The sequence below is a fragment of the Delftia sp. DT-2 genome (assembly GCF_028401915.1).
GTDB lineage: Bacteria > Pseudomonadota > Gammaproteobacteria > Burkholderiales > Burkholderiaceae_C > Comamonas > Comamonas tsuruhatensis.
Window position 1 is genome coordinate 389942 of the sequence record NZ_JAQOTI010000004.1, and the last position, 56592, is coordinate 446533.

Consider the following 56592-nt stretch of genomic DNA (forward strand, 5'->3'; position numbering starts at 1 on the left):
CGCTGGGCGCGCGGGCCGCGCACCGGCTGCCCGTGGCCCAGCTCAAGCGGATCTTCGCCACGCTGCTGTTCGGCCTGGCGGCCTACATGCTCTGGAAGGGCTTGAGCGCGGGCAGCTGAGCGCTTGCCACCTGGGCCATTCTCTGCCGGTAGGCGATGGCGCCGATGCCGGCGCGCTGGGCTTGCAGGCATTCGCCGAATTGCTCGCGCGGCAGGCCCGGCGCGCACAGAAAGCCCTGGAAGTAGTGGCCCTGCATGCGGTGGATGGCCGTCAGCTGCTCGTGCGTTTCCACGCCCTCGGCCACGATCTCCACGCCCAGCGCCAGACCCAGGCTGATGATGGCGCCGACGATGGCCTGGTCGCCCTCGTCGCTGGGCAGGCCGCGCACGAAGCTCTGGTCGATCTTGATCTTGGAGATGGGCAGCTTCTTCAGATAGGCCAGGTTGGAGTAGCCGGTGCCGAAGTCGTCGATGACCATGCCCACGCCCAGATCGGCGATCTGGCATACGCGCAGCGCCATGTCCTGTGCATCCTGCAGCAGGATGCTTTCGGTCAGCTCCAGCTCCAGCAGATGGGGTTCCAGGCCATAGCGGCGCAGCAGCTCGGTCACGCGCTCGACAAAGCCCGACTGGCGAAATTCCAGCGCCGAGACGTTGACCGACACCTTGATCGGCATGCCCTGCTTCTGCCAGCGCGCAGCCTCCTGCACCGCCTGCTCCATGACCCAGGCGCCCAGCGTGACGATGTAGCCCGACTCCTCGGCCAGCGGAATGAAGACACCGGGCGAGACCACGCCGAATTCGGGGTCGGTCCAGCGCAGCAGCGCCTCGGCCGCGACGATGCGGTCGCTGTCGATGTGCACCTGGGGCTGGAAGTACACGGCCATGCGGCCATGCTCCAGCGCCTGGCGCATGGCATGCTCCAGCTTCATGCGCGACAGCAGGCCCGCGCTCATTTGCGGCTGGTAGAAGCTGAAATGTCCCCGGCCCCGCTCCTTGACGCGGTACATGGCCGTGTCGGCCTGGCGGATCAGCTCGTCCAGCGTGAGGCCGTCGGCCGGGTACTGGGCCACGCCGATGCTGCACTGCACGGAAAAACCCAGGCCGTCGAGCAGGAAGGGCCGCTCCATCTCCTGCAGGATGCGCCTGGCCACCGCGGCAGCCAGCTCGGCGTTGCAGCCGTGCAGGTAGAGCACGAACTCGTCGCCGCCCAGGCGGCACAGGATGTCTACCGGCCGCATGCAGTCGCTCAGGCGCTGTGCGACCAGCTTGAGCACTCGGTCGCCGAACTGGTGGCCCAGCGAGTCGTTGATGATCTTGAAGCGGTCCAGGTCGATGAACAGGATGCTGAACACCGTGCCGCCTGCGCGTGCGGCCTCGATGGCCGCATCCACGCGCTCCGTGAGATTGAGCCGGTTGGGCAGGCCGGTGAGCGCGTCGCTGTAGGCCAGCTGTTCGATGCGCTGCTGTGCCACGCGCTGCTGGGTGAGGTCACGCATGAAGCCGATGCTCTGCACCACGTCGCCCTGCGCATTGCGCAGCGGCACCCAGGACAGGCGCACGGCGCAGCGCGCACCGCCGGCCTGGCGCAACCACAGGTCGCCCTCCCAGAAGCCGCCTTGATGCCACTGTATGCGGGCCAGGTCGCCCAGCGTGTCGGATGGGTCTTCGGTGGCTTCGAACAGCGATTCCACCGTGCGGCCCTGCACGGGCATGCCGCCCAGCAAGCGTTCGCAGGCCGGGTTGGTGCGTGCCACGTCCATGTGGCCATCGGCGATGAAGATACCGTCCAGGCTGGACTCGAAGACCCGCGCAGCCAGCTCCAGGCCCGCCTGGGTCTGGGCCTCGGCCGTGATGTCGCGGAAGGAGAAAATGCGCCCCATGGGCAGGCCCCGGCGCAGCTGGGGCACGGCGCGGCGCTCCAGGATGCGGCCGTCGCGCAGGTCCAGTACGTCGGACGCTTCCATCAGGGGCTGGGCCGACAGCAGCTTCAACTGCTGCGCGTAGGACTCGGCATCGCGCACCTGGCCGGCCAGGTGATCGAGGATGGCCGCGTCGTTGCGGCGCACCAGCAACGCCTCGGGAATGCCCCAGAGCGTGGCGAATCGGTGGTTGAAGGCGCGGATGCGGCCATCGGGATCGCACACCAGGATGGCGTCGGCCGCCGACTCCAGCGTGGCGCGCAACTCGCCCAGCAGGCTTTCGAATTCGGCCTCGTGCAGCGCCTGCTCGCGCCGGTCCAGCATGCTGACCAGGAGCACCTCGCCGTCGAGCGCGCGCACGCGCATCTCCACGGGCGCCAGCTGGCCGTCGGCACGGCGCACCTCGGAAATGAACTGGGCGCCGGCCTGCCAGTTGAAGGGGTCGCTCCAGAACGCCTGCTGCTGCGGCGTGGCGGCCAGCACCTGCACGGGCAATCCCACGGCGGCATCGGTCTCATAGCCGGTGACGAATTCGCTGGCGGCGTTGGCGCGCAGCACCTTCAGGCTGCGGGCATCGATCAGCCACAGCGCCTCCTGCAGGGCATCGAGCAGGCGGGGCCAGGCGCGGTTGAGCGCTTGCTTGTTCAAGACGCCACCTTCGGCGGATCCAATTCCACCGCCCGTTCAAAGTAATAGCAGACACGCCGGCGCGGCGACAGATAGTCCAGCGCGTCGCGCGGCAACTGCGCAGGAGCCACGCCCCGGCGTATGCCCAGCGCGGGAAACAGCTCCAGCGCCAGCACGGGCGCCTGGGCGGCCGGCACGCTGGCGTCATGGACCATCACCGAAGGCTTGAGCGGCCGCGATGCATTGACGGACATGACCATGGCATGGCGCCCATCGGTCAGCTCCACCACCGAGCCCGGCGGGAACACGCCCATCATGCGGATGAAGCCATTGAGCACGGGCGCGGCGAACTTGTCGCGCAGCCGGCTGAACAGCATGGACAGCGCCTCGTGCGGCGTGTGCGGCGTCTGCGCATCGCCGGGATTGCACAGGCGGTCATAGGTGTTGACCAGGGCCAGGATCTGGCCCGTGAGCTCCATGTCCTCGGCCACCAGGCTCAGCGGGAATCCCGTGCCGTCGGCCCACTCATGGTGCTGTGCGATGGCGGTGGTGACCTGGGCCGACAGGCCCATGCGCATGGCGATGGCGACCGATTCACCCACATGGCGCTCGTAGCGGTCGCGCAGCGCGTCGGGCACGGAAGACTCCAGGGCCAGGCCGTGCATGCCTTCGGCGCCGGCCACCGGCTTGCCGGCATCGTGCAGCAGCGCCGCCAGGCCCAGGTCGCGCAGCAGCGCAGCCTCCAGGCCCAGGGCCCGGCCCAGCAGCAGGCCGAGCACGGTCACGTTGACGGCATGCACGCTCTGGTTGCTGCCCACGCCATCGGACAGGAGGTGAATCGCCACGTCCTGCGGGCCGGCCAGTTCGGCCAGGCAGCCGTCGACCAGGGCTTCGGTGGGCATGCGCGCCTGCTCGGGCGCGCTGGCAAGGGTGGTTTCGATGGCCACATAGCCACGCTCCACCTTCTGAAAGCGCGCATTGCAGTCCTCCAGCCGGCCGCGCCAGTTGGGCACGGACAGCAGCAGCGGCGCTGCGGGTGCAGGTTCCTCGGCGGGTTCGGCTGCGGCGGCAGCCACAGCGGGCAGCGGCTGCGGCGGCGGAGTGCGCACCTCGGCCGGCCAGGCGTCGCTTTTGTGCGGAACGCAGCGCACCGCCTCCAGGCCCAGGGATTTCAGGGTCTGGATCTGTGCGCTGGAGGTGATCTTGAAGCTGCTGACCGGAAAAGGATGGTTCAGCCATCCAACATCGAGCTGGACAAACATGCCCGGACGGAGGTCTCGGATATCGATGAGGACGGAATGGTTCACGCGCGGCAACGGCCCCGAGGCTGAAGGAATCGGCAAATGTAAGCCGATGATTCGGGCATTATCTCCAGTTCTGAGGGCCTTGCAGGCAATCCGCGACCCTCAGGACCAAGTCTGTCCCCCGCTGTTGTTCATCGGCACCAGAGACTGGGCTTGTAGATCAGGTCCATCCACAGCGCCCACACGGCCACGCCCACCAGCATCAGGCCGGCCAGCCGCGTGCCCCATTCGGCACGCAGGCCGTTCAGGCGCTGGCGGCCCAGCCGCCACAGCCAGGGGCCGGCCACCAGCCACAGCCCGCTGCCCACGCCAAAGGCCGCCATGGCCGATGCGCCCTGCAAGGGGCCACCGCTGAGCGCGGCGACCAGCACGGCCGAATACAGCAGTCCGCAGGGCATGAGCGCCCAGGCATAGCCCGCCGCCAGCGTGCCGCCAGGGGCGGACACCCAGGGCTGCACGCGCCGCCAGGCGGCGCGGCCCGCAGACTCCAGCCAGGCGGGCTGGCGGGCCTGCACCATCATGGCCAGGCCCCAGGCCATCACGGCGACATGGGTCAGCGTCCAGAACGGCTGCAGCGCCGTGGTCTGGCTGGTGAGCCAGGACAGGCTTTCCATGGCCAGCGCCGAGGCAGCGCCCAGGCTGGCATAGCCGGCCAGCCGCCCGCCATGGAACAGCGCCGTGCGCAGCCACAGCCGGCTTTGCAGTCCATGGACGGCGACCACCTGCCCACCACCCTGTACCGTGCCCTGCCCCGCCCCGCCCGTGACCACGCCGCAGGGCGCGGCGCACATGGCAAGGCAATGGGGCCCGCCGACGAGCCCCATGATCAAAGCGGTCCAGAGCAGCGACAACAGCATGGGGCCTAGATGATCCTCGAAAACCGCGCCCGGTTCTTGTCGGCCTGCAGATATCGGTCAAACAGCATGGCCACGCCACGCACGAAGTACCAGCCCATGGGCGTGACCTGGAATCCCTCGTCGCTGATCTGCACCAGCCCCTTGGCCTGCAGGTCCTGAAGCGCCGCCAGCTCGGGGGCGAAATACTCGCGAAAGCCCAGCAGCCAGGCCTGCTCCATGGGCTCGAACAGCACGGCGCCCTGGCACATGATGGCCATGATGACGGCGCGCCGCACCAGATCATCGCGCGACAGTGCCAGGCCGCGCACCACGGGCAGGTGGCCGGCGTCGATGGCGTCGTAGTACTCCTCCAGCGTCTTGGCGTTCTGGCTGTAGCTGGCCCCCACCTTGCCGATGGCCGACACGCCCAGCGCAATCAGGTCGCAGTCGGGCTGGGTGCTGTAGCCCTGGAAGTTGCGATGCAGCCGGCCCTGGCGCTTGGCCACGGCCAGCGCGTCCTCGGGCAAGGCGAAGTGGTCCATGCCCACGTAGACATAGCCGCCGTCCATGAAGGCCGCGATGGAGCGCGAGAGCATGGCCAGCTTGTCGGCGCCCTGGGGCAGGTCCTCGGCCGCGATGCGCCGCTGCGGCTTGAAGCGCTCGGGCAGGTGGGCATAGGCATAGAGCGCGATGCGGTCGGGCCGCAGCGCATTGACCTGGGCCAGCGTGCGCTCGAAGGACTCGGGCGTCTGCTTGGGCAGGCCGTAGATCAGGTCCACGTTGATGGAGGCAAAGCCCAGCTGCCGTGCGGCCGCCACCAGCGCGAACACCTGCTCGGCCGGCTGCACGCGGTGCACGGCGATCTGCACCTGTTCGTCGAAGTCCTGCACGCCGAAGCTCAGGCGGTTGAAGCCCAGTTCCTTGAGCACGGCCAGGCGTTCGACGCTGACGGTGCGCGGATCGACCTCGATGGAGTATTCGCCGCCCGGCTCCAGCTTGAAATGCTCGCGCAGCAGGGCCATCAGCGTGCGCAGCTCATCGTCCGAGAAGAAGGTGGGCGTGCCGCCGCCCAGGTGCAGCTGGCTGACGGCCTGGCCCTTGCCGCAATGGGCCGTGTGCAAGGCCATCTCGCGCGCCAGGTAGTCCAGGTAGACGGCAGCGCGATCGTGGTGGCGCGTCACGATCTTGTTGCAGGCGCAGTAGTAGCACAGCGACTCGCAGAACGGCACATGCACATACAGCGACAAAGGCATGGCCCGCGCTGCGGTACTCGATTTGCGGTGCTCAAGTGCCAGGATATAGTCTTCAGCACCGAAAGCCTCCACGAAACGATCGGCCGTGGGGAACGAGGTGTATCGGGGCCCCGGTACGTCGAAGCGACGCAGCAGCTCTGGGGTGACAGCGGTCATGGGTTTTTTCCTCTAATGTCGTCCACTGTGCCGCAGCCCATTGGCCGCGTCCTTGACTCATATCAAGAGTTGTTCGCGGCAGTGCTGCGACAATTTGATCCAACTCATCGCCATCCACGAGGTCACCGCCGGCGCACTGCTGCGCCGCTGATGTTTACTCCATGAACCTTCAGACCATCAAAGCATCCTGTTCCAATTGCAACCTGCGCGAGCTGTGCATGCCCATGGGCCTGGATGCCGAGCAGATGCAGCGCATCGACGACATCGTGGCCACGCGCCGCAAGGTCAAGCGCGGCGGCCTGCTGTTTCGCAACGGTGAGTCCTTCACCTCGCTGTACGCCATCCGCACGGGCTTCTTCAAGACCTGCGTGGCCACCGAGGACGGGCGCGACCAGGTCACGGGCTTTCAGATGGCCGGCGAGATCATCGGCCTGGATGGCATCGTCAACGACCACCACACCTGCGATGCGGTCGCGCTGGAAGACGCCGAGGTCTGCGTCATGCCCTTCGACAAGCTGGAGGACCTGTCGCGCGAGGTCACGGCCCTGCAAAACCATGTGCACAAGGTCATGAGCCGCGAGATCGTGCGCGAGCATGGCGTGATGCTGCTGCTGGGCAGCATGCGTGCCGAGGAGCGCCTGGCCGCCTTCGTGCTCAACCTGGTGCAGCGCCTGCACGCCCGGGGCTTTTCCAAGTCGGAACTGGTGCTGCGCATGACGCGCGAGGAAATCGGCAGCTACCTGGGCCTGAAGCTGGAGACGGTGAGCCGCACCTTCTCGAAGTTTGCCGAAGAAAACATCATCGAGGTGCGCCAGCGCCATCTGCGCATCCTGGACACGGACGCGCTCAAGCGCATCGTCAACAGCCAGCAGTGCCAGTGAGGCCGCAAGACCCCGCCCCCCGGCAATGAACAGGGCCCGCGATCGCGGGCCTTGTTCATTGCCATTGCAGTGCACGCAGGTTCAATCGCGCCCCAGGCCCTGCATGGCCAGATTTGGGTCCGGCTCGGAGACCACGCCGTCGTTGAGATCGTGCGTGGAGCGTCCCAGCATGGTGGTCATGAGGCTGGACAGCATGGTCACACCCCAGAAGGCGAAGAAGGCCAGCGTGTAGATTCCCTGCCGCGACCAGCCCAGGTCGCCGAGCCAGTGCAGCTCCAGCGGGTCCACGAAGGCGAATACCAGCATCTCCATCACGGCGGCGGCCAGAAAGGCCGGCCAGGCAATCCACATCCAGCGTTGGGCCAACATCAGCGATCTCCTTGAGCTGTCGAGGGGTGGCTTTCATTGTGCGCGCCGCCCGCGCACCGTGCCAAGCCCTGCGCACCCTGCACTGCCTGTAGGAAACCCTTGGCCCTCGCGCATGCTGGAGATGCCATCCACCATACAAAAAAGGCCGCGACTGCGGCCTTGTGCACGGCATTTTCCTGCGTTCAGCGGTCCGTGGGATGGTCCTGCGCGGGCGTGGCCGCGTGGTTGCGGCCGGTGACCGCGGGCGCCAGGCTCTTGGGCACTTCGCGCACGCCATCGGCACGCTCGTTGATGGTGATGCCATTGCGGTAATAGTCAGGATCGATCACGGGATCGGCGCCATTGATCGCAATGACGGCCGTGACCACGCCAGCCACCACGACGGCGGCCGGGCCGGCCACCACGAGCCAGACATGGGCGAACTTCCACCAGGGCTTGCCGGCGTCCGGATGCGAAGGGGCCGTGGCGGGCGCGGAGACTGCGGGACTGGAAGACATGGATAACCTCTTTCTTTCAAACAGCCGGCGCAGCCTGGGCGGCGCCGGCCAGACATATCACCGGGGCACCAGGAAGACGGCCTTTTCGGACGCGCGTCCCGCGCCTGAATGCACGGCATCGATATCGAAGAATACGGTGTGCGAGCCCGGCTCGGCGGAACCGTAGGGAATCTGCAGCCGCGCCGCAATGCCGCGCGTCTCGGCCGGGCCGACCTCGACCTCCTGCTCGGACGCCAGCTCCAGCCCGTCGAGGCCATGGGCGCTGATGCGGTAGCGCTGGGCCTGCTCGGTGGCATTCATGATCTGCAGGCGGTAGACATTTTCCAGCTTGCCGCCCGCGACGATGCGCGACAGCGACGCCCGGTCGCGTATCACGTCGACCTTGACCGATTGGCGCAGCGCCAGGCTCACGATCATGGCCATGCTCAGGCCGATCAGCACGGCCGAGTAGACCAGTACGCGCGGACGGAAGATGCGGCGCAGCACCTGGGCCCGCCGCCACAGGCCGGCCATGGCGTTCTGCGTGGTCAGCCGGATGAGGCCGCGCGGATACTCCATCTTGTCCATGATGGAATTGCAGGCGTCTATGCACAGACCGCAGCCTATGCATTCGTACTGCAGGCCGTTGCGGATGTCGATGCCCACGGGGCAGACCTGCACGCACATCTTGCAGTCGATGCAGTCGCCCAGGCCCTGGGCCTTGTAGTCCACCTTCTTGGTGCGCGGCGCGCGCGGCTCGCCCCGGCCCGTGTCGTAGCTGACGATCATGGTGTCGCGGTCGAACATGGCGCTCTGAAAGCGCGCATAGGGGCACATGTACTTGCAGACCTGCTCGCGCATGTAGCCGGCGTTGCCATAGGTGGCGAAGCCGTAGAACAGCACCCAGAAGACCTGCCAGCTGCCCTGCAGCGCCAGCAGCTCGCCGCCCAGCTCGCGGATGGGCACGAAGTAGCCCACGAAGGTGAAGCCGGTCCACAGGGCAATGGCAATCCACAGCAACTGCTTGAGCGACTTCTTCCAGAGCTTTTCAAAGGTCCAGCCGTTCTTGTCCAGGCGCATGCGCGCACTGCGGTCGCCCTCGACCTTGCGCTCCACCCACATGAAGATTTCGGTGTAGACCGTCTGCGGGCAGGAAAAGCCGCACCACAGGCGACCGGCCACGGCCGTGAACAGGAACAGCGCCAGCGCCGAAATGATCAGCAGGCCCGCCAGGTAGATGAAATCCTGCGGGTACAGCACCAGCCCGAACAGGTAAAAGCGCCGCGCACCCAGGTCGAACAGCACCATCTGGCGCTGCCCCCATTCCAGCCAGGGCAGGCCATAGAAAACCAGTTGGGTGAGAAATACCAGAGCCCATCGCCAGCGTGCGAAGACACCGCTGATGGAGCGCGGGTAGACCTTCTTCTCGGACTCGAACATCGACACCAGCTGGCCCGGGTCCGGGTCGGCAGGCGTGATCGGAATGACTTTGCGGGGAGGCTTCCCGGCATCATCCCCGTTCTCGGGCTTCATGGTGGGTTCCTTGGTTTTTTGGAATATCTGAAAACTCAAAAGGCAAAAAGGCGGCGCCGCAGCGCCGCCCCCTGTCCTTATTGACGGACTGCGCCGTCTTTGTGCGACATGCCCCAGACATAGGAGGCAAGCACCGCGATCTGCGCCTCGGTCAGCTTGTCCTTCTGGGCAGGCATCTCGTTGTGCTTGCCGTTGTTGATCATGGCCGTGATGGCGGCCTCGCCCCAGCCGTGCAGCCAGATGTCATCGGTCAGGTTGGGCGCGCCCAGGGCCTGGTTGCCCTTGCCGTCCATGCCATGGCAGGCGGCGCAGGCCGTGAACTTGGACTTGCCCAGCGAAGCCTTGAGCGAGTCGTGCGGGCTGCCCGACAGGCTCAGCACATAGTGCGAGAGGTTGCGCACATCATCGGGCGTGCCGACGGCAGCGGCCATGGGCGGCATGATGCCGATGCGGCCCGCCGTGATGGTTTCCCTGATCTTGTCGGGCGTGCCGCCATGCAGCCAGTCGCCATCGGTCAGGTTGGGGAAGCTCTTGCCGCCGCGTGCATCCGAGCCGTGGCACTGCGCGCAGTTGTTCATGAACAGGCGCTCGCCGATGGCCATGGCCTGGGGGTCCTTGGCCATGTCTTCGGTGCTCATGCTCGTGAACTTGGCGTACAGCGGCTCCAGGTCCGCGCGGGCCTTGGCCATCTCGTTTTCATAGGCGCCCAGCTGCGTCCAGCCCAGCTTGCCCGCGAACGAGCCCAGGCCCGGATAGGCCGCCAGGTAGGCGAAGCCGAACACCGAGGTGATGATGAACAGCCACATCCACCACTTGGGCATGGGGTTGTTCAGCTCGCGCAGGTCCTCGTCCCAGACGTGGCCCGTGGTGTTGTCGGCCGAGGGGACCACCTTCTTGCGTGCGGTGAGATACAGCAGCAGCAGGCAGCCGATGATGCCGCCCAGCGTGATCGCCGTGACATAGATCGACCAGAAGTTGTTTACGAAATCGCTCATGGGAAGTTCTCGTTCTGGTGGAGGGACTCAGTCTTGCTCGAACGGCAGCTGGGCGGCCTCTTCGAAACGGGCCTGGTTGCGGCGGGCGAACGCCCACCACCAGATACCGATGAAGCAGGCCAGAGAGGCCAGCGTGGCCACGATGCGCATGGTGGTGATGTCCATGTCGCTCTCCTTTACTTGACCGAACGGCCCAGCACCTGCAGGTAGGCGATGACGGCGTCCATTTCCGTCTTGCCCTTGACCTGCTCGGCGGCGCCGCTGATTTCCTCGTCGCTGTAGGGCACGCCCACCTTGCGCAGCGCGCTCATGTGCTGGGCGACCACGGTGTCATCCACCTTGTTCTTCTCCAGCCAGGAGTAGGCAGGCATGTTGGACTCGGGCACCACGTCGCGCGGGTTGTTCAGGTGGATGCGGTGCCATTCGTCGCTGTACTTGCCGCCCACGCGGTGCAGGTCGGGACCCGTGCGCTTGGAACCCCACTGGAAGGGGTGGTCGTAGACGAACTCGCCAGCCACCGAGTAGTGGCCGTAGCGCATGGTCTCGGCGCGGAAGGGGCGGATCATCTGCGAGTGGCAGTTGTAGCAGCCCTCGCGCAGATAGACGTCGCGGCCCATCAGCTGCAGCGGCGTGTAGGGCTTGAGGCCCGCCACCGCTTCCGTGGTCGACTTCTGGAAGAACAGCGGAACGATTTCCACCAGGCCGCCGACGGCGACCACCAGCAAGGTCAGCACGATCAGCAGGAAATTGTTGGTTTCCACCTTCTCGTGGGAAAAGCTCTTGGGAGCGCTATGGTTGTGATCGGACATGAGTAATGCTCCTAGACGCTCAGGCGTGGGCCACGACGGCAGGCACGGCCACCTTCACGGAACGGCCGGAGATCGCGGTCTTCCAGGTGTTCCACAGCATGACCAGCATGCCGCCCAGGTACAGCAGGCCACCGGCCACGCGGATCACGTAGAACGGATAGCTGGCCTTGACGCTTTCGACGAAGGTGTAGGTCAGCGTGCCATCGGGATTGACGGCGCGCCACATCAGGCCCTGCATCACACCGGCGATCCACATCGCGGCGATGTACAGCACGATGCCGATGGTGGCCATCCAGAAGTGCAGCTCGATGGCGCCCACCGAGTGCATCTTGGTCTTGCCGAACAGGCGCGGGATCAGGTAGTACAGCGAGCCCATGGTGATCAGGCCCACCCAGCCCAGGGCGCCCGAGTGAACGTGGCCCACGGTCCAGTCCGTGTAGTGCGACAGCGCGTTGACGGTCTTGATGGACATCATCGGACCCTCGAACGTGGACATGCCGTAGAACGACAGCGACACGATCAGGAAGCGCAGGATGGGGTCGTCGCGCAGCTTGTGCCATGCGCCCGACAGCGTCATCACGCCGTTGATCATGCCGCCCCAGCTGGGAGCCAGCAGGATCAGCGAGAACACCATGCCCACGGACTGCGTCCAGTCGGGCAGCGCGGTGTAGTGCAGGTGGTGAGGACCCGCCCACATGTAGGTGAAGATCAGCGCCCAGAAGTGGACGATGGACAGGCGGTAGCTGTAGACCGGACGGCCAGCCTGCTTGGGAATGAAGTAATACATCATGCCCAGGAAGCCTGCGGTCAGGAAGAAGCCCACGGCGTTATGGCCGTACCACCACTGCACCATGGCGTCCTGCACGCCGGCGTAGGCCGAGTAGCTCTTCATCCAGCCGGCCGGAATGGCCGCGCTGTTGACGATGTGCAGCAGCGCCACGGCGATGATGAAGGCGCCGAAGAACCAGTTGGCCACATAGATGTGACGGACCTTGCGGATGCCGATGGTTCCGAAGAACACGATGGCATACGAGACCCAGGTCACGGCGATCAGCAGGTCGATCGGCCACTCCAGCTCGGCGTACTCCTTGCCCTGGGTGTAGCCCAGCGGCAGGCTGATCGCGGCAGCGAGAATGACGATCTGCCAGCCCCAGAAGGTCAGGCTGGCCAGCTTGGGCATGAACAGCCGCGTCTGGCAGGTGCGCTGCACCACGTAGTAGCTGGTTGCGAACAGCGCCGATCCGCCAAAGGCAAAGATCACGGCGTTCGTGTGCAGCGGACGCAGGCGTCCGTAGCTCAGCCATGGAATGCCGAAGTTGAGTTCCGGCCAGGCCAGCTGCGAGGCGATCAACACCCCGACAGCCATGCCCACCACCCCCCAGACGACGGCCATGATAGAGAACTGCCTTACGACGGTATCGTCGTAATAGACAGCGTTGTTATTTGAACTATCCATCGTGCACCCCTTAGATTGCTATCAAAGTGTTACTTTCTTCGCTGTCGGGCGTGTTGACCCACGTCAATCGTCCCGAAGAATGCGTTCGCCCTCTTGTTCCACGCTCTCGAATTGCCCTCGATAGACGGCCCACCACAGGGCCGCGAGGATGGCGAGCACAAGCACCACCGACAGCGGGATCAGTAAATAGAGAATGTCCATAGTCAGAACCTCCCCACCGTTGCGGTGGAGCCCGTCGGCATGGTGACGGACGCTGCGGGCGCAGCAGGCGTGCCCGTGTGATTCGTCAAGGCCAGTGGAAGGCTGCGCGCAAGGCGCGCGGCGTTGAGCACCACCAGCAGCGAACTCAGTGCCATTCCCAGGCCGGCCACCCAGGCAGGCATGAAGCCCGCCAGGGCCAGTGGAATCGACACCGCGTTGTAAGCGGCAGCCCAGGCCATGTTCTGGCGCACCACCTGCAGTGTGCGGCGCGACAACAGACATGCCTGGAGCACCAGTTCCAGGCTGTCGCCCAGAACAACGAAATCTGCGCGCGATTGTGCCAGCGGCACTGCTCTACCAAAAGCAAAAGAGACATGCGCTCCAGCTAAAACTGGGCCGTCGTTGAGGCCGTCGCCCACCATGGCCACATGGTGGCCGGCTGCCTGCGCCTGCTGCAGCCGCTCCAGCTTGTCCTGCGGGCTGCAGCCGCCGTGGGCCTGGGTGATGCCCACGCGCGCCGCCATGGCGCGTGCGGCGTCCTCGCGGTCGCCGGACAGCAGCATCACGGCGATGCCCTGCTTGCCGAGCGCCTGCACGACGGCGGCGGCTTCGGGCCGCACGTCCTCGCTGAGTACAAAGCGCGCCAGCGTATGCCAGCCCTGTTCGGTCTGCTCGGCCAGCAACACGCCCTGCACGGGCTGCTCGCCCGCCACGCCCGCATGCAGGGCAGATCCCAGGCGCAGATGGCGGCGTCCGCCCGGGCCCTGCACCCAGGCGTCCAGGCCCAGGCCTGCCACTTCCTGCATGGTGTCCAGCTTCCAGTGCGTCGCGGCATGGGCGCCAGCCTGCGCGATGGCGCGCGAGGCCGGGTGCATGGACTGGCGCGCCAGCAGCGCCGCCAGCGCCAGCACCTCGTCGGCATCCTCGCCGCGCGCAGGCTCGAACGAGGACAGCGCCAGGCCGTCGCGTGTGAGCGTGCCGGTCTTGTCGAACACCAGGGTGTCCACGGCGGCCAGCGCTTCCAGGCCCTGCAGGTTGCGCACCAGCACGCCGCTGCGCGCCAGCGTGCCGGCGGCCGTGAGCATGGCCACGGGCGTGGCCAGCGACAGCGCGCAGGGGCAGGTGACGATGAGCACGGCCACGGCCACCATCATGGCCTTGCCGGGATCGGTGGGCCACCACCAGATGGCAGCGCCCAGCGCGGCCAGCAGCACCACGACCAGGAAGGGCCGCGCCACCTTGTCGGCCAGCTGGGCCAGGCGCGGCTTTTGCAGCGAGGCGCTTTCCATCAGGCCCACGATCTGGGCAAAGCGCGTGTCGGCCCCCACGCCGTCCACGCGCACATCGACCACGGCGTCCAGGTTGTAGCTGCCGGCCGTGACGCTGTCGCCCTCGGCACGCAGCACGGGCGTGGACTCGCCCGTGAGCAGGGCCTCGTCGGCATGGGTGCGGCCGCGCACGATGGTGCCGTCGGCCGGGAAGGCCTCGCCGCTGAGCACGCGCACCAGGTCGCCGGCACGCAGGCGGCGCGTGGCCACGCGCTCGAAGTGGCCGGCCGCGTTCTCGCGCAGCACGGCATCGGGCAGGCGGTTCATCACGGCTTCCAGCGCGCCGGCCGTGCGGTCGCGCAGCCGCAGCTCCAGCCAGCGGCCGGACAGCAGGAAGAAGACGAACATGGTCAGCGAGTCGTAGAAGACTTCCTCGCCGAAGGGCCCCGAAGGATCGAAGGTGCCCAGCGAGCTGATCACGAAGGTGATCAGCATGCCCAGCGCCACGGGCAGGTCCATGCTCACGCGGCGCTGGCGTATGTCGCGCAGCGCGCTGGAGAAGAAGGGGCCGCAGCAAAACAGCACCACGGGCAGCGAGATGACCCAGGAGGCCCAGCGCAGCAGCGTCTCCATCTCCTGCGACAGGTCGCCGGGGCGGGCCACGTAGGCGGGCCACGCATACATCATCACCTGCATCATGCAAAAGCCGGCCACCAGCCAGCGCCACAGCGCACGGCGGCTTTCGGCCTGGCGGCGCTCGCGCGCAAAGGCATCGCGCGCAGGAAGCGCCTGGTAGCCGGCGCGCCGCACGGCCTCCATCCACTGGGATGGAAGCACCTGCTCGTGGCGCCAGGTGACTCGCGCGCGGCGCGTGGCTGCGCTGACTTCGGCCTTCTCCACCCCGGGCACGGCCCGCAGCGCATCCTCGATGGTCAGCGCGCATGCGGCACAGTGCATGCCCTCCAGAACGACGTGCGAATCCCAGGCAGGGAAATCGGTGGGTTCTTTGGAAGGGTCGGCGGGAGTTGCGGGGCCTGCGGGCCGTCCGAACGAACTCCACTCCTGCGGATCATCCAGCAGTCGGGCCGTGGCCTGCTGCGAGGGCGAGAGACCTGAATCAGGCGCCGCCACCGCCGCCTCGCTGGATGGGGCTGCAATGGTGTGGGGCATGGTTCTTAGCGTAATCGGGGGGCATGATAAGCGTATTGACATTAATCAACCGTTAACTCATGGTTGGGTCTATGCTGACTTCGTCCCACCCATCAGCACACACGAAAGGAGCACGCATGTACAACCGCATCCTGATCGCCACCGACGGTTCCGAGCTTTCCGACAAGGCCGTGGACAGCGGCCTGGGCCTTGCCGCTTTGTGCGGCGCCAGCGTGATCGTCGTCAAGGTGGTCCAGCACTATCCGCGCAGCTACTTCGAAGGCGGCGAAACCGTGGATCTCAAGCAGATCGAACGCATCGAAGGCCAGTGGACGGCCAACGCGCAGACCGTGCTGGATGCCATCCACGCCAAGGGCCAGGCGCTCAAGGTCCACGTGACCACGGAGATCGTCAAGTCCGACCTGGTGGCCGAAAGCGTGATCGACGTGGCCAAGCGCCGCGACTGCGACCTCATCGTCATGGCCTCGCACGGCCGCAAGGGCCTGCAGCGCCTGCTGCTGGGCAGCGAGACGCAGCACGTGCTCACGCACACCCACATTCCCGTGCTGGTACTGCGCTGAAGGGTAGCGGCAGCTTCGGCTTTCGCTGCACAAAAAAAGGCATCGGCGGCGCCGATGCCTTTTGCTTTTTCAATCAGGCCAGGGCGCGACCCGCGCCTTGGCGACCACTCAGGCGAACAACTGCTTGTGCTGGTCGCGCAGGAGATTCTTCTGCACCTTGCCCATGGTGTTGCGCGGCAGCTCCTGCACCACGAAGCAGCGCTTGGGAATCTTGAAATTGGCCAGTTGGCCCTTGAGCGCATCGACCACCGCCTGGGGCTCGAGCGAAGCGCCGGGACGCGGCACCACCACCACCACGCCCACCTCGCCGAAGTCGGGGTGCGGCACGCCGACCAGGGCGCTTTCGGCCACGCCGGGCAGCTCGTTGATGAAGCCTTCGATCTCGGCCGGATAGACGTTGTAGCCGCCCGAGATGATCAGGTCCTTGCTGCGGCCCACGATGCTCACATAGCCCCGCTCGTCGAGCTTGCCCACGTCGCCCGTGCGGAACCAGCCATCGGCCGTGAACTCCTCGGCCGTCTTCTCGGGCATGCGCCAGTAGCCCTTGAACACATTGGGGCCGCGCACCTGGATGTTGCCGATCTCGCCCACAGCCACCGGCTGGCCTGCGTCGTCCACGATGCGCACGCCCACGCCGGGCAGCGCAAAGCCCACGGTGCCGGCGCGGCGCTCGGACTGGCCGCCGTTGCGGCCATCGGCACGGTAGGGGTTGGAGGTCAGCATGATGGTCTCGCTCATGCCGTAGCGCTCCAGGATGACGTGGCCGGTGCGCTCCTGCCAGTCGCGGTGCGTCTCCACCAGCATGGGTGCCGAGCCCGAGATGAACAGCCGCATGTGGGCCGCCGCCTCGCGCGTGAGCCGCGCATCGGCCAGCATGCGCACGTAGAGCGTGGGCACGCCCATGAAGACGGTGGCGTCACGCATGCGCGAGATCACCGTGCCGGGTTCGAACCTGGCCAGCCAGATCATGGGACTGCCGTTGAGCAGCGCACCATGGATGGCCACGAACAGGCCGTGCACATGGAAGATGGGCAGCGCGTGGATAAGCACGTCGCCGTCCTGCCAGCCCCAGTAGTCCTTGAGGGTTTCGGCGTTGGACAGCATGTTGCCGTGCGTGAGCATCGCCCCCTTGCTGCGGCCCGTGGTGCCGCTGGTGTAGAGGATGGCGGCCAGATCGTCCTCGCCGCGCTCCACCACCTCCTGCTCGTCGCCATGGTGGGCGGCGCGCTCCAGCAGCGTGCCGCTGCGGTCGTCGCCCAGGGTGTAGACATGGGCCACGCCCGAGGTGAAGGCGATCTTGGACACCCAGCCGAAATTGGCCGGCGTGCAGACCACGACGGCGGGCTCGGCATTGCCCACGAAGTACTCGATCTCGGCGGCCTGGTAGGCGGTGTTCAGCGGCAGAAAGACATGGCCGCTGCGCAGCGTGGCCAGGTAGAGCATCAGCGCTTCCACCGATTTGTCCACCTGTACGGCAATGCGGCTGGCGGGCGGCAGCTGCAGTGACTGCAGCAGGTTGGCCATGCGCGCGCTGCCACGGTCCAGGTCTGCCCAGCTGTAGAACAGGCTGGCGCCGTCAGCGCCTATGGCCTCTACGGCCCACTTTTGCAGATCCTGGGGAAAGGCGGCGCGCAAGGCAGCGAACAGATTGCGGTTGGTCATGGCTGTGAAGAAGAAGGAAGAATCCGCTGGGGACCGGGAAATCTCAGGCACGTTCATGGATTGGCGAAGGCGGCGCCACGGACAGCTCGCGCAGGATGCGCTCGCGGTCCGCGTCCAGCGCGGGCGGCTGCCTGCGCACCAGGGGCTGGCCGAGCGAGGCCTGCAAGGGATTGCCCGCCACGCGCAGCGTCTGGCCGCTGGGCGTCTGCACCTGGGCCAGCATGCCGCGCTCGCGCACCTGGGGGTGCTCGACGATGTCGGCCACGCTGTTGTACTCCCCCGCCGGGATGCCATTATCAGTGAGCAACCCCAGCCAATGCGCCCTGGGACTGTCCCGCAGGCGCGCCTGCAGCGCGGCCTTGAGCTCGGCCTGGTGCTCGCACCGCTGCGCGTTGCCGGCAAAGCGCGCGTCCTGCGCCAGTTCGGGCAATTGCAGCAGGCCGCAGAGCTTGCGAAACAGCGCATCGCTGCCCACGGCGATGACGAACCAGCCGTCCTGCGCCGCGAACACATCGAAGGGCGCCATGGAGGGATGCCGCGTGCCGATAGGCCCCGGCACGCTGCCCAGCGCGCCCAGGCGGGCCACAGGGTTTTCCAGCAAGGCCACCTGGCAGTCGAGCATGGAGACATCGACGCGCTCGCCCTGCCCCGTGCGCGAGCGGCGCATCAAGGCCGCCTGTGTGCCGATGACCGCGTACAGGCCCGCGCCCAGGTCGCCGATGGACACGCCCACGCGGCAGGGCCCGGCGTCCGGGTGGCCGGTCACGCTCATCATGCCGCTCATGGCCTGCACCACCATGTCGTAGGCAGGAAAGCCGCTGTAGGGTCCCGTCTGGCCAAAGCCCGAGACCGAGGTCATCACCAGCCGGGGATGGCGTGCATGCAGGGTCTCCCAGCCATAGCCGAGCTTGTCCATGGTGCCGGGGCGAAAGTTCTCGACCAGCACATCGGCGCCTTGCAGCAGGCGCTCGAAGACCTCGCGGTCCTGGGGCTGCTTGAGGTCCAGCGCAATCGACTCCTTGTTGCGATTGACCGAGAGGAAATAGGCCGAGCCCCCGTCCACGAACGGCCCGATGCCGCGCGCATCGTCGCCCGTGCCGGGCTGCTCCACCTTGATCACGCGCGCGCCCAGGTCGGCCAGCATCTGCGTGCACATGGGGCCGGCCAGCACGCGCGTGAGGTCGATGACGGTAAGGCCTTGCAGCGGCAGGCCCGTGGCTTGTTCATTCATGGTTTGATCATTCATATTCACTGCAATCCGGCTCCGGAACGCTGGGTCAAGGCCTTGGACTCCTGACCTTCCTTCAAGGCCCAGGTACGGAATTCCTCAAGGGATGCCGAGGGCGCGGCCAGATTGCCCTGCTTGGCCAGCCTGGCCTTCACATCGGGGTCTTCCAGGGCCTTGGTGCTGGCATCGAACAGCTTCCTGGCCACGTCCTCGGGCAGACCCGCCGGGGCGAACAGGCCGAACCAGAAGGTGTAGTCAAAGCCCGGCACGCCAGACTCCTTCATGCCCGGCAGCTCGGGGAACAGCGGCGAGCGCTCGGCCGTGCTCACGGCCAGCATGCGCAGCTTGCCCGCCTGGGCCAGCGGCAGCACGGAGGGCGGCGTGCCGAAGGTCAGGTCCACATCGCCAGCGGCCACGGCCTGTATCGATGGCGCCCCGCCCTTGAACGGCACATGCAGCATGCGCAGACCGCCGCTGGCACCCGCAAACGACAGCGTGGCCAGGTGCGTGATCACGCCTGCGCCCGAGGAGGAATAGCTGAGCTTGTCGGGCTGGCTGCGCGCCAGCGCCACCAGATCGCCCACGCTCTGGCCCGGAAAATCCTTGCGCACGGCCAGCAGCATGGGGGCCGAACTCCAGCGCGTGATGCCCGTGAAATTGCGCGCGCCTTCATAGCGCGCGCTCTTGTAGAGCAGCTGGTCCGAGCCATAGATGTTGGCGCTGCCCAGCAGCAGCGTGTAGCCGTCGGGCGCTGCACGCGCCACATGCTCGGAGGCCAGCGTGGTGCCGGCGCCCGGGCGGTTGTCCACCAGCAGGGGCTGGCCCAGGATCTTGCCGACCTTGTCGGCCACGATGCGCGCCACCGCGTCGGCGCCGCCGCCGGGAGGAAATCCCACGACCAGCGTGACGGGCCGGGCGGGATAGGACTGGGCCATCGCGCCACCGGCCAATCCGGCCAGCAGCAACGACAGTGCAAAACGCTTGAACATGGCTTGTCTCCTGTTTATTGATACCCCCTGAGTCGCTGCGCGCCTTCCCCCTAAAGGGGGGCGTACGGGCAACCGGCGACACCCTCGGTGCGGGGGCGGCGCGGCCGGCTCAGGCCCTTCCTCGGTGTCCCCGGGTTGGGCCGCGCCGGTTCCGTGGGCTGTGGGCGGTAGGCAGCACCACGGGCAATCTGCGTGTATGCGGGAGGATGCGGTTCAGCGCCCCTTGAACTCCGGGCTGCGTTTCTCGCGCCAGGCCCGGCCGCCTTCCTGCAGGTCTTCGGAGGCGATGCTGCGCTGCACCTCGCGCGTGATCTCGGCCACGTCATGGCGGCCGCGCGCAATCAGGTTCAGGTGCTTTTTCATGCCGAACAAAGGGATGGGCGCCATGGCGGCCAGCGTGCCGGTGAGCTGGGCCACGGCCGCGTCGAAGGCGGCGGGTTCGGCCAGATGGGTGAGGAATCCGCAGGCCTTCATCTCCGGGGCCTGGATGCGCTCGCAGGTCAGGAACAGCCGCTTGGCCGTGTCCAGGCCCAGGCGCGAGACATAGCGCTCCAGCCCGCCCGCGTAGAAATGCAGGCCCAGGCGCGCGGCCGGCATGAACATTTCGGCCGCCGTGCTGCCCACGCGAAAGTCGCAGGCCAGGGCCATGTCGGTGGCACCGCCGTAGACGCCGCCGTGGATGGCGGCCACGGTCACGGCGCGGCATTGCTCGATGGCGTCCACCATCTCGCCGAAGCTGCTGCCCTCGGTCTGGCTGCCTTGGATCTCTGATATATCATAGCCACTGCAAAAGTACTTGCCCTCGCTGCGCAGCACCACCACGCGCACATCGTCGCGGCGGTTGATAAGCTCCACATGCGCGACCAGCGTGCCCAGGTCTTCGGGGGCCAGCTTGTTGGCCGCTTCGGGGCGCTGCAGCGTGATGGTGGCCAGGTGATCCTGGATGTCGAGTCTGGGCGTCATATGTATCAGTCAGTCAATCAGATATATTTGAATTAGAAAATGCTTCCAGCCAAGCAGCCATTGGAGAAAACCCCGGCCACGTCCAGCCTGCAGGAGCGTATACGGCAATCGCTGGAAGACGAGCTGCGCTCGGGCGCCATGCAGCCCGGCGATGCCATCGACGAGCCGGCCCTGTGCGAGCGCTTCGGCGCCTCGCGCACGCCCGTGCGCGAGGCGCTGCTGCTGCTGGTGGCCAAGGGGCTGGTGGAGATCGTTCCGCGCTCGGGCATCTATGTGCGGCGGCTGGATGCGCGCGAGCTGGTGGCCATGATGGAAGGCCTGGCCGAGCTGGAAGGCGTGCTGGCCCGGCTGGCCGCCACGCGCATCCATGCGCAGCTGCGCGAGCGGCTGCAGGCGGCGCTGGCGCACACCGCCGCCTGCGCCCAGGCGCAGGATGCCCAAGGCTATGTGCAGGCCAACATGCAGCTGCACGAACTGATATACGAGGCCAGCGGCAACGACTTCATCGTGGAACAGACCCGGCTGCTGCGGCTGCGCATCACGCCCTACCGGGGCCGGATGTTCGAGAAGCCGGGCCGCCTGGCGCGCTCGCAGCAGGAGCACGTGGCCGTGGTGTCTGCGATCTGCGCGGGCCAGGCGGAGGTGGCCGCCGAGGCCATGCGCCAGCACATCTGCGCAGGCGGCAGCGCCTTCACCGACATGGTGCTGGGCGCGCCCGCAAGCGCAGGCTATGAACGCCCGCGCAAGCCGAGATAGCCCGAAGAGGGCTCAGGGCCGCACTTCGAAGGCCAGGAACTGCGTGACCTGGTTGTCCGCGAAGTTGTTGTCGGCCACCAGCACCAGGGTGCGGTTGCCGTTGGCCAGGCGCGGGCCCCAGGAGATGCCTTCGATGTTGTCCAGCTTGACGCCCTGGTAGGTCACGGGCATCTCCAGCAGCAGCTCGCGCTTCATGGGCTTGTAGCTGGCGCCCACCAGGCTCTTGAAGCTGCGCACATCGGTGGTGTCCGGCTCGATGGTGGCGCGCGTCAGGCGGATGGTGTTGCCCACGCCGTCGGCAAAGGCGCGCTCGATGGCGATGAACTCGTGGTTGGAGACGGCCAGCAGCTCGGGCAGGCCGTTGTCCGGCGGAAAGCTGCCGCTGGCGGCCTTGTCCAGCGGAATCTTCGGCAGCTGGTAGACGTACTGCGCGCCGGACTTGCCCGTGGCCGGATCGAGCTTGAGGACGCGGACCACGCTGCCCGCCGCCAGCGTGGTGAGGGGGCCGTCTTCCACCAGCGCATCCTCGTTGGCCGTGAACACGCTGCCGTCGGGCGTGACGGCCAGGGCCTCGAACAGCTTGTTGTTGCGCCCTCCGCTGGTGGTGTTGTCCACGTAGTTGAAGGCCGCAGGCGTCTCGAAGTCGCGCACGAAGCTGCCGTCCACCCTGATCTCGCGCACGAAAGGCTGGAACAGGCTGGCGGGGTCGGTGCTGAAGTTGCCCTCGCTGGACACGTAGAGATTGCCGTTGGGCGCCACGCGGATGCCTTCGGGGTCCACGGTGCGGCGCGTGCCGGGCAGCGGCTGGCCGTCGCGGCCCTTGAGCGTGACCATCTTGCGGATGGTCACGGCCTGGATGGCCTTGTCATCGAACTGAATGCCCAGGTTGTAGAAGCGCGGCGTGCCACGCTCGCCGCCGCGCTCATCGGAGATGGCCCAGTAGCTGCCATCGGGCGCGCGGTCCAGGCCGGAGATGCCGCCGAACTCCACGCCGTCGAACAGTGTCTTGGTCCTGATGCTGTAGTCGCCGATCAGGCGCAGCGAGCCGATGGTCTCGGGGCCGTCGTCGCTGCCGCCGCAGCCTGCCAGGCCCGTGGCCGTGCCGAAAGCCAGGACCAGCGCGAGCAGCACGGATGCGGGCGAGCGGACCTTGTCTGCCTTGTTCATATTCCCTCCCAGGATGGAGCTCAGAAGGGATGGACCGTAGCCAAGGCCCGTGACAGGGTGGTGACATGCACGCGCATGCCGCCGCCCTGTCCCTGCCCTGCCCCCGCCCTGACCGGCCCCTCGTCCGCTACTCCAGCTTGGCGCCCGAGGCCTTGACCACCTGGGCCCAGCGCGCGATCTCGCCATGCACCATGGCCGCGAACTGCTGCTGGTTCATGCCGCCGTAGTCGGCGCCGTTGCGCGCCCAGATGGACTTGATCTCTTCGGCCGAGCCTATGCGCTGCACCTGGTCGATGACCTGGGCCTGCACCGCCTGCGGCGTGCCCTTGGGCGCCCACAGGCCGTACCAGGTGGTGACCGTGTAGTCGGGCAGGCCGGACTCGGCCGCGCAGGGCACGTCCGGGAAGGCGGGGTTGCGCTTGTCGCCAGAGACCATCAGCGCGCGGATGCGTCCGCTCTTGATGTGCTGGGCCGAGGAGCCCAGGCCGTCGAACATCATGTCCACATTGCCGGCGATCAGGTCCTGCAGCGCCGGGCCTGCGCCTCGATAGGGAATGTGGGTGATGAAGGTATTGGTCTGCAGCTTGAACAGCTCTCCGGCCAGATGGTGCGATGTGCCCGCGCCCGCCGAGGCGTAGTTGAGCTTGCCCGGCCGCTTGCGCAGGTCGGCCAGCAGCTCCTGCACGGTCTTGCCCGGCACGTTGCGCGGGTTGACCACCAGCACCTGGGGCACGCTGGCCAGCAGGGCCAGCGCGACGAAGTCGCGCTCCAGGTCATAGTCCAGGCGGGGGTACATGGACGGCGCAATCACATGGTGGGTGCCGCCCATGAAGAAGTTGTAGCCGTCCGGCGCCAGCTTGGCCGCGTAGCTGGCGCCCAGGGTGCCGCCTGCGCCGCCACGGTTGTCGATCACCAGGGTCTTTCCCGCGCTCTTGGCGAACTGGGCCGAGAACGGCCGGGCAAAGGCATCGGTGCCCCCGCCGGCCGGAAACGGCACGACCAGGTTCACGGGTTTGGACGGCCAGTCCGTCGCGGCGCGGGCTGCCATGGGCAGGGCCAGCGCGGCCATCGAGGCCCCGGCCGCGCGCAACACCGCGCGCCGCCCCGTGGGGTGGGAAGCTTGCATGACTTGTCTCCTTGTCGCCTCTTTGAGGCTGTCTTCGTTGTCAGGCGCAGCAATCCATGTGCAAGAAAAGGGGCACGGCCTGCGCCGCGCCCCTTTTCATTTGCACAGGGCTTCGATGTCCGAGGACACCGGTATGCGGCCCTGCGCCAGCAGGCCGCGATGCTTGTCCAGGCGCTTGAGGTCGTAGAGATAGTTGACCATCAGGCCCAGCGACTGCTTGAGTCCCTTGGCCGACAGGTCGGCCGCCCAGTTGAGCCGCTCCACGCGCGCGCCGTTGCCCAGGTGAAAGCGCGCCACCGGGTCCAGCGGCCGGCCCTTGGCCGTCTCGCGCCCCAGATAGTGGGCAGCGCAGAACAGCAGGGCGCGGCGCACGGGCGCGTCGGGCTTGAGATCCTGCGGCGCATCCAGCGCCGCCAGCAGGTGCTCGGCGCCCATGCCGCCCGCCTTGAGCTCGAAGGCCTTGCGCTGGCGCTCGTCCATCTTCTCCAGGATGGCGTCGCCGTGCTTGGCGATCCAGGCGCGCAGGCCCGGAATGGGCGACAGCGTGGCGAAATGGCGCAGCCGGGGGAATTCGCCCGTCAGCGTCTCCACCACATGCTTGATCAGCGAGTCGCCGAAGCTCACGCCGCGCAGGCCGGTCTGGGTGTTGCTGATGGAGTAGAAGATGGCCGTGGTGGCGCGGCCCAGGTCGGAGGCTGCGGCGGTCTCGTCCAGCAGTGGGGCAATGCTGTCGGACATCTTGTCCACCAGCGCCACCTCCACGAAGATCAGCGGCACGGTGGGCATGCGGGGGTGAAAGAAGCCGTAGCAGCGGCGGTCGCTGTCCAGGCGGTTCTTGAGATCGGCCCAGCTGCGGATGTCGTGCACGGCCTCGTACTGGATGAGCTTTTCGATCAGCGAGGCCGGCGAGTCCCAGCTCAGGCGGCGCAGCTCCAGCAGGGCCACGTCGAACCAGGTGGAAAACAGATGCTCCAGCTCGGCATCCAGCGCGGAAAAGCGCTGCTGCTCCGCCTTGGGCAGGGCCAGCAGTTCGGCACGCAGGTCCACCAGAAAGCCCATGCCGCCCTGGGGCTGGGCAAACCGCTGCAGCAGCCGCGTGCGCGGCGACATCAGCGCGCGGCGCAGATCCATTTCGGCATGGCCGCGCTCGGCGTCGCTGGTGGCCGTGTCATAGCGCTTGCGTGCGGTCATCAAGGCGTCGGTGTCGGGACCGAACTGCTCGACGATCAGCGCCCAGAAATCCTGGCGCGCCGGCAGCTCGGCCTGGGCATACCAGTCCATCAGCTGCTGCGCGTGGCGGCCACCCTCAACATCGCTGAGCGCTGCGTCGGCGGCAGCCTGCAGGTCTTCCATGAGCTTGCGCAACTCGCGCGGGGACAGCACTTCCTGGCCTCGGCGCAGGGTGGCCTGCAGGCGCTGGGCCGTGCCGCGCGGCGCGGGAGCCTTGGCTGCATCGCCTTCGGCCTTTTTTGCAGGCGCAGCGGCCTCGGTGCTGCGAAAGCGGGACACATTGCGGGCAATCCAGTCGGTAGCCAGACCCATTCAGACACTCCTCCATATCAAGCGGTCACGGGACTGTCATGCCGCCAACGGGCCAATGACAATCCCTTGCTGCTCACATTATGGGAGTCTGTACGCCAGCGCGTGTACGCCGATGTCGCGTTCTTGTCTTCGGGCAATCCCCAGCACGCGCGCGCCACGCCAAAAAGAAAGCGGGCCCAGGGCCCGCTTCGCATTGTGTCCAGCCAGATTCAGGCCGGCTTGCCCGCATGGGCCGGATAGGCCGGACGCCCCGCCGCCCAGAGCCACATGGCAATGCCGCCGATCACCATGGGCACGCACAGCCACTGGCCCATGCTCATCCCCAGCGACAGCAGGCCCAGGAAGTCGTCAGGCTCGCGGAAGTACTCGGCAATGAAGCGGAAGGCACCATAGCCGGTCAGGAAGACCGCCGCCACCTGGCCCGGCTTGTGCTCCTTGCGTGCATACAGCCACAGCAGCACGAACAGCAGCAGGCCTTCGAGCAGGAACTGGTAGACCTGCGAAGGATGGCGCGGCAGCATGGAGCCGCTTTGCGGGAAGACCATGGCCCAGGGCAGCTCGGGGCTGGCAAAGCGGCCCCACAGTTCGCCATTGATGAAGTTGCCGACACGGCCCGCCGCCAGGCCCGTGGGCACGCAGGGCGCGACGAAGTCGGCCACCTCCAGCCACGAGCGTGCGCGCGAGCGCGCGAACCAGACCATGGAGCCGATGACGCCGATCAGCCCGCCATGAAAGCTCATGCCGCCCTGCCAGACGTAGAAGATTTCCAGCGGATGGCTGAGGTAGTAGCCGGGCTTGTAGAACAGGCAATAGCCGAGCCGCCCGCCGACGACCACGCCGAGCACGCCCAGGAAAAGAATGTCTTCCACGTCCTTGCGCGTCCAGGCGCGGTCGCCCTGCATGCGCACGAAGGGCGGGTGGCGCAGCCTGCGCGTGCCCAGCCAGAGGAAGAGGCCGAAGGCGGCCAGATAGGTCAGGCCGTACCAGTGCACGGCGAGGGGCCCGATCTGCAGGGCCACGGGATCGATCTGCGGGTACATCAGCATGGTCGGCATTGTGCCGCAGCGCCGCATGGCCGGCGCCGGCCAGGGGTTGGAAAGATGGCGTCCCGCCCGCTCAGCCTTGCGGGCCTTCCTGGATGGCCGTGAGCTTGTCCAGGGCAGACAGCAGATGGCGCTGCTCGGTGGCGGTGAGCAATTGCTCCAGTTCGTCTTCCAGCTGCACCACCACGCCTTCGGCCCGCGCCTGCAGTGCGCTGCCGTCGTCCGTCAGGTGCAGCTGCTGCAGCCGGCGGTCGCGCGGATCGGGCTGGCGCCCGATGAGGCCGCGCTGCACCAGGCGCTCGACCACGGGCACCAGGTTGGAGGGCGAGATGTCCAGCGCCTCGCCCAGCTGGCGCAGGTAGATGCCGGGATTGGAGTGGATCAGCACCAGGATGGAGAACTCGCTGGGCTTGAGGTCCAGTTCGGCCACGCGCCGCGCAAACAGCTTGTGGATGTGGATTTCCGCGCGCGTGAGGCGGTAGCCCAGAAAGCGCTGCAGGCGCGACTGGTCGACGGCGGGTTCGAAGGAGCTGTCCATGGACACGGATCCGGAAGAGGAAGAAGGCGCAACGAGGCAAGGCCGCACCGGCGCCTGCGGTTCTGCAGGGCCGGTGCGGCGTTCCATCATAAAAGCCCCGGCAGCCCGCTCAAGCCACGGCGGCTGGCAGCGGCGTACGGGCAGCGGCCTCGGTACGGCGCAGCCAGTGCTCCGCATCCAGCAGGCCATGCGCAAGGAACCAGGCCGCGCTGTCCGCCTTGGAGCGGCGCAGCGCCGGATCGGCCAGCGGCAGGCTGACGCGCGCCGCGCGTGCCCAGGCAAAGGCCATGCACAGCGTGCCGACCAGTCGCAAGTAGTCCTCGGCACAACGCGCCAGCAATTGCCTGTCGCCGGCAGCGCCGGTACACAGCTCGCCCGTCAGCGCTTGCATGCGCTCGGCCCAGCTGCGCAGCGCGCCTGCAAAGCCGGTCTCCATGCCCGCGGCGTCGCAGGCATCGGCCTCTTCACGCAGCACCTTCAGCAGCGGCGCCAGCGCGGCACCGCCGCTGGAGACCACCTTGCGCTGCAGCAGGTCCAGCGCCTGGATCTGGTTCGTGCCTTCGTAGATCATGGCGATGCGGGCATCGCGCAGCGTCTGCTCGATACGGTACTCGTGCACATAGCCGTAGCCGCCGAAGACCTGCAGCGCCTCGCTGGCCAGCGCAAAGCCCCGCTCGGTGAAAAAGGACTTGACCACGGGCGTGAGCAGCGAGGCCAGCGCATGGGCCTGGGCGCGCTCCTCGGCATCCGGCGCCTGTTCGGCCAGGTCCAGCTGGTGCGCCACCCAGCCTGCAATGGCGCGCATGCCTTCGGTCCAGACGCGCAGGTCGGCCAGCATGCGCTGCACGGCCGGCTGCAGGGCGATGGGGTCGGCGGGGCCCTGCGCATCGGCAGGCCGGGGCTGGGCGCGCATCTGGCGGCGCTCGGCCGCATAGGCGCGCGCCAGCTGCCAGGCCATCTCGGCATGGCCCAGGCCCTGCAGGCCCACGTGCAGGCGGGCCGAGTTCATCATCACGAACATGGCAGCCAGGCCCTGGTGAGGCTGGCCCACCAGCCAGGCCTGCGCGCCCTCGAAGCGCATGGCGCAGGTGGCGCTGCCCTTGATGCCCATCTTCTTTTCGATGCCATCGCAGTGGATGGCGTTGGGCAGAAAGCTGCCGTCGTCCCGGGGAATGCCGCGCGGCGCCAGGAACAGCGACAGGCCGCGCGTTCCCTCAGGCGCATCGGGCAGGCGCGCCAGCACCAGGTGGACGATGTTCTCGCTCATGTCCTGGTCGCCGCCCGAGATGAAGATCTTGCTGCCGTCCAGGCTATAGCTGCCATCGCCGCGGGGCCGGGCCTGGCTGCGCAGCAGGCCCAGGTCGGAGCCGGCCTGGGGCTCGGTCAGGCACATGGTGGCCAGCCAGCGGCCGCTGACGATGTGCGGCAGGTAGGTGGCGCGCAGGTGCGCGTCGCCATGCGCGTGCAGGCAGGCATAGGCGCCGTGCAGGATGCCCGGATACATGGTCCAGCCATGGTTGGCCGAGGCCAGCATTTCGTGCAGCGCGGCGTCCAGCAGCTGGGGCAGGCCCTGGCCGCCAGCGTCGGGGGCGCAGGCCAGTGCGGGCCAGCCTGCCTCCACGAAGGCTGCATAGGCGGCGGGAAAGCCGTCGGGCGTGCGCACCCTGCCCTCTTGCAGGCGGCAGCCCTGCAGGTCGGCCGGGCCGTTGAGCGGGGCCAGCACGTCGGCGCAAAAGCGCCCGGCCGCCTCGACCACCATGTCGGCCGTCTCCTGGTCCAGGGCTTCATGGGCCGGCATGCGGCGCCAGTCGCCCTCGGCGCCCAGCCAGTGCTGCTGGACGAAGCGGATGTCCTGCAGCGGCGGCTGGTAGTGCGAGCAATGTGATGCCTGCGCGCTCATGCCCGGCCCTCCGTGGCCGCGACCAGGCGGCGGTAGGGACCGATGGCGCTGGCCAGGCACAGCACGGACAGCAGCGCGGCCAGTGCGGACACCAGGCCCAGCGACAGGCCCACGAGCCTTTCGTCATGGAAGACGAAGTCCGTGAAAAAGGCCACGAGGAAGGGACCGAGGCCCAGCCCGATCAGGTTGATCAGCAGCAGGTAGATGGAAGTCACCTGGCCGCGCAGCTGGTTGGGCGTGACCGCCTGCAGGATCGGCGGCGCCAGCGCCACCGGCATGCCCAGGAAGAAGGTGGTGGCCGCCACGGCCACCAAGGCCACCGTGGGCGTGGGCGCAAAGGCCAGCACCAGGCCGGTGATGACGAGCACGCCGGTGGCCACCAGCGAGATGACGATCGACCCCACCTGCTTGCCGCGCGCCGTGAGGTAGTCGGCCAGGAAGCCGCTGAGCAGCATGCCGCCAATGCCGAAGGTCAGGATGATGACGCCGTAGGCCGGGCCGATCTCGCCGGGCGTCCAGCCCCACTGGCGGATGAAGGTGGCCGGCAGCCAGGCCGTGACGCCGAAGGTGATCATGGCCGTGATGCCCGGCGCCAGCAGCAGCGGCAGGAAGGCGCGCTTGTTGCGCAACACATGGGACAGGTCGGGCGCCGGTCCCGCGGGCGCGGCCACTTTGGCGGACGCGGCCCGGGCCTGCAGGCCCCGGCGCAGCGGCTCGCGCACGGTGTACATCAGCGCCACCAGCGGAATGCCGGGCAGGGCCACGAAGATGAAGGCCGCCTGCCAGGGCTTGAAGCTGCCCAGCAGCGGGAACACCACCTCGCCGGCCTGGCTGGTGGCCTGGATGACCAGGCCTCCCACGATGAAGGCCGTGGCCGAGCCGATGTACACGCCCGAGGTGTAGATGCTCATGGCGCGTGCGCGGCGCTCGGGCGGGAAATAGTCGGCCAGCATGGAATAGGCCGCCGGCGACAGCGCCGCCTCGCCCACGCCCACGAACATGCGCGCCACGAACAGCGAGACGAAGCCCGTGACATAGCCGCCCGCCGCCGTGGCCACCACCCAGATCGCCATGCCGATGACGATGAGGTTGCGGCGGTTCCAGCGGTCGGCCAGGCGCCCCAGGAAGATGCCGACGAAGGTGTAGAAGATGGCGAAGGCAAAGCCGTGGACGATGCTGAAGACCCAGTCCGACAGCTGCAGATCCTTCTTGATGGGCTGCACCAGCAGGCCCAGGATCTGCCGGTCCACGAAGGACAGGGTGTAGGCCAGCAGCAGGATGATGGTGACGTAGTAGGCATAGCCGAGTCCGTTCGACTCGGCCGGCGCGGGCGTGGACACGCGGCCCGGCGGGTAAGGCAGGCTCATGGAGACCTCCTGTGGAGGAAGGGAAAGCGGAAAAAAGAAAGCGGGAAAGCGAGACAGGGCTGCGCATGAAAAGGGCCGGCGCACCGCGCCAGCCCTTGCGCGGGCATCAGCCCGCGCTGTGCTCGACCAGCATCAGCGCATCGAGCGCGACCACGCCCTGCCCTTCGGGCAGCACGATGACCGGGTTGAGGTCGATCTCGCGGATGGCCGGCGTGCCGCGCAGCACCTGGCCCAGGCGCACGATGAGTTCGGCCAGCGCCTGGCGGTCCAGCGCCGGGGCGCCACGGTAGCCGTGCAGCAGCGGCGCGCCCTGCAGGCGGTCCAGCTCGCGCAGCACCTCGCTGGTGGACAGGTCGGCGTCCAGCAGGCGCGCGTCGCGCATGATCTCGGCCGTCACGCCGCCCAGGCCCGCCAGGATCACGGGACCCCACTGCGGATCGTTGCGCGCGCCGATGATCATCTCCAGGCCATGCCGGCCCATGGCCTCGATCAGCACGCCGTCCAGCGCAATGGCGCTGTCATAGGCGGCCACATTCGCATGCAGCCGGCTCCAGGCATCGCCCATGGCCTGCGCATCGGCAATGTTCAGGATCACGCCGCCTGCATCGCTCTTGTGGCTGAGGTCGGCCGACTGCGCCTTGAGCGCCACGGGCCAGCCGATCTCCGCCGCAATCGCCACGGCCTGCTCGGCCGAGGTGGCCAGGCGGCCCTTCGCAAACGGCACGCCGGCCTGGGCCAGCACGGCCTTGGATTCGTACTCGGGCACCACCGTGCGGCCTGCGGGCAGGGCCAGCGCGACGGGCTGGGCATCGGTGCGCTCGAAACTGCGCTGGCTGAAGGCGGTCAGGCGCTGCACGGCGCGCAGGGCACGCTCGGTGCTGGGGAAATACGGCACGCCCAGCGCACGCATCTCGGCGATGAACTCGGCAGGCACGGCCGCGCCCTCGTCCAGGCCCGCCACGATGACGGGCTTGGCCGGCCGCAGCTCGCGCACGGCGCGCAGCACGGGCGGCATCTTGATGCCGCAGGTCACCGGGTCGCCCTGGATCAGGCCGACGATGATGGTGGAAAAGCGCGCATCGCCAAACAGCGCATCCAGCGTGCGGAAATACAGGTCCGGCTCGACCAGGCCCTGGGCCGTGAGGTCCAGCGGGTTGCTCACGCCCACGAACTCGGGCAGCGCAGCCCGCAGCGCGGGCGAGTCGTCGTCGCCGATGGCGGGCAGCGCCAGGCCCAGCTCCTCGGCCCAGTCCAGCGTCAACGCCTTGAAGGCACCGGACTCGCCCAGCACGGCAACTCCAGCTGCAGCTGCTGCACCGGCTGCACCAGCCGATGGCAGCACCGGGCAGCGGATGGCGATCTCGGCGATGTCGCCCAGCTCCTCCAGCGTCTCGGCAAACACGGCGCCTGCGCGTTCCAGCTTGGTGCGCATCAGCGCATAGTCGCCGGCCATGGCGCCGGTGTGCGTGGCGGCCGAGGCGCGCGCCGCGCTGCTCTTGCCCGGATGCAGCAGCACCACCGACTTGCCCAGGCTGCGCGCACGGGCCACGGTGGCCAGAATGCGCCCGGGCTGGCGGAACTGCTCGACGATCATGGCGACCACGCGCGTGGAAGGCTGCTCCAGCAGGAAGTCCACATAGTCCTCGGCATGGCTGGCGGCCTCGTTGCCCGTGGAGATGGCGTGCGACAGCGGCAGCGCGCGGCTGGCCAGCGTGGTGCACAGCACGGTCATCATGGCGCCGCTTTGCGAGACCACGCCAATGGCGGGCCGCGCGGCATCGACCTGCTGCGCGTCGATATTCACTTCGACAAAGGTCAGCGGCACGCGCTGCAGGTAGTTGATGCAGCCCAGGCAGTTGGGGCCCTCCACCACCATGCCGGCCTCGGCGGCGATGCGTGCGATCTCGCGCTGCTCGGCCATGCCGCGCTCGCCTGCCTCGGCAAAGCCGGCCGAGAAAATCACCACCGCGCCCACGCGGCGCGCCGCCAGTGCGCGCACCGTGTCCAGCACAAAGGGCTGGGGGATGGCCAGCACGGCCACATCCACGCCTTCGGGCAGCTGATCGACCGAGGCCAGGCAGGCCCGCCCGGCGATCTCGCTGCGCTTGGGATTGATCAGGTGGATGTCGCCAGCGAAGCCGTTGCGCTCCAGATTGCCCAGCACCGATGCGCCCAGCGCACCCGGCGTGGCCGAGGCGCCGACGATGGCGATGGAACGCGGCCTCAGCAGCCTGCCGATGTCGGGCCGCACGGCGGCCGCCATCTCTGTCGTTGTCATTCTTGTCTCCAATGATTAAAGCTGGGAGGCCTACCGCGCGTGGTGGACGCTGCCCAAGCGAGGGACACCGAGGAAGGGCCTAAGCCGGCCGCGCCGCCCCGCACTGAGGGTGTCGTCCCCCTCCCTCGCGAAGCGAGTTAGAGAGGGGGAAGGCGCGAAGCGCCTCAGGGGGTGACTTGCTTGCTCAAGTCGTAGGTTCCGAGACCTGGCTTGTAGGTCTTGTCGTCCAGGAACTGGCGCATGCCTTCTTTGCGGCCTTCGTTGTCGAAGCTGTTGGCGGCTTCCTGGGCACGCACCAGATAGTCCTCGGCGTTGTCGTAGCTCATGTCGCGCACGCGGCGGATGGCGTCCTTGGTGGCCTTCAGGGCGATGGGGTTCTTCTGCAGCAGGGCCTCGGCCACTTCGGTGACGCGGGCCTGCAGGCGGTCGGCCGGCAGGGATTCGTTGACCAGGCCCCACTCGGCCGCCGTGCGGCCGTCGATGTTCTCGCCGAGCATGGCGTGGTACATGGCGCGGCGAAAGGACAGCAGCTCCACCGCCACCTTGGAGGCGCCGCCGCCGGGCAGGATGCCCCAGTTGATTTCGGACAGGCCGAACTTGGCGTCATCCGAGGCAAAGGCCAGGTCGCAGGCGAACAGCGGGCCGTAGCCGCCGCCGAAGCACCAGCCGTTGACCATGGCGATGGTCGGCTTCTGGAACCAGCGCAGGCGGCGCCACCAGCCATAGCTCTCGCGCTGGGCCTTGCGGGTGCCGGCCAGGCCCGTGGCCTCGGTCTCGCGGAAGTATTCCTTCAGGTCCATGCCGGCAGTCCAGGCCGTGCCCTCACCGGCCAGAACGACCACGCCCACGTCGTCACGAAACTCCAGGTCGTCGAGCACGCGCATCATCTGGCGGTTGAGCTGGGGGCTCATGGCGTTGCGCTTTTCGGGGCGGTTGAATTTCACCCAGGCCACGCGGCCTTCGACGGTGCAGGACACGGTCTGTTCTTCGGTACGTTCGGTGCTCATTGCGCTTCCTTGTGCAAAAGGGAAATGGGAGGTTGGACACCGATGCTTCGGATCCATAATCGTTATGATAAATAACTATTATTCGACATAGCAATACAGCGTTTACCCTAGGCCGGTCACCACCCAGACCGGTGGCGATGCGAATGCTTCTGCGTCGCGCATGCATGCAATGCGCGGCACGCGGGGAATTGCGGCAGGTGTTTTGGCCGATCCGGGGGTTCACGCGATACTTGCGGTGTTCAACACAGTCAGGAGAAGAAGAACATGCAAGGCCAGCCAGAAGTCATCGAATGCCTCATAGAGCTGCTGCGCGGCGAACTTTCCGCACGCGACCAGTACTTCATCCACTCGCGCCAGTACGAGGACCAGGGCCTGCTGCGCCTGTTCGAGCGCATCGGCCATGAGATGGAAGAGGAAACCCAGCACGCCGACGCCATCCTGCGCCGCATCCTGTTCCTGGGCGGCCGCCCCGACATGCGCCCGCACGAGTTCACGCCCGGCGAGACCGTCGAAGAGATGCTGCGCAAGGACCTGGCCACCGAATACCGCGTGCGCGACAGCCTGCGCTCGGCCATGGCCCTGTGCGAGCGCCACGGCGACTACAACAGCCGCGACCTGCTGCTGGCCCAGCTGCGCGACACCGAGGAAGACCACGCCTACTGGCTGGAGAAGCAACTGGGCCTGATCGAGAAGATCGGCCTGCCCAACTACCTGCAAAGCAAGATGGGCGAACCGGCCTGAATGAAGCTCCCCCTGAGGCGCTTCGCGCCTTCCCCCGTGTGCACGGCGCCCTCTCTCGCTTCGCGGGAGGGGGACGACAGCCTCGCGGCGGGGCGGCCCTTGCTCGCTGTCCCTTGTTTTGGCCGCGCCAGTTTTTCAGGCACTTCCCATAAATGAGAGTGGGCTGTTTGCTCCACGATGAAACGGCAAGCCGGTCGCCCCACGATGAAACAAGAGCCCTCGAGGGCCTGAGAGAAGAGAAAAGAAAAAGGGATGGAAAGCCGCAAGGCCTTCCATCCCTTTTCATTTCCATCGGGTGCGCACCGCCGGGCGGCGGTGCAGCCCGGTGTCAGTCGTCCAGCAGCGACAGGTCGCGCACGGCGCCCTTGTCGGCCGACATCACCAGCTTGGCATAGGCCTTGAGCGCGGCCGAGACCTTGCGCGGGCGCGGCTGGGCGGGCTTCCAGCCCTTGGCATCCTGCTCGGCGCGGCGGCGGGCCAGTTCCTCGTCGGAGACCAGCACGTTGATGCTGCGGTTGGGAATGTCGATGCGGATGCGGTCGCCGTTCTTCACCAGACCGATGGCGCCGCCAGCGGCAGCTTCAGGAGAGCAGTGGCCGATGGACAGGCCCGAGGTGCCGCCCGAGAAGCGCCCGTCCGTCAGCAGCGCGCAGGCCTTGCCCAGGCCCTTGGACTTGATGTAGCTGGTCGGGTACAGCATTTCCTGCATGCCGGGGCCGCCCTTGGGGCCTTCGTAGCGCACGATGACGATGTCACCGGCCTTGACCTTGTCGTCCAGGATGTTCTGCACGGCCTCGTCCTGCGACTCGGTCACGTGGGCCGTGCCCTCGAACACATGGATGCTTTCGTCCACGCCGGCCGACTTGACCACGCAGCCGTCCAGGGCGATGTTGCCCGTCAGCACGGCCAGGCCGCCCTCCTTGGAGAAGGCGTGCTCGTAGGAGCGGATGCAGCCTTCTGCACGGTCCAGGTCCAGGCTGGGCCAGCGCGTGTTCTGGCTGAAGGCCACCTGGGTGGGGATGCCGGCCGGTCCTGCCAGGTAGAAGTGCCGCACGGCTTCGTCCTGGGTGGTGGTGATGTCCCACTGCGCCAGGCCTTCGCCCAGGGTCTTGGCGTGCACGGTGGGCACGTCGGTGTGCAGCTTTCCGGCGCGAGCCAGCTCGCCCAGGATGGCGAAGATGCCGCCGGCGCGGTGCACATCCTCGATGTGGTACTTCTGCGTGTTGGGCGCGACCTTGCACAGCTGGGGCACCTGGCGCGAGAGGCGGTCGATGTCGGCCATGGTGAAGTCGATCTCGGCTTCACGGGCAATGGCCAGCAGGTGCAGGATGGTGTTGGTGGAGCCGCCCATGGCGATGTCCAGCGTCATCGCGTTCTCGAAGGCCTTGAAGCCCACCGAGCGCGGCAGCACGGATGCGTCTTCCTGCTCGTAGTACTCGCGGGCCAGCTCGACGATGCGGCGGCCGGCGCGCTTGAACAGTTCCTCGCGGTCGGCATGCGTGGCCAACACCGTGCCGTTGCCGGGCAGGGACAGGCCCAGGGCCTCGGTCAGGCAGTTCATGGAGTTGGCGGTGAACATGCCCGAGCACGAACCGCAGGTGGGGCAGGCCGAGCGCTCGACCTGGGCGACCTGCTCGTCGGTGTAGTTGGAGTCGGCCGCGATCACCATGGCATCGACCAGGTCCAGCTTCTTGAACTCCAGCGTGTGCGTGGTGGGATTGGCCAGCTTGGTCTTGCCCGCTTCCATGGGGCCGCCCGAGACGAAGATCACGGGAATGTTCAGCCGCATGGCAGCCATCAGCATGCCGGGGGTGATCTTGTCGCAGTTGGAGATGCACACCAGCGCGTCGGCACAGTGGGCGTTGACCATGTACTCCACCGAGTCCGCGATGATGTCGCGGCTGGGCAGCGAATACAGCATGCCGTCGTGGCCCATGGCGATGCCGTCGTCCACGGCGATGGTGTTGAATTCCTTGGCCACGCCGCCTGCGGCCTCGATCTCGCGCGCCACCAGCTGGCCCAGGTCCTTGAGGTGGACGTGGCCGGGCACGAACTGCGTGAAGGAATTGGCGATGGCGATGATGGGCTTGTCGAAGTCGCCATCCTTCATGCCGGTGGCACGCCACAGGGCGCGCGCACCAGCCATGTTGCGGCCGCCGGTGGAAGTCTTGGAACGGTATGCGGGCATGGGCAATCCAGTTGTCTGTCGTCTCGGTCCGTCCCTGGTCCTGTGGGGAAGGCCAGGGTCTGGGCGAAGATTATGGCGCAGCACCCGCCGCACTGCTGGGGCGCAGGAATGCCCCGGCCAGCGTGGACCGCCCCTTTGCAGACCCCAGGCATCGCCTGCGGCGAAGCCTGCTGCGCAATTCAGATCCGATCAGCGGCGCGAACGCGTGCCCGTGCCCATGGCTTCCTTGTTCTTTTCGATGCGCTTCAGGCGCCGCTGCTCGATCTTGTCGGCCGCGCGCCGCTTGGTGTAGCCCGACATGTCCGCCCAGGCCCACCAGGCCGCCGTCAAGCCATAGGCGCCCAGGATGACGTACCACGACCAGGTGGCGACAGGTTCGATATCGGCCAGCTTGAGCAGGGTGAGCAGGACCGCAATTCCCAACAGATACATCACTTCTCCTTCGCCACAAAGCGCTTCACACGAGGTAACGCATCACGCATGCGCGCCCACTACAATGGTTCGCATAATTATTCCCGACAACACCCCAGGAACTCATGATGAAGCAGACATTGATTGCATTTGCCCTGACCGTCGCCGCCGTGGCCCCCGCCATGGCCGACCAGGCACTTGCCACCTCCAAGAACTGCATGGCATGCCACGCAGTGGACAAGAAGCTGGTGGGCCCCTCCTACAAGGATGTGGCCGCCAAGTACGCCGGCCAGAAGGACGCTGTGGACAAGCTGGCAGGCAAGATCATGAAGGGCGGCAGCGGCGTCTGGGGCCCGGTTCCCATGCCCGCCAACCCCCAGGTCAACGAAGCCGATGCCAAGAAGCTGGCCGCCTGGGTGATGTCGCTGAAGTAGGCTCCGCCTTTCTTTCGGGGCCCCCGCCTCAGGGCCCGCAAAAAAACCGCGCTACGCAAGTCGCGCGGTTTTTTCATGGTCCGCCGGTGAATCCGGGCCCGGCCCCCTTACCTGTAGTCCGCAGCGCCCGTGCCGGGCTGCTGGTGCAGGCGTACCTGCTGCTCCAGCTGCCCCACATAGGCGGCCGTGCTGTTGTCCGACTCCTGGGCGCGCTGCACCAGATGGGCCTCCAGCGCATCCAGCCGCGCCATCAGCACCTCCTTGTCACGCGCATGCAGGTCTTCCAGCACGGTGCGCAGCTCGGTGAAGCGCGAGGCCTCGGCCTTGTCGGCCAGGTCGCGCTGGGCCTGCATTTCCTTGGCGTGTCGGCGCGCCTCCATCAGCACCGAGCCCTGCAGCCACAGCACATAGGCGACGAAGAACACGCCCAGCAGGCAGGTCAGCGCCAGCATCAGCACGCCCAGCGGCGCCTGGACATCGGTGACGCCCAGCGACACGACGGATGGTGCGGCCAGCGTGTTCCAGTTGAATGCCGCCAGCAGCGCAATCAGGGCCACGGTGATCAGCAGCGACAGGGTTCTCAGATTCATGGTGAAAGGCCTCCCTCGGCAGTGGTGAAAGCAACAGCTTCGGTTGTACCGCAACCATCATGCCTGAGCTGTCGGCCCACACAAAATAGGACTGCAAGACAGGGCGCCGCCCGCAGTCCGGCCAAGAAAAAACCGGAGCCAGGGCTCCGGTTCTTCATGGCGGTCGTGCCGGACCTCAGTTCGTCTCGGCCAGCTGGTCGAGGATGGCCGGGTTCTCCAGCGTGCTCGTGTCCTGGGTGATGGCCTCGCCCTTGGCAATCGAGCGCAGCAGGCGGCGCATGATCTTGCCGCTGCGCGTCTTGGGCAGGTTGTCGCCGAAGCGAATGTCCTTGGGCTTGGCGATGGGGCCGATTTCCTTGGCCACCCAGTCGCGCAGCTCCTTGGCGATCTGCTTGGCTTCCTCGCCCGTGGGGCGTGCCCGCTTCAGCACCACGAAGGCGCAGATGGCCTCGCCGGTCAGGTCGTCGGGGCGGCCCACGACGGCGGCCTCGGCCACCAGATCCGTCTTGGCGACCAGGGCCGATTCGATCTCCATCGTGCCCATGCGGTGGCCGGAGACATTGAGCACGTCGTCGATGCGGCCGGTGATGCGGAAGTAGCCCCGGTCCTCGCTGCGCACGGCGCCGTCGCCTGCCAGATAGGTCTGCCCGCCGAGTTCGGCCGGGAAATAGCTCTTCTTGAAGCGCTCGGGGTCGCCCCAGATGGTGCGGATCATGCTGGGCCAGGGCTTGGTGACCACCAGCAGGCCGCCTGCGCCGTTGGGCAGTTCGTGGCCGGTCTCGTCGACGATGGCGGCCATGATGCCCGGCAGCGGCAGCGTGCACGAACCCGGCACCAGCGGCGTGGCACCCGGCATGGGGGCGATCACGTGGCCGCCGTTCTCGGTCTGCCAGAAGGTGTCCACGATGGGGCAGCGCTCGCCGCCCACATGCTTGTGGTACCACATCCAGGCCTCGGGATTGATGGGCTCGCCCACGCTGCCCAGCAGGCGCAGGCTGGACAGGTTCCAGTTCTTCGGATGCACGGCGGCATCGCTGTCGGCGGCCTTGATCAGCGAGCGGATGGCCGTGGGCGCCGTGTAGAAGATGGTGCAGCCGTGGCGCTCGATCATCTGCCAGAAGCGGCCCGCATTGGGGAAGGTGGGCACGCCCTCGAACACGATCTGCGTGGCGCCAGCGGCCAGCGGGCCGTAGGCCACGTAGGTGTGGCCCGTGATCCAGCCGATGTCGGCCGTGCACCAGAACACGTCGCTGGGCTTGAGGTCGAAGGTCCACTCCATGGTCTGCTTGGCCCACAGCACATAGCCGCCCGTGCAGTGCTGCACGCCCTTGGGCTTGCCGGTGGAGCCGCTGGTGTAGAGGATGAACAGCGGGTGCTCGGAATCCACGGCCACGGGCGCGCACTCCGTGCTCTGGCCGGCCAGGATCTCGCCGAAGGTCTTGTCGCGGCCCGCCGTCATGGCACAGGCCGTGGCCGTGCGCTCGTAGACGAAGACATGGCGCACGGCCTCGCAGCCGCCCAGCGCCAGCGCGTCGTCCACGATGGCCTTGAGCGGCAGTTCCTTGCCGCCGCGCATCTGGTAGTTGGCGGTGATCACGGCCACGGCGCCCACGTCGACGATGCGTTCCTGCACCGCCTTGGCCGAGAAGCCGCCGAACACCACGCTGTGCGTGGCGCCGATGCGCGCGCAGGCCTGCATGGCCACCACGCCCTCGATGGTCATGGGCATGTAGATCAGGACACGGTCACCCTTTTGCACGCCCTGCGCCTTGAGCGCGTTGGCGAACTGCGAGACGCGCTCCAGCAGCTCGCGGTAGCTGACCTTGGTGACCTCGCCGCCATCGGCCTCGAAGATGATGGCCGTCTTGTGCTCGACGGCCGTGCCCATGTGCTTGTCCAGGCAATTGGCGCTGGCATTGAGTTCGCCATCGGCGAACCAGCGGAAGAAGGGGGGATTGCTGTCGTCCAGCACCTGGGTGAAGGGCTTGGACCAGACCACGTTCTCGCGCGCCAGGCGGGCCCAGAAGCCCTGGTAGTCGTTCTCTGCCTCGGCGCACAGCGCCTTGTACTGCTCCATGCCGGAGATGCGGGCCTTGGCGGCAAAGTCTGCCGGCGGCGGGAAGACCCGGTTCTCCACCAGTACCGATTCAATGGGGGATGCTGTTGCGGTGCTCATGCTTGCTTGTCTCCTGGGCTGGCCAAATAAAAATTGTGGTGTGACTGTCGGGGGCCGGTCTTACATGCCACTGACTGAAACACCCTTGGGCGCGTCTACCTGGGGATTCCCCGCAGTTCCTGGCTGTCACCGGCAATGGCCTGTTTCGCCGCTAAAATCGCGCGCCCGTTTTCCACGGCCATTGTCCCCTCCCATCCACGCCCCCACGCAAGACAAGCGCGACCGACCACCATGGCCCGCCAGCAAAACTCCAACCGAGCCCCCGGCTCCCCCCTGCGTCCCCTGCCCTCCCTGATCTTCGCCAGCCGCTGGCTGCAGCTGCCGCTGTACCTGGGCCTGATCGCCGCCCAGGGCGTCTACGTCTGGCACTTCCTGCTGGAGCTGTGGCACCTGATCGAGGCCGCCTTCGGCAACCAGGAAGCGCTGCAGGCGCTGATCACCAGCATCGGCTACAAGCACGATGCGCCCATTGGCGCGCTCAACGAAACCATCATCATGCTGGTGGTGCTGGCGCTGATCGACGTGGTGATGATCTCCAACCTGCTGATCATGGTCATCGTGGGCGGCTACGAAACCTTCGTCAGCCGCCTGGGCCTGGACAGCCACCCCGACCAGCCCGAGTGGCTGGGCCACGTGAACGCCTCCATCCTCAAGGTCAAGCTGGCCCTGTCCATCATCGGCATCAGCTCCATCCACCTGCTCAAGACCTTCATCAACGCGGGCAGCTACGACGTCAAGGTGCTGATGTGGCAGACCATCATCCACGTCACCTTCCTGGCCAGCGCCCTGGCCATCGCCTATACCGACAAGCTGATCAACAGCACGGCCAGCAACCACTGAGCCCGTCGGCATCCCGCACCGAAGCCCCGCAGCGCCAGCCGCTGCGGGGCTTTTTTCATGGGCGGGCGCAGGCAACGGGTCGGTCACCTGCCAGCGCCCGGCCGGCCAGCGCACCAGGCACGCTTTTTGCCGCAGATCGGGCCTGAAGCTTTCCTCAAGCTGACGCTTGACCGATTTTATTCATCGATGACAGCATATGCCTTGTGAATCATGGCCTCAACGCTCTCATTAAGAGAGCAAATAATGGCCGGATTGCATCCCCCAAGGGCTTGAAACAGCCCAAAACAGGCCTTCTTCGGCTCATGCGTTTTGACGCAGTAAAACCTGTTTTATATAATTTCGGCTTCTTTACAACCTGCCAAGCAGGTCATCGGCACCGTCTTCACGGCCTGCCGATCCCTCCGGCGGATCGTTGTGCTCCCGGCACAGCCCCGTCAACCGGGCCGAAACTCGGTCCTGATGTTGTGGGGCATCGCGCTGGCTGATCTTCAGCCACGATGCCCGCCTGAGACACCGCGCGCGCTTGCCGCCGGCTGCTCTCGACCTCTGGCTCTTGCGCACCGCTTCGCGTGCCATCCGAGCCGTCTCGGGTGCTTTCGCACCTGTTTGAATTCCAGCAACGGGGGACGGCCGTCCCCTGCAGCGAACGGCATCAGGGCTTCATTTTTGGCTTGCGCGCCAGCGTCTTCGCCCGTCGAGGACGCTGGACTGTGTTCCATCTCACCCAAAAGGAGAACGCCACAGTGGCCAAGCAGATCATCATCGATCATGTGTTCAAGGTTTTCGGGGACGACCCCAGGACCGCACTCGAGCTCGTCCAACAAGGCCTGAGCAAACAGGAGATCCTGGAGCGCACGGGCCAGTCCATCGGCGTGTTCGACGCCGACTTCACCATCGAGGCCGGCGAGATCTTCGTCGTCATGGGCCTGTCGGGCTCGGGCAAGTCCACCCTGGTGCGCATGCTCAACCGCCTGATCGAGCCCACGGCCGGGCGCATCGTGGTCGATGGCCAGGACATCAATGCCCTGAGCGAGCGCGATCTGCGCGCGCTGCGCCGCAAGGACATCTCCATGGTGTTCCAGTCCTTTGCGCTGATGCCGCACATGACGGTGCTGGACAACACGGCCTTCGGCCTGGAGCTGGCCGGCGCCGACAAGGCCGAGCGCCAGAAGCAGGCCCAGGCCGCGCTGGAGCAGGTGGGCCTGGGCGCCTGGGGCGCAAGCTATCCCGACGAGCTGTCGGGCGGCATGCAGCAGCGCGTGGGCCTGGCCCGGGCGCTGGCGTCCGATCCGTCCATCCTGCTGATGGACGAGGCCTTCTCGGCCCTGGACCCCATCATCCGCACCGAGATGCAGTCCGAGCTGCTGCGCCTGCAGCAGATCCAGCGCCGCACCATCGTCTTCATCTCGCATGACCTGGACGAGGCCATGCGCATCGGCGACCGCATCGCCATCATGAAGGACGGCCAGGTGATCCAGGTCGGCACGCCCGACGAGATCCTGCGCAGCCCCGCCGACGACTATGTGCGCAGCTTCGTGCGCGGCGTGGACGCGGCCTCGGTCTTCAAGGCCGGGGACATTGCGCGCCAGGCCCTGACCGTGGTGTCGGAGCACAGCGACCGCGGCTGCCGCGCAGCCCAGCGCCTGCTGGAAGACTCCGATCGCGACTACGCCTATGTGGTCAACGCGCGCCGCCGCTTCCTGGGCGTGGTGTCCTCGCAATCGCTGCGCGACGCACTGCATGGCCGCCCGGGCATGCTGGGCCTGAGCCACGCCTTCCTGCCCAACGTGGAGCCGCTGTCCGCAGGCACGCCCGTGGCCGAGCTGTTCGGCCCCGTGGCCGCTGCGCCCTGCGCGCTGCCGGTGACCAGCGACGACGGCCAGTTCATGGGCGTGGTCAGCCGCACCACCATGCTGCGCTTCCTGGACCGCGACACGCCGCCCGTGCCGCCGCCGCAGGAGATCGTGCCGCCGGTCACGCTCAACCCGCATTTCCCGGCCTCCAACGCTCCCACCGTTGCCCCCACCGTCGCGCCGACCGTGGAGCCGATCGAACAACGACAAGGAGATGCCGCATGAGCGATGCCAACAACAACCTGAACCCGAACACCGCCGCTGCCGCCACCGATCCCTGGTCCGAAGCAGGCGCCAATGCAAACGCAGCCCCTGCTGCCGCCGATGCCGCGGCCCCCGCAAGCGCCGATCCCTGGGCAGCCGCCTCCACGCAGGCGCCCGCCGATGCGTCGCCCGATCCCTGGGGCGCTGCCAGCAGCGGCGATGCACCGGGCGGCGACTGGCTGGGCGCGTCGGCCGGGGTTCCCGACGACGCACAGGCCAGCCTCTGGCACCAACTGACCACGGACGGCCTGCCCGTGCAGGGCTGGATCAACAGCGGCCTGGAATGGGTGGTCCACCATTTCCGCCCCTTCTTCCAGGCCGTGCGCACGCCCATCGACGGCACGCTGTCGGGCATCACCGATGCCATGCTGGCCCTGCCCTGGCCGCTGCTGATCCTGATCCTGACCCTGGTGGCCTGGCAGTTCGCGGGCCGCGCCATGGCCATTGGCGCCGCCGTTTCGCTGGTGGTCGTCGCCATGCTGGGCATCTGGCCCGAGGCCATGGTGACGCTGTCGCTGGTGCTGACCTCGCTGGTGTTCTGCATGGTCATCGGGCTGCCCGTGGGCATCCTGCTGGCCTCCAGCGACCGTGCCCAGCGCTGGACGCGGCCGCTGCTCGACGCCATGCAGACCACGCCGGCCTTCGTCTACCTGGTGCCCGTGGTGATGCTGTTCGGCATCGGCAACGTGCCCGGCGTGATCGTGACCATCATCTTCGCGCTGCCGCCGCTGATCCGCCTGACCAACCTGGGTATCCGCCAGGTGCGCCCCGACCTGATCGAGGCCAGCCGCGCGTACGGCGCCTCGCCCTGGCAGCTGCTGTGGAAGGTGCAGCTGCCGCTGGCCATGCCGTCCATCATGGCCGGCGTGAACCAGGCGCTGATGCTGTCGCTGTCGATGGTGGTGATCGCCTCCATGATCGCCGTGGGCGGCCTGGGCCAGATGGTGCTGCGCGGCATCGGCCGCCTGGACATGGGCCTGGCCACCGTGGGCGGCCTGGGCATCGTGCTGCTGGCCATCGTGCTGGACCGCATCACCCAGGCCATGGGACAGACCACACGTGGCGGTGCGCGCTGGTGGCACAGCGGCCCCGCCGGCTGCATTGCCCGCCTGCTGGGCGCCGGCAGCAAGCCGGTTCATCGCGGCAGCACCAGCTGAACGCCTTGCCTGCGGCGCGGACGGGCCTTCTGCCGCGCCGCCTTCCCGAAAAACGGCCAGCCCCGCTGGCCGCCCGCTCCCCTTTCATCACACAACGGAGGAACCCGAGGATGATCCAAGCCCTGAACCCCAACCGACTGCAGGCCAACGCACTGCGCCACTGGCTGCGCGCCGGCGCCATCGCCACAGGCATTGCGCTGGCCAGCGCCAGCGCATGGTCGGCCGACGAACAGCCCGGAAAGGGCGTGAAGGTGTTGCCACTGAAGAGCTCCATCGCCGAAGAGAGCTTCCAGACCCTCATCGTCATGAAGGCCCTGGAGAAGCTGGGCTATGACGTGCAGCCCTTCCAGGAGGTCGAGTACCCCACGGCCCACGTGGCGATTGCCAATGGCGATGCCACTTTCCTGGCCACGCACTGGAACCCGCTGCACGCCGACTACTACAAGAACGCGGGCGGCGACGCAAAGCTGTTCCGCAAGGGCGTGTACTCGGACAACGCCGCCCAGGGCTACCTGATGGACAAGAAGACGGCCGACGAATACAAGATCACCAACCTCGGCCAGCTCAAGGACCCCAAGATCGCCAAGCTGTTCGACTCGGACGGCGACGGCAAGGCCGACCTCACCGGCTGCACGCCGGGCTGGGGCTGCGAGGCCGTGATCGAGCACCACCTGACGGCCTACAAGCTGCGCGACACCGTGACCCACAAGCAGGGCACCTACTCGGCGCTGATCGCCGACACCATCTCGCGCTACAAGGCCGGCAAGCCCATCCTCTACTACACCTGGACGCCCTACTGGGTGAGCAACGTGCTCAAGCCCGGCAAGGACGTGGTGTGGCTGGAGGTGCCGTTCTCCTCGCTGCCCGGCGAGCAGGCCAAGCTGGACACCAAGCTGCCCAACGGCAAGAACTACGGCTTCGTGGTGAACAAGCAGCAGATCATCGCCAACAAGGCCTTCACCGACAAGCATCCCGATGCCGCCAAGTTGTTCGAGCTGATGCAGGTCCCCGTGGGTGACATCAGCGCACAGAACCACATGATGAGCCAGGGCCAGAGCAAGCCTTCGGACATCAACCGCCATGTGGACGGCTGGATCAAGGCCCACCAGAAGACCTTCGACGGCTGGCTGGAACAGGCCCGCGCCGCAGCCCGCTGAACGCTGCGGGGGAGCCGCGCCAGGCGCTCCCCCGGCTTCCTGCTTCAAAGGCCCGCTTCGGCGGGCCTTTTGAACATGCGCAGGGCGATGGCCGTGACCACCACGCCTGCCACCAGCGCCACCGCATACATGGCCACGTGGGTCACGGCATTGGGAATGGGCGCGACGAAGATGCCGCCATGCGGCACCTTCAGTTCCACCCCCGCCAGCATGGACACGGCGCCGGCCACAGCCGAGCCCAGCACCAGGGCCGGAATCGTGCGCAGCGGATCGCGCGCCGCGTAGGGAATGGCCCCCTCGGTGACAAAGGCCAGGCCCAGCACGCCGGCCGAGGCGGCGCTGCCGCGCTCCTCGCGCGTGAAGCGGTCGGCAAACAGGCGCGTGGCCAGGGCCAGCCCCAGCGGCGGCGTCATGCCGGCGATCATGGCTGCAGCCATGGGCGTGTAGACCTGGCTCGCGATCATTCCCGTGGAAAACGCATAGGCGGCCTTGTTCACCGGCCCGCCCATGTCAAAGGCCATCATCGCGCCCAGCAACAGGCCCAGCAGCAAGGCACTGGCACCCTGCATGCCGCGCAGCCAGGCGCTCAGCCACTGCAGCAGCTCGGCCACGGGCGCACCAACCAGATAGAACATCAGCAGCCCCGTGAACAGGCTGCCCAGCACAGGCAGGATCAGCATGGGCAGCAGGCCCTTGAGCGCCTGCGGCAGCCGGATGTGCGCCGCCATGAAGGCCACGCCGTAGCCTGCGATGAAGCCGGCCGCAATGCCGCCGATGAATCCCGCCCCCATGCTGGACGCGATCATCCCGCCGATCATGCCCGGCGCAATGCCGGGCCGGTCGGCAATGGAATAGGCGATATAGCCGGCCAGTGCCGGCACCATCAGCGCAAAGCCGCCCTTGGCGCCGATCTGGAACAGCGTCCATCCCAGCGTGCCCTGGTGGGCATCGTCATGGACATAGATGCCGCCCAGCGCAAAGGCCATGGCGATCAGAATGCCGCCCGCCGTGACGAAGGGCAGCATGAAGGACACGCCGGTCATCAGGTGGCGATAGGCACCACCCTGGGTCCGGGCCGGCGTGGGCGCGGCGCCGCCTGCCGCAGCAGCGCCCACGGCGACACCATGCACGGCGGCTTCGGCCAGCGCCCGGGTGATCAGGCCCGAGCCGTCGCGTATGGCCGGCTTGGTGCCGCTGCGCAGCAGCGGCTTGCCCGCGAAGCGCGAGAGATCCACCTCGCGGTCGGCGGCGATGATGACCAGGTCGGCCTCGGCAATCTCCTGCGGCGTCAGCGCATCGAGCGCGCCCACCGAGCCTTGTGTCTCCACGCGCATGGCGTGGCCCAGCGCAGCCGCGCCGCGCTGCAGCCCCTCGGCCGCCATGAAGGTATGGGCGATGCCCGTGGGGCAGGAGGTGACGGCCACGATCCGCTTGCCCGTGCGCTTGCCCATGTTCTCGCCCATGCGCTCGCCAGCGGGACTGGCGGCAGCGCAGCGTGCCAGCACGCCGGCCGGATCGTCGAGCGCCTCGCGCAGGCTGCAGCGCTCGACGGCGGCCTGCACGAAGCGGGAGGCATCGGCGTCGGTATCTGCATCGTCATCGGTGCCGGCATCCCCCACGATCAGCAATTGCCCGGCCTGCGCGGCGGCATCGGCTGCATGCAGCCCGATCACACCGCCGCTGGCGCGCACTTCCACGGCCAAGGGACGCTGTCCGGCCGCATGGCGCAGGGCTTCGGCGGCCAGCAGCGCTTCGGCGTCGTGCCCGGCGGCTGCGATCACCACAAAAAGAGGGTTCATGAGAGCTCCTGAAGAATGGGGGATCACGGCCACTGGCATGGCTCCAGCAGCACGCTGGCAGCCAGGGCCTGGACGCGGTTGGCATCGACTTCGCGCGCGGGCGCGGCCTGCAGCCAGGCCAGCGCGCTGGCCGTGGACAGGCGTGCGGTGTCCGCCAGATCCAGTCCGCGCAGTCGCGCGGCCACCATGCCCGCGACCATGGCATCGCCCGCGCCCACGGAGCTGCCGCGTGCCCGCTGCGGCGGCCGCGCGATCACCGCGCCTTGCGCGGTGGCGAACAGCGCGCCCTCCTCGCCCATGGACACGACGGCCAGCCCCAGCCCCCTGTCCAGCAGGCTGCGCGCGGCGGCCAGCAGCGCGTCGCGGCCGTCCAGGCGCAGGCCGGTGGCGGCCTGCAACTCCTCCCGGTTGGGCTTGATGGCCCAGGGCATGGCCGCATGGGGTGCCGCCAGGGCAGCAGCCAGGGGGCCCTCGCTGGTGTCCAGCAGCACGTCGGCACCGGCGGCCACGGCCTGGGCCTGGAGCCGGGCCCAGCTGTCCGCAGGCAGGCCGGCCGGCAGGCTGCCCGACAGCACGACGGCCAGGCCGGGCCGCAGATACCGGGCCAGCGTGGACATGACGGCGTCCAGATGCGCTTCGGCCAAGGCCAGGCCCGGCAGGTTGATGTCCGTGGTCTGGCGTCCGCCGTCGGCCACCAGCTTGATGTTGGTGCGCGTCTGGCCCGGCACGCGCAGGCAGGCGTCGGCAATGCCGCGCTGGGCGAACAAGGCCTCGAACATGCCGGCGTTGTCACTGCCCAGCACGCCCAGCGCGGCCGTGGAAATGCCCAGGCCCGCCAAGGCGGCGGCAACATTGATGCCCTTGCCGCCCGGCGCCTGCACGCTGCCCAGCGCGCGCTGCACCTGGCCGGGCAGCAGCGCGTCCAGGGTCACAAGCTGGTCTATGGCCGGGTTCAGGGTCACGGTAATGGCTTGCGGGGCGTTCATGCCGTCACCTCCTTGGCCAGTGCCCGCACCTGCGCGGCATCCTCGCAGCCGAGCGCCCTGTCTGCGAGCGCCTGCAGCTGCCGCAGGCTGGCCGCGCGCAGGCCGGCCTTGACACCGGCGATGTCGTTGGGCGTCATCGACAGCTCGCCCACCCCCAGCCCGGCCAGCAGCAGCGCACCGAACGGGTCGCCGGCCAGTCCGCCGCAGACGCCCACGGGGCGCGCGCAGGTGGCAGCGCCCTGCACGGTGGCACGCACCATCCGCAGCACGGCCGGATGCAGGCTGTCGGCCTCGGCCGCCAGTTGCGGGTTCTGGCGGTCCATGGCCAGCACGTACTGGGTCAGGTCGTTCGTGCCGATGGAGAAGAAATCGGCATGGCGGGCCAGTGCGTCGGCCTGCACGGCGGCGGCGGGCACCTCGATCATGATGCCCAGCGGCAGGACCGGGGCGTCCAGTTCGGCGCGCAGCCGTTCGCAGGCCGCGCGCAGCGCCAGCAGTTCCTGCACGCTGGTGACCATGGGAAACATCACGGACAGCCTTGCGCCATCGCGGGCCGCCCGGTACAGGGCGCGCATCTGGGGCTCCAGCAGGTCGGGGCGGCGCAGCAGCAGCCGCGCGCCGCGCACGCCCAGGAAGGGGTTGTCCTCGCGCGGCAGCTCCAGGTGGGCGACCTGCTTGTCGCCGCCGATGTCCAGCGCGCGAACGATCAGCGGCCGGCCCTCCAGCGCCTGCGCCATGGCGCGGTAGGTTTCGTACTGCTCGTCCTCGCCGGGCGTGCTGCCGCGCTCCAGGAACAGGAATTCCGTGCGCATCAGGCCCACGCCCTCGGCGCCCTGGGACAGGGCCAGCGGCACCTGCTCGGGCAGGTTGACGTTGGCGCAGACTTCGATGCGCACGCCATCGGTGGTGATGGCAGGCAGGCTGCGCTGCGCGGCCACGCGTTCCTGCAGTGCCTGCTGCTCGGCCATGTGGGCACGCGCCGAAGCCAGGTCCTGCTCCGAGGGATCAAGGTAGATGCGGCCGTTGGCGCCATCGACGATGGCCAGGGCCCCATCGGCCATGCCCAGCACGCCGCCGCCTGCCGCCACGGCGGCCGGCAGCCCCAGCGTGCGCGCGAGTATGGCCGTGTGCGAGGTGGGGCTGCCCTGCGCCGTGACCAGCGCGGCCACGCGCGCCGTGTCCAGCTGGGCGGTTTCCGAGGGAGAAAGATCGGCCGCGACCAGGATGCAGCCGCCTTCCGGCAGGCCCTCCGGCCCCGCCGCTGCCAGCGAGGGCTGCAGTTGCACGAGCACGCGCCGGCCCACGTCGCGCAGGTCGGCGGCACGCGCGGCCAGCGCGGGGTTGTCCAGCGCCTGGAGACGGGCAGCGCCCTCCTCCACGGCCTGGTCCCAGGCCCAGGCCACGCCGTGGCCCTGGACCATGAACTGGCAGGCGCGCGTGAGGAGACCGGTGTCGCCCAGCCACTCGGCCTGCGCGCTGAAGATGGCCGCATCGCCTGCGCCCAGGCGGCGGCGGGTGTCGTCATGCAGGGCGCGCAGCTGGCCCTGCGTCTCGGCCAGCGCCGCATGCAGCCGCGCACCGCCCACGCTGAGCGGCTCGGGCAGGTCGGGGATCTCGGCGGCCTCCACACGCCACTGGTGGATGCGGGCCACGGCCAGCCCCGGGCTGGCGCCCAGGCCCACAAAGGCAGGCCGCGCCAGCGGCGGCAGCCAGCCCGTGGCGGGCGATTCGGCCGCCTTGCGCGCAGCGGCGTCGGCATCGGCACGTTCCTGGGCCACCAGGGCCTGGGCCACGGCGCACAGGCGCTGGACCGCGGCCCTGGCGTCAGGGCCCTCTGCCGAGATGGTGACCTTGTCGCCTTCGCGCAGTCCCAACTGCAGCAGGCTGGCCATCTGCCGCGCATCGGCCACCTCGCCGCCATGGCGCACCTGCATGCGCGAGGCAAAGCCGCGCGCCGCCTCCGCCCAGCGCGTGGCAGGCCGCGCATGCAGGCCGTTGGGATAGGCAATGGTCCATTCGCACGCCTCGGCCAGGTCCACTGCCGCCGGGCGGGCGGCAGGCGGCGCCGGGTCCGCCTGCCCCTGGAGTGCATCGATGACCTGCTGCGCGTCGCCGGTGGTGAACAGCGCCTGCAGCCGGGGTGTCTGCAGCAGGCCGGCCAGGCGGCGCAGCAAGGTGATGTGGGCATCGGAGCGTGCCGCCACCGCCACGACCAGATGCACGTTCTGGCCGGCATTCCAATCCAGGCCCTCGCGCACCTGGAGCACGGCCACCGCGTCGCGCAGCACCAGGGCCCGGTCTTCGGCGCGGCCGTGGGGAATGGCCACGCCGTGGCCCAGAAAGGTTTCGGCCTGGGCCTCGCGCGCCTGCATGCCGGCGGCATAGCCAGGGGCCACGCTGCCGCTGTCCTGGAGCAGCCGGGCGGCCTGGTCAATGGCGTCGGCCTTGTCGCGCACCCTGGCGCCCAGGCGCACGGCGATCTGCAGGCCCGCAGGAGCGGTGGGTGCAACCGCCGGGAGGGATGAATGGGCATTGTTCATGGCGCGGATTGTGGGAACGTTCCCAACCATCGGTCAATCTGCACTGCAACATAACCTGGCAACAATCCGGCCATACCACGGCATTTCTTTGGAGTTATCCTCTGCGGCACACCACAACCAACGGGAACGATTGCATTGAGCATCAGCATCAACGATGTGGCCCGTGCGGCCGGGGTTTCCAAATCGACGGTATCGCGCGCGCTGGCGGGCGGCTCGGTCAGCGAAGAAGTCCGGGCGCGGGTCGCGGCCGCCGTGCAGGCCACGGGCTACCGGCCCAATCTGATGGCGCGCCGGCTGCGTGCGCGCGACGCTGGCCCCATGGGGGTGCTGGTGGCCGACATACGCAACCCGTTTTTCACGGCCCTGATCCGCGCGGTCGAGGCCGAGGCCTATCGCCAGGGCCGGCGCGTGCTGTTGTGCAATACCGACGAAGACCCGCAGCGCGAAGCCATGTACCTGCAGCTCATGCAGGAAGAGCGCATCGCGGGGCTGATCTTTGCGCCCACCCAGGCCAGCCTGCACAAGCTCGAGCGCATGCAGCTGGAGTTTCCCGTTGTCCTGGTGGACCGGGCGGGCGCCCCGGCCTGCCATGACAGCGTGGTGCTGGACAACGCCCAGGCCTGCGCCACCCTGGTCAGGCATCTGGTGGAACAGGGCCGCCGCCGCATTGCAGGCGTCTTCGGCAGCACCAGCAGCACGGCGCGCGAGCGCTGCGACGGCTATCTGGCCGCCATGCGCGATGCAGGCCTGGAGCCCGACTTGCGCCAATTGCCCCCGACCAGCGATGCCGCCGAGGCCGAAGTCACGCAATGGCTGCGCCAGCCGCAGCGGCCCGACGCCTTCGTGGCCAGCAACGGCCTGCTGCTGGAAGGCTGCCTGCGCGCGATACGCGCCGCAGGCCTGCGCATCCCCGGCGATGTGGCGCTCGCCGGCTTCGACAACGAGCGCTGGACGGAGCTGGTGGCCCCCGCCATCACCGTGATCGAGCAGCCGATCGACGCCATGGGCCGAACGGCCTTCAGCCTGCTGATGGAGCGACTGCATGCGCCCGAGCTGCCCGTGCGCAAGGTGGTCATGCAGGGGCGCTGCATAGTGCGCGAGTCCACGCAGGCGATTCGCTGAGCGCGGCTTTCGGGGCCGCCTGCCAAGCCCCGCCCCAGGAGGGGGCACATTGGACTTTCAATGTTACAAACAGTCGCAAACAACGGACTTGCACCCATAATCGCTCACAATTTTGTCCCGTTGACCTCATGAACAAGCCCCAACATCCCATCGTCCATGGCACGGAAGACGTGCTGATCAGCCTCTGCAACTCCGTCTCGCGCGTGCTCCAGGTGGCCACGCAGTGCCAGATCCAGTATTCGGGCATGGTGCAGCGCATCACCAAGACCAGCCTCAAGCCCGACATCGGCTGCTTTGTCCTGGTGGACGGCGGCTTCTCGGGCCTGGTGATCATCAACTTCTCGGCCGCCGCCGCCATGGAGCTGTACCGCAGCTACATGCTGAGCATGGGCATGGGTGAAGAGGACCTTGCCAGCTCCTACACCTCCGACGATGTCAGCAACGTCATGGGCGAGCTGATGAACCAGGTGGTGGGCGACTTCACCAGCAAGGTCCAGCGCGAGCTTCAGACCTACATCACCCAGAGCCAGCCCAAGATGATCCGCCTGAACAAGCAGGTCAACCTCAGCGTGGACGCCAACCTCGACTCCCCCGAGGCGCGCCGCGTGACCTTCTACACGGGCAACAACAACATCTTCTATCTCGAGCTGGCCATGGACCGCACGGAGTTCATCAAGGTGGTGGATTTCGAACCGCAGGAGCGTCCCGACCCGGACGCCCTCATGGCGCAGGCCAACGCCAGCGCCCCCGCCGCAGCGCCTGAACCGGCCGGCAGCACGGACACCGACGAACTGCTCAAGTCCCTGGGCATGTAGGCCCCGCCTCCCCTGCGGGGGCCAAAACCCTGACGCCTGCGGATGTATCAGGCGGCTCCGGGAAACGATATCGTTGACATGCAGATAATTGGAATGCCAACTATTTGAATGCCACGATGTCTTCCCTTCCCGACCAGTCCCCGCCCGCGCAAGCCGATGCCGCCAGCGTGCAGCGGCATTTCATGTTCACGCTGGGCCAGGTCAACAAGCAATGGCGCCGCACGCTGGACAGGCTGCTGGCGCCCATGGGCCTGACCCAGGCGCTATGGATGCCGCTGATGCATCTGGCGCGTTCGCCTGAAGCCATGCGCCAGAAGGATCTGGCCCATTCCCTGGCGCTGGACAGCTCCTCGGTCGTGCGCCTGGTGGACGGCCTGGCCGCCCAGGGCTGGATAGAGCGCGTGGACGACAGCGACCGCCGCGTCAGGAAAATCCAGCTCACGCCAGCCGGCCATGCCCAGGTCGAAGCCGTGCAGGGCCTGCTGCAGCAGGCCCGCGCCCAGGTGCTGGGCGCCGTGCCGCCCGAGGAACTGGGTGCGGCCTATGCCACGCTGCAGCGCCTGCTGGAGGCCATGGCCGCCGAGCCCGCCTGCGACACGGACCTGCCCGACGAGCAGGCTGCCTGAGATGGCGGCCGAGCACTCTTCGCTGCCACCCGCCCAGGACCATACAGCGGCCAGCCGCAAGGCGCCGCTGTGGCTGCTGGTGGTCGTGACCATCGTCGGCACGCTGGCCATGCACATGTTCCTGCCCGCCCTGCCCGATGCGGCACACCAGCTCCAGGCCGGTGCCAGCCAGATGCAGCTGACCATCACGGTCTACATCCTGGGCCTGGGCGTGGGCCAGTTGATCTATGGCCCGCTGTCGGACAGCCTGGGGCGCCGGCCCATGCTGCTGGCCGGACTCATCCTCTATGCGCTGGCCAGCCTGGCGGCCTTTCTCGCCCCGTCCGCCCCCTGGCTGATCGGCGCGCGCCTGCTCCAGGCGCTGGGCGGCTGCGCGGGCCTGGCCCTGGGCCGCGCCATTGCGCGCGATTCGAGCACGCCCGAGAACGCCGTGGGCAGCCTGGCGCTGCTCAACCTGATGATGATGATCGGCCCCGGCATCGCGCCGGCCATCGGCTCGGCCATAGACGACGCCCTGGGCTGGCGCGCCATCTTCGGCACGCTGGCCGTGGTCGGCGGCGTGACGGCCTTCGCCATCTGGAAGCTGCTGCCCGAAACCGGCCAGCCCACGGGCCGCCTGCACCTGGGCACCATCCGCGACGACTACCGCAGCCTGCTGCGCTCGCCGGCCTTTGTGGGCTTTGCCGTGGGCGGCGGCTGCGCCACCACGTCCATCTATGCCTTCCTGGCGGCGGCGCCCTTCGTGTTCATCGAGCAGCTGCATTCCACCAAGCATGAGGTGGCCATCTACCTGGGCCTGCTCATGGGCGGCATGGCCGTGGGCAATGCGCTGGCCCGCCAGCTGATACGCCACTGGCCCCTGGAGCGGCTGATGCTCAACGGCAATCTGCTGAGCCTGGCCAGCGCGGCCATGCTGCTGTTGCTGGCCCTGTTCAACCAGCTCACGCCGGCCATTGTGGTGGGGCTGATGGTGCTGTTCGCGCTGGGTTCGGGCCTGACCAGCCCTGCGGCGCTGGCCAGCGCGCTGAGCGTGCATCCGCGCCTCACGGGCTCGGCCGCCGGTGTCTACGGCAGCACGCAAATGGCCGTGGGCGGCCTGTGCACCTTGGGCGCCAGCCTGGGCAGCAACCCCGCGCTGTCGGCCGCGCTGGCCCTGGTCGTGGCGTGCGTGGTGGGGCAACTGGGCTTTCGCAGCGCGCTGCGCCACGCGCAGCGTGCGCCCGGCTGAGGACCATGGTCCCCGAGGCGACGGCCCGGCCGCGCGGAGCGCAGGCGGGGCCAGGGCCTCGATTACATTGGCGCAGCCGTGGGCCCTTGCCACGGACCACAGGAGACAAAAAACATGCGCCAACTTTCCTTTTCCATCGTCCTGCGCCAGGCCGCCTCCGGCACGCTGGCGGCCGCCGCGATTCTGGCCGGCCCGGCCGCCCAGGCCGGCTCCATCGAGGCCGCCGAGTTCAAGAGCGCCACGCTGCAGCGCAGCTGGACCTACAACGTCTACCTGCCCACGGGCTACGACGCCCAGTCCAGGCTGCGCTACCCCGTCATGTACCTGCTGCACGGCAACGACGGCCAGCGCAACGACTGGCCCGTCAAGGGCAATCTGCTGCGCACGGTGGACCAGCTGATCCAGAACGGGGAGATCCCGCCCGCCATCATCGTCATGCCCGACGCGGGAACGACCTGGTACGTGGACCTCAAGGAGCCCATGGAGACGGCCTTCTTCCAGGACCTCGTCCCCCATGTCGAGAAGAAGTACCGCACCCTCACCAGCCGCGATGGCCGCGTCATCGGCGGCCTGTCCATGGGCGGCTACGGCGCGCTGCGCTACGTGCTCAAGTACCCCGAGAAATTCCAGGCCGCCGCCCTGCTGAGCCCCGCCATCTACAACCCCGAGCCGCCCGCCGATTCCTCGGCACGCTCGGTCAAGGTCTTTGCCGAACCCAACACGGGCGGCCAGTACAGCACCACGGTCTGGAAGAGCTACAACTACCCTGTGCTGTGGGACAGCTTTCTCGCCCGCAAGATCAGCGTGCCCATGTACATCAATTCGGGCGACGACGATGAATTCATGATCGAGTCCGACGCCGCCCAGCTCTACGCCCAGCTGCGCAGGAACAAGCAGCCTGCCGAGCTGCGCATCGTCAACGGCAAGCATGAATGGCCGGTCTGGGAAAGCACCATCGGCGACGCGCTCAAGTACGTGTTCCGCACCGTGCGCCGCCCGCAGGCGGACAACTGAGCCAGGCCATGAAGCAAAAAAAGGGGAGCCGGCCGGCTCCCCTTTTTGATGGCATCAGCAGGTCCTACAGGTTGCCGACCATCTTGGCAGGGATCACCCAGGCGTCGAACTGTTCGCCAGTCAGGTGGCCGGAAGCCACGGCCGCTTCGCGCAGGCTGGAGCCTTCCTTGTGCGCCTTCTTGGCGATGTAGGCCGCCTTGTCGTAGCCGATGTGCGGATTCAGCGCCGTCACCAGCATCAGCGAGCGCTGCACCAGCTCGGTGATGCGCTCGCGGTTGGGCTCGATGCCCACGGCGCAGTGGTCGTTGAAGCTCTTCATGCCATCGGCCAGCAGGCGCACGCTCTGCAGGAAGTTGTGCGAGACCATGGGGCGGAACACGTTCAGCTCGAAGTTGCCCGAGGCGCCGCCGAAGTTGATGGCCACGTCGTTGCCGAAGACCTGGGCCGCCAGCATGGTCACCGCCTCGCTCTGCGTGGGGTTGACCTTGCCGGGCATGATGGACGAGCCGGGCTCGTTCTCGGGGATGGAGATCTCGCCCAGGCCGCTGCGCGGGCCGGAGGCCAGCCAGCGCACGTCGTTGGCGATCTTCATCATGCTGGCGGCCAGCGTCTTGAGCGCGCCGTGGGCGTGGACCAGCCCATCGCACGAGGCCAGGGCCTCGAACTTGCTGGGCGCCGTCACGAACGGGTAGCCGGTGAGCTGGGACAGCTCGGCCGCCACGCCCTCGGCATAGCCCTTGGGTGCATTCAGGCCCGTGCCCACGGCCGTGCCGCCCAGCGCCAGCTCGTACAGATGCGGTAGCGCGGCGCGCACATGCTTTTCGCCATGGGCCAGCTGAGCCACCCAGCCCGAGATTTCCTGGCCCAGCGTCAGCGGCGTGGCGTCCTGCAGATGGGTGCGGCCGATCTTGACGATGTCGGCATAGGCCTCGCTCTTGGCCTGCAGCGTATTGCGCAGCAGGGCAATGGCGGGCAGCAGCTTTTGCTCGATGGCCGTGACGGCAGCCACGTGCATGGCGGTCGGGAATACGTCGTTGCTCGACTGGCTCTTGTTCACGTCGTCATTGGGGTGGACCAGGCGCGACTCGCCCCGCTCGCCACCGAGGATTTCGCTGGCGCGGTTGGCCAGCACCTCGTTGACGTTCATGTTGGTCTGCGTGCCCGAGCCGGTCTGCCAGACCACCAGCGGGAACTCGTCCGGGTGCTTGCCGGCGATCACCTCGTCGGCGGCGGCCAGGATGGCCCGGGTCTTCTTCTCGTCGAGCAGGCC

Annotated in this window: 49 protein-coding genes (2 of these 49 only partly in view); 15 read left to right on the forward strand and 34 right to left on the reverse strand. The window is 67.7% G+C overall.

Going from position 1 to position 56592, the window contains the following annotated elements:
* On the forward strand, window positions 1-119 hold the 3' end of the coding sequence (locus tag PO605_RS09195) for a sulfite exporter TauE/SafE family protein (RefSeq protein WP_047471170.1). It extends 700 nt beyond the left edge of the window; only the last 119 of its 819 coding nucleotides appear in the window; its start codon lies beyond the left edge, outside the window; it ends in the stop codon at window positions 117-119.
* Here PO605_RS09195 and PO605_RS09200 read toward each other — a convergent pair.
* The 4 genes from PO605_RS09200 to hemN form a co-directional block, all read right to left on the reverse strand.
* The gene (locus tag PO605_RS09200) at window positions 83-2569 is read right to left on the reverse strand and encodes a bifunctional diguanylate cyclase/phosphodiesterase (protein WP_047471172.1); all 2487 of its coding nucleotides are present in this window, start codon (window positions 2567-2569) and stop codon (window positions 83-85) included. The two genes, PO605_RS09195 and PO605_RS09200, sit on opposite strands and share 37 nt — an antisense overlap.
* Window positions 2566-3810, reverse strand: a complete 1245-nt coding sequence (locus tag PO605_RS09205) for an HD-GYP domain-containing protein (protein WP_016445208.1) — start codon at window positions 3808-3810, stop codon at window positions 2566-2568. Before PO605_RS09205 ends, PO605_RS09200 begins: the two co-directional genes overlap by 4 nt.
* A 173-nt stretch (window positions 3811-3983) precedes the next feature.
* Window positions 3984-4709 (reverse strand): sulfite exporter TauE/SafE family protein, encoded by a 726-nt coding sequence (locus PO605_RS09210; RefSeq protein WP_017406349.1) that lies wholly within the window; start codon window positions 4707-4709, stop codon window positions 3984-3986.
* Window positions 4710-4714: 5 nt separating this feature from the next.
* Window positions 4715-6097, reverse strand: a complete 1383-nt coding sequence (hemN, locus tag PO605_RS09215) for an oxygen-independent coproporphyrinogen III oxidase (RefSeq protein WP_016445206.1) — start codon at window positions 6095-6097, stop codon at window positions 4715-4717.
* A 161-nt stretch (window positions 6098-6258) separates the two neighbouring features.
* On the opposite strand from hemN, the gene fnr reads away from it, so the two are divergent.
* On the forward strand, window positions 6259-6978 hold the full coding sequence (fnr, locus tag PO605_RS09220; protein ID WP_016445205.1) for a fumarate/nitrate reduction transcriptional regulator Fnr: 720 nt from the start codon (window positions 6259-6261) through the stop codon (window positions 6976-6978).
* A gap of 81 nt (window positions 6979-7059) precedes the next feature.
* Here fnr and PO605_RS09225 read toward each other — a convergent pair whose 3' ends face one another.
* The 9 genes from PO605_RS09225 to PO605_RS09265 all read right to left on the reverse strand — a co-directional run bounded on the left by PO605_RS09225 (window position 7060) and on the right by PO605_RS09265 (window position 15255).
* Window positions 7060-7347 carry a hypothetical protein gene (locus PO605_RS09225; protein WP_016445204.1) on the reverse strand — a complete coding sequence of 96 codons (288 nt, stop codon included), beginning with the start codon at window positions 7345-7347 and terminating at the stop codon, window positions 7060-7062.
* Window positions 7348-7529: 182 nt separating this feature from the next.
* Window positions 7530-7844, reverse strand: a complete 315-nt coding sequence (locus PO605_RS09230) for a FixH family protein (protein ID WP_016445203.1) — start codon at window positions 7842-7844, stop codon at window positions 7530-7532.
* A gap of 57 nt (window positions 7845-7901) precedes the next feature.
* A complete protein-coding gene (ccoG, locus tag PO605_RS09235; RefSeq protein WP_016445202.1) occupies window positions 7902-9356 on the reverse strand; it encodes a cytochrome c oxidase accessory protein CcoG in 1455 nt (484 codons plus the stop codon).
* A 77-nt stretch (window positions 9357-9433) separates the two neighbouring features.
* Window positions 9434-10351, reverse strand: a complete 918-nt coding sequence (gene ccoP, locus PO605_RS09240; RefSeq protein ID WP_016445201.1) for a cytochrome-c oxidase, cbb3-type subunit III — start codon at window positions 10349-10351, stop codon at window positions 9434-9436.
* Between the two features lie 27 nt (window positions 10352-10378).
* Complete coding sequence (locus tag PO605_RS09245; RefSeq protein ID WP_016445200.1) at window positions 10379-10516, reverse strand: cbb3-type cytochrome oxidase subunit 3; 138 nt, start codon at window positions 10514-10516, stop codon at window positions 10379-10381.
* A gap of 11 nt (window positions 10517-10527) precedes the next feature.
* On the reverse strand, window positions 10528-11160 hold the full coding sequence (gene ccoO / locus PO605_RS09250; RefSeq protein ID WP_016445199.1) for a cytochrome-c oxidase, cbb3-type subunit II: 633 nt from the start codon (window positions 11158-11160) through the stop codon (window positions 10528-10530).
* Window positions 11161-11179: 19 nt separating this feature from the next.
* Window positions 11180-12616 carry a cytochrome-c oxidase, cbb3-type subunit I gene (ccoN, locus tag PO605_RS09255; protein WP_016445198.1) on the reverse strand — a complete coding sequence of 479 codons (1437 nt, stop codon included), beginning with the start codon at window positions 12614-12616 and terminating at the stop codon, window positions 11180-11182.
* 63 nt (window positions 12617-12679) lie between these two features.
* Window positions 12680-12817: a cbb3-type cytochrome oxidase assembly protein CcoS gene (gene ccoS / locus PO605_RS09260; RefSeq protein WP_013803228.1), complete on the reverse strand. Its 138-nt coding sequence runs from the start codon at window positions 12815-12817 to the stop codon at window positions 12680-12682.
* A 2-nt stretch (window positions 12818-12819) separates the two neighbouring features.
* Window positions 12820-15255, reverse strand: a complete 2436-nt coding sequence (locus PO605_RS09265) for a heavy metal translocating P-type ATPase (protein WP_047327124.1) — start codon at window positions 15253-15255, stop codon at window positions 12820-12822.
* A 116-nt stretch (window positions 15256-15371) separates the two neighbouring features.
* On the opposite strand from PO605_RS09265, the gene PO605_RS09270 reads away from it, so the two are divergent.
* The gene (locus PO605_RS09270) at window positions 15372-15815 is read left to right on the forward strand and encodes a universal stress protein (protein WP_016445196.1); all 444 of its coding nucleotides are present in this window, start codon (window positions 15372-15374) and stop codon (window positions 15813-15815) included.
* 108 nt (window positions 15816-15923) lie between these two features.
* Here the strand turns inward: PO605_RS09270 and PO605_RS09275 are convergent, their stop codons facing one another.
* From PO605_RS09275 to PO605_RS09290, 4 genes are all read right to left on the reverse strand, one after another.
* Entirely contained in the window at window positions 15924-17477 is a 1554-nt protein-coding gene (locus tag PO605_RS09275) for a malonate--CoA ligase (protein ID WP_016453080.1), read from the reverse strand.
* A 43-nt stretch (window positions 17478-17520) separates the two neighbouring features.
* Entirely contained in the window at window positions 17521-18708 is a 1188-nt protein-coding gene (locus PO605_RS09280; RefSeq protein WP_047469664.1) for a CaiB/BaiF CoA transferase family protein, read from the reverse strand.
* 17 nt (window positions 18709-18725) lie between these two features.
* Window positions 18726-19694, reverse strand: a complete 969-nt coding sequence (locus PO605_RS09285) for a Bug family tripartite tricarboxylate transporter substrate binding protein (RefSeq protein ID WP_047469660.1) — start codon at window positions 19692-19694, stop codon at window positions 18726-18728.
* 213 nt (window positions 19695-19907) lie between these two features.
* Entirely contained in the window at window positions 19908-20657 is a 750-nt protein-coding gene (locus PO605_RS09290) for an enoyl-CoA hydratase/isomerase family protein (RefSeq protein ID WP_017405751.1), read from the reverse strand.
* 39 nt (window positions 20658-20696) lie between these two features.
* Here PO605_RS09290 and PO605_RS09295 point away from each other — a divergent pair, with 39 nt between their 5' ends.
* Window positions 20697-21413, forward strand: coding sequence for a GntR family transcriptional regulator (locus PO605_RS09295; protein WP_016453084.1), 717 nt, complete (start codon window positions 20697-20699; stop codon window positions 21411-21413).
* Window positions 21414-21425: 12 nt separating this feature from the next.
* On the opposite strand, the gene PO605_RS09300 is transcribed toward PO605_RS09295, so the two are convergent.
* The 9 genes from PO605_RS09300 to PO605_RS09340 all read right to left on the reverse strand — a co-directional run bounded on the left by PO605_RS09300 (window position 21426) and on the right by PO605_RS09340 (window position 33381).
* Window positions 21426-22580, reverse strand: a complete 1155-nt coding sequence (locus PO605_RS09300) for an esterase-like activity of phytase family protein (RefSeq protein ID WP_272206339.1) — start codon at window positions 22578-22580, stop codon at window positions 21426-21428.
* 127 nt (window positions 22581-22707) lie between these two features.
* Window positions 22708-23706 (reverse strand): Bug family tripartite tricarboxylate transporter substrate binding protein, encoded by a 999-nt coding sequence (locus PO605_RS09305; protein WP_026062480.1) that lies wholly within the window; start codon window positions 23704-23706, stop codon window positions 22708-22710.
* Between the two features lie 96 nt (window positions 23707-23802).
* Entirely contained in the window at window positions 23803-25248 is a 1446-nt protein-coding gene (locus PO605_RS09310; protein WP_016445189.1) for a malonyl-CoA decarboxylase, read from the reverse strand.
* A 209-nt stretch (window positions 25249-25457) separates the two neighbouring features.
* Window positions 25458-26303, reverse strand: a complete 846-nt coding sequence (lgt, locus tag PO605_RS09315) for a prolipoprotein diacylglyceryl transferase (protein ID WP_223275185.1) — start codon at window positions 26301-26303, stop codon at window positions 25458-25460.
* 61 nt (window positions 26304-26364) lie between these two features.
* Window positions 26365-26829 (reverse strand): MarR family winged helix-turn-helix transcriptional regulator, encoded by a 465-nt coding sequence (locus tag PO605_RS09320; protein ID WP_043789709.1) that lies wholly within the window; start codon window positions 26827-26829, stop codon window positions 26365-26367.
* 109 nt (window positions 26830-26938) lie between these two features.
* On the reverse strand, window positions 26939-28729 hold the full coding sequence (locus PO605_RS09325) for an acyl-CoA dehydrogenase (RefSeq protein WP_272206342.1): 1791 nt from the start codon (window positions 28727-28729) through the stop codon (window positions 26939-26941).
* Window positions 28726-30096 (reverse strand): MFS transporter, encoded by a 1371-nt coding sequence (locus PO605_RS09330; RefSeq protein WP_272206343.1) that lies wholly within the window; start codon window positions 30094-30096, stop codon window positions 28726-28728. The genes PO605_RS09325 and PO605_RS09330 overlap by 4 nt, the downstream gene beginning before the upstream one ends.
* A gap of 106 nt (window positions 30097-30202) precedes the next feature.
* Window positions 30203-32374, reverse strand: a complete 2172-nt coding sequence (locus PO605_RS09335) for an acetate--CoA ligase family protein (protein ID WP_272206344.1) — start codon at window positions 32372-32374, stop codon at window positions 30203-30205.
* Window positions 32375-32538: 164 nt separating this feature from the next.
* Entirely contained in the window at window positions 32539-33381 is an 843-nt protein-coding gene (locus PO605_RS09340) for a p-hydroxycinnamoyl CoA hydratase/lyase (RefSeq protein WP_016445183.1), read from the reverse strand.
* A 264-nt stretch (window positions 33382-33645) separates the two neighbouring features.
* Here PO605_RS09340 and bfr point away from each other — a divergent pair, with 264 nt between their 5' ends.
* Entirely contained in the window at window positions 33646-34122 is a 477-nt protein-coding gene (gene bfr / locus PO605_RS09345; protein WP_016445182.1) for a bacterioferritin, read from the forward strand.
* Between the two features lie 328 nt (window positions 34123-34450).
* On the opposite strand, the gene ilvD is transcribed toward bfr, so the two are convergent.
* The gene (ilvD, locus tag PO605_RS09350) at window positions 34451-36310 is read right to left on the reverse strand and encodes a dihydroxy-acid dehydratase (RefSeq protein ID WP_016445181.1); all 1860 of its coding nucleotides are present in this window, start codon (window positions 36308-36310) and stop codon (window positions 34451-34453) included.
* Between the two features lie 189 nt (window positions 36311-36499).
* On the reverse strand, window positions 36500-36742 hold the full coding sequence (locus PO605_RS09355) for a TIGR04438 family Trp-rich protein (protein ID WP_016445180.1): 243 nt from the start codon (window positions 36740-36742) through the stop codon (window positions 36500-36502).
* Between the two features lie 107 nt (window positions 36743-36849).
* Between PO605_RS09355 and PO605_RS09360 the strand changes: the two genes are divergently transcribed.
* Window positions 36850-37155, forward strand: a complete 306-nt coding sequence (locus tag PO605_RS09360; RefSeq protein WP_016445179.1) for a c-type cytochrome — start codon at window positions 36850-36852, stop codon at window positions 37153-37155.
* A 107-nt stretch (window positions 37156-37262) separates the two neighbouring features.
* On the opposite strand, the gene PO605_RS09365 is transcribed toward PO605_RS09360, so the two are convergent.
* On the reverse strand, window positions 37263-37745 hold the full coding sequence (locus PO605_RS09365) for a hypothetical protein (RefSeq protein WP_016445178.1): 483 nt from the start codon (window positions 37743-37745) through the stop codon (window positions 37263-37265).
* A 175-nt stretch (window positions 37746-37920) separates the two neighbouring features.
* Complete coding sequence (acs, locus tag PO605_RS09370) at window positions 37921-39921, reverse strand: acetate--CoA ligase (protein ID WP_016445177.1); 2001 nt, start codon at window positions 39919-39921, stop codon at window positions 37921-37923.
* Between the two features lie 231 nt (window positions 39922-40152).
* Here acs and PO605_RS09375 point away from each other — a divergent pair, with 231 nt between their 5' ends.
* From PO605_RS09375 to proX, 4 genes are all read left to right on the forward strand, one after another.
* Entirely contained in the window at window positions 40153-40761 is a 609-nt protein-coding gene (locus PO605_RS09375; protein WP_012204594.1) for a TIGR00645 family protein, read from the forward strand.
* Between the two features lie 743 nt (window positions 40762-41504).
* On the forward strand, window positions 41505-42839 hold the full coding sequence (proV, locus tag PO605_RS09380) for a glycine betaine/L-proline ABC transporter ATP-binding protein ProV (RefSeq protein ID WP_016453088.1): 1335 nt from the start codon (window positions 41505-41507) through the stop codon (window positions 42837-42839).
* The gene (gene proW / locus PO605_RS09385; protein WP_047475144.1) at window positions 42836-44035 is read left to right on the forward strand and encodes a glycine betaine/L-proline ABC transporter permease ProW; all 1200 of its coding nucleotides are present in this window, start codon (window positions 42836-42838) and stop codon (window positions 44033-44035) included. Before proV ends, proW begins: the two co-directional genes overlap by 4 nt.
* A gap of 110 nt (window positions 44036-44145) precedes the next feature.
* Window positions 44146-45192 carry a glycine betaine/L-proline ABC transporter substrate-binding protein ProX gene (gene proX, locus PO605_RS09390; protein ID WP_046985394.1) on the forward strand — a complete coding sequence of 349 codons (1047 nt, stop codon included), beginning with the start codon at window positions 44146-44148 and terminating at the stop codon, window positions 45190-45192.
* A gap of 44 nt (window positions 45193-45236) precedes the next feature.
* Here the strand turns inward: proX and PO605_RS09395 are convergent, their stop codons facing one another.
* From PO605_RS09395 to ptsP, 3 genes are read right to left on the reverse strand one after another with little or no spacing between them, the layout of a single operon-like run.
* Window positions 45237-46991, reverse strand: coding sequence for a PTS fructose transporter subunit IIC (locus PO605_RS09395; RefSeq protein ID WP_047475143.1), 1755 nt, complete (start codon window positions 46989-46991; stop codon window positions 45237-45239).
* 23 nt (window positions 46992-47014) lie between these two features.
* The gene (locus PO605_RS09400; RefSeq protein WP_272206348.1) at window positions 47015-47977 is read right to left on the reverse strand and encodes a 1-phosphofructokinase family hexose kinase; all 963 of its coding nucleotides are present in this window, start codon (window positions 47975-47977) and stop codon (window positions 47015-47017) included.
* A complete protein-coding gene (gene ptsP, locus PO605_RS09405; protein WP_272206349.1) occupies window positions 47974-50517 on the reverse strand; it encodes a phosphoenolpyruvate--protein phosphotransferase in 2544 nt (847 codons plus the stop codon). The genes PO605_RS09400 and ptsP overlap by 4 nt, the downstream gene beginning before the upstream one ends.
* 135 nt (window positions 50518-50652) lie before the next feature.
* On the opposite strand from ptsP, the gene PO605_RS09410 reads away from it, so the two are divergent.
* The 5 genes from PO605_RS09410 (at window position 50653) to PO605_RS09430 (ending at window position 55322) form a co-directional block, all read left to right on the forward strand.
* A complete protein-coding gene (locus PO605_RS09410; protein ID WP_047471433.1) occupies window positions 50653-51639 on the forward strand; it encodes a LacI family DNA-binding transcriptional regulator in 987 nt (328 codons plus the stop codon).
* A gap of 128 nt (window positions 51640-51767) precedes the next feature.
* Entirely contained in the window at window positions 51768-52454 is a 687-nt protein-coding gene (locus tag PO605_RS09415; protein ID WP_047471435.1) for a DUF3334 family protein, read from the forward strand.
* Between the two features lie 116 nt (window positions 52455-52570).
* Entirely contained in the window at window positions 52571-53080 is a 510-nt protein-coding gene (locus PO605_RS09420; RefSeq protein WP_016453094.1) for a MarR family winged helix-turn-helix transcriptional regulator, read from the forward strand.
* Window position 53081: 1 nt separating this feature from the next.
* The gene (locus PO605_RS09425) at window positions 53082-54308 is read left to right on the forward strand and encodes a multidrug effflux MFS transporter (protein ID WP_047471439.1); all 1227 of its coding nucleotides are present in this window, start codon (window positions 53082-53084) and stop codon (window positions 54306-54308) included.
* A 114-nt stretch (window positions 54309-54422) separates the two neighbouring features.
* The gene (locus tag PO605_RS09430) at window positions 54423-55322 is read left to right on the forward strand and encodes an alpha/beta hydrolase (protein WP_047471441.1); all 900 of its coding nucleotides are present in this window, start codon (window positions 54423-54425) and stop codon (window positions 55320-55322) included.
* Between the two features lie 64 nt (window positions 55323-55386).
* On the opposite strand, the gene fumC is transcribed toward PO605_RS09430, so the two are convergent.
* On the reverse strand, window positions 55387-56592 hold the 3' portion of the coding sequence (gene fumC, locus PO605_RS09435; protein WP_016445164.1) for a class II fumarate hydratase. Its footprint extends 186 nt past the window's final position; 1206 of the gene's 1392 nt are visible here — the last part of the coding sequence; the start codon falls outside the window, past its right edge; the stop codon is at window positions 55387-55389.

Bases quoted from the DNA above. Each gene is read 5' to 3' on its own strand.
- hemN (WP_016445206.1), bottom strand. From the start codon at position 6,097: ATGACCGCTGTCACCCCAGAGCTGCTGCGTCGCTTCGACGTACCGGGG.
- acs (WP_016445177.1), bottom strand. From the start codon at position 39,921: ATGAGCACCGCAACAGCATCCCCCATTGAATCGGTACTGGTGGAGAAC.
- PO605_RS09305 (WP_026062480.1), bottom strand. From the start codon at position 23,706: ATGCAAGCTTCCCACCCCACGGGGCGGCGCGCGGTGTTGCGCGCGGCC.
- ptsP (WP_272206349.1), bottom strand. From the start codon at position 50,517: ATGAACAATGCCCATTCATCCCTCCCGGCGGTTGCACCCACCGCTCCT.
- PO605_RS09290 (WP_017405751.1), bottom strand. From the start codon at position 20,657: ATGACGCCCAGACTCGACATCCAGGATCACCTGGCCACCATCACGCTG.
- PO605_RS09415 (WP_047471435.1), top strand. From the start codon at position 51,768: ATGAACAAGCCCCAACATCCCATCGTCCATGGCACGGAAGACGTGCTG.
- PO605_RS09320 (WP_043789709.1), bottom strand. From the start codon at position 26,829: ATGGACAGCTCCTTCGAACCCGCCGTCGACCAGTCGCGCCTGCAGCGC.
- PO605_RS09230 (WP_016445203.1), bottom strand. From the start codon at position 7,844: ATGTCTTCCAGTCCCGCAGTCTCCGCGCCCGCCACGGCCCCTTCGCAT.
- PO605_RS09245 (WP_016445200.1), bottom strand. From the start codon at position 10,516: ATGGACATCACCACCATGCGCATCGTGGCCACGCTGGCCTCTCTGGCC.
- PO605_RS09365 (WP_016445178.1), bottom strand. From the start codon at position 37,745: ATGAATCTGAGAACCCTGTCGCTGCTGATCACCGTGGCCCTGATTGCG.
- PO605_RS09295 (WP_016453084.1), top strand. From the start codon at position 20,697: ATGCTTCCAGCCAAGCAGCCATTGGAGAAAACCCCGGCCACGTCCAGC.
- PO605_RS09265 (WP_047327124.1), bottom strand. From the start codon at position 15,255: ATGCCCCACACCATTGCAGCCCCATCCAGCGAGGCGGCGGTGGCGGCG.
- fnr (WP_016445205.1), top strand. From the start codon at position 6,259: ATGAACCTTCAGACCATCAAAGCATCCTGTTCCAATTGCAACCTGCGC.
- PO605_RS09225 (WP_016445204.1), bottom strand. From the start codon at position 7,347: ATGTTGGCCCAACGCTGGATGTGGATTGCCTGGCCGGCCTTTCTGGCC.
- PO605_RS09375 (WP_012204594.1), top strand. From the start codon at position 40,153: ATGGCCCGCCAGCAAAACTCCAACCGAGCCCCCGGCTCCCCCCTGCGT.
- PO605_RS09205 (WP_016445208.1), bottom strand. From the start codon at position 3,810: ATGTTTGTCCAGCTCGATGTTGGATGGCTGAACCATCCTTTTCCGGTC.
- ccoP (WP_016445201.1), bottom strand. From the start codon at position 10,351: ATGAGCGATTTCGTAAACAACTTCTGGTCGATCTATGTCACGGCGATC.
- ccoN (WP_016445198.1), bottom strand. From the start codon at position 12,616: ATGGATAGTTCAAATAACAACGCTGTCTATTACGACGATACCGTCGTA.
- ccoS (WP_013803228.1), bottom strand. From the start codon at position 12,817: ATGGACATTCTCTATTTACTGATCCCGCTGTCGGTGGTGCTTGTGCTC.
- proW (WP_047475144.1), top strand. From the start codon at position 42,836: ATGAGCGATGCCAACAACAACCTGAACCCGAACACCGCCGCTGCCGCC.
- lgt (WP_223275185.1), bottom strand. From the start codon at position 26,303: ATGCCGACCATGCTGATGTACCCGCAGATCGATCCCGTGGCCCTGCAG.
- PO605_RS09425 (WP_047471439.1), top strand. From the start codon at position 53,082: ATGGCGGCCGAGCACTCTTCGCTGCCACCCGCCCAGGACCATACAGCG.
- PO605_RS09430 (WP_047471441.1), top strand. From the start codon at position 54,423: ATGCGCCAACTTTCCTTTTCCATCGTCCTGCGCCAGGCCGCCTCCGGC.
- PO605_RS09340 (WP_016445183.1), bottom strand. From the start codon at position 33,381: ATGAGCACCGAACGTACCGAAGAACAGACCGTGTCCTGCACCGTCGAA.
- PO605_RS09335 (WP_272206344.1), bottom strand. From the start codon at position 32,374: ATGACAACGACAGAGATGGCGGCCGCCGTGCGGCCCGACATCGGCAGG.
- PO605_RS09210 (WP_017406349.1), bottom strand. From the start codon at position 4,709: ATGCTGTTGTCGCTGCTCTGGACCGCTTTGATCATGGGGCTCGTCGGC.
- PO605_RS09270 (WP_016445196.1), top strand. From the start codon at position 15,372: ATGTACAACCGCATCCTGATCGCCACCGACGGTTCCGAGCTTTCCGAC.
- bfr (WP_016445182.1), top strand. From the start codon at position 33,646: ATGCAAGGCCAGCCAGAAGTCATCGAATGCCTCATAGAGCTGCTGCGC.
- PO605_RS09275 (WP_016453080.1), bottom strand. From the start codon at position 17,477: ATGACCAACCGCAATCTGTTCGCTGCCTTGCGCGCCGCCTTTCCCCAG.
- PO605_RS09360 (WP_016445179.1), top strand. From the start codon at position 36,850: ATGAAGCAGACATTGATTGCATTTGCCCTGACCGTCGCCGCCGTGGCC.
- PO605_RS09355 (WP_016445180.1), bottom strand. From the start codon at position 36,742: ATGTATCTGTTGGGAATTGCGGTCCTGCTCACCCTGCTCAAGCTGGCC.
- PO605_RS09285 (WP_047469660.1), bottom strand. From the start codon at position 19,694: ATGTTCAAGCGTTTTGCACTGTCGTTGCTGCTGGCCGGATTGGCCGGT.
- PO605_RS09300 (WP_272206339.1), bottom strand. From the start codon at position 22,580: ATGAACAAGGCAGACAAGGTCCGCTCGCCCGCATCCGTGCTGCTCGCG.
- PO605_RS09400 (WP_272206348.1), bottom strand. From the start codon at position 47,977: ATGAACGCCCCGCAAGCCATTACCGTGACCCTGAACCCGGCCATAGAC.
- ccoG (WP_016445202.1), bottom strand. From the start codon at position 9,356: ATGAAGCCCGAGAACGGGGATGATGCCGGGAAGCCTCCCCGCAAAGTC.
- PO605_RS09280 (WP_047469664.1), bottom strand. From the start codon at position 18,708: ATGAATGAACAAGCCACGGGCCTGCCGCTGCAAGGCCTTACCGTCATC.
- PO605_RS09310 (WP_016445189.1), bottom strand. From the start codon at position 25,248: ATGGGTCTGGCTACCGACTGGATTGCCCGCAATGTGTCCCGCTTTCGC.
- ccoO (WP_016445199.1), bottom strand. From the start codon at position 11,160: ATGTCCGATCACAACCATAGCGCTCCCAAGAGCTTTTCCCACGAGAAG.
- ilvD (WP_016445181.1), bottom strand. From the start codon at position 36,310: ATGCCCGCATACCGTTCCAAGACTTCCACCGGCGGCCGCAACATGGCT.
- PO605_RS09330 (WP_272206343.1), bottom strand. From the start codon at position 30,096: ATGAGCCTGCCTTACCCGCCGGGCCGCGTGTCCACGCCCGCGCCGGCC.
- PO605_RS09420 (WP_016453094.1), top strand. From the start codon at position 52,571: ATGTCTTCCCTTCCCGACCAGTCCCCGCCCGCGCAAGCCGATGCCGCC.
- PO605_RS09395 (WP_047475143.1), bottom strand. From the start codon at position 46,991: ATGAACCCTCTTTTTGTGGTGATCGCAGCCGCCGGGCACGACGCCGAA.
- proX (WP_046985394.1), top strand. From the start codon at position 44,146: ATGATCCAAGCCCTGAACCCCAACCGACTGCAGGCCAACGCACTGCGC.
- PO605_RS09325 (WP_272206342.1), bottom strand. From the start codon at position 28,729: ATGAGCGCGCAGGCATCACATTGCTCGCACTACCAGCCGCCGCTGCAG.